This is a genomic window from Streptomyces tailanensis, from assembly GCF_008386495.1.
In the GTDB taxonomy this organism is placed as follows: domain Bacteria; phylum Actinomycetota; class Actinomycetes; order Streptomycetales; family Streptomycetaceae; genus Streptomyces; species Streptomyces tailanensis.
Map to the genome: position 1 here is coordinate 115,343 of NZ_VTHJ01000008.1, position 57,671 is coordinate 173,013.

At 69.7% G+C, this 57,671-nt stretch carries 50 protein-coding genes (1 of these 50 cut by a window edge); 27 read left to right on the plus strand and 23 right to left on the minus strand.

Annotated features, from left to right (window positions below):
• Positions 1-252: 252 nt before the first annotated feature.
• A complete protein-coding gene (locus tag F3T56_RS09120; RefSeq protein WP_006123601.1) occupies positions 253-474 on the plus strand; it encodes a helix-turn-helix domain-containing protein in 222 nt (73 codons plus the stop codon).
• Between the two features lie 117 nt (positions 475-591).
• Entirely contained in the window at positions 592-1,383 is a 792-nt protein-coding gene (locus tag F3T56_RS09125) for an enoyl-CoA hydratase/isomerase family protein (protein WP_149824200.1), read from the plus strand.
• A 9-nt stretch (positions 1,384-1,392) separates the two neighbouring features.
• Here the strand turns inward: F3T56_RS09125 and F3T56_RS09130 are convergent, their stop codons facing one another.
• A complete protein-coding gene (locus tag F3T56_RS09130; protein ID WP_149824201.1) occupies positions 1,393-2,133 on the minus strand; it encodes a nucleopolyhedrovirus P10 family protein in 741 nt (246 codons plus the stop codon).
• A 107-nt stretch (positions 2,134-2,240) separates the two neighbouring features.
• On the opposite strand from F3T56_RS09130, the gene F3T56_RS09135 reads away from it, so the two are divergent.
• From F3T56_RS09135 to amaP, 5 genes are all read left to right on the plus strand, one after another.
• Positions 2,241-2,729: an Asp23/Gls24 family envelope stress response protein gene (locus F3T56_RS09135; protein ID WP_172638863.1), complete on the plus strand. Its 489-nt coding sequence runs from the start codon at positions 2,241-2,243 to the stop codon at positions 2,727-2,729.
• 67 nt (positions 2,730-2,796) lie between these two features.
• A complete protein-coding gene (locus tag F3T56_RS09140; RefSeq protein ID WP_149824202.1) occupies positions 2,797-2,982 on the plus strand; it encodes a hypothetical protein in 186 nt (61 codons plus the stop codon).
• A complete protein-coding gene (locus F3T56_RS09145) occupies positions 2,979-3,326 on the plus strand; it encodes an Asp23/Gls24 family envelope stress response protein (protein ID WP_149824203.1) in 348 nt (115 codons plus the stop codon). Before F3T56_RS09140 ends, F3T56_RS09145 begins: the two co-directional genes overlap by 4 nt.
• A complete protein-coding gene (locus F3T56_RS09150) occupies positions 3,323-4,036 on the plus strand; it encodes a DUF6286 domain-containing protein (protein WP_149824204.1) in 714 nt (237 codons plus the stop codon). The genes F3T56_RS09145 and F3T56_RS09150 overlap by 4 nt, the downstream gene beginning before the upstream one ends.
• Positions 4,036-4,614 (plus strand): alkaline shock response membrane anchor protein AmaP, encoded by a 579-nt coding sequence (gene amaP, locus F3T56_RS09155; RefSeq protein ID WP_149824315.1) that lies wholly within the window; start codon positions 4,036-4,038, stop codon positions 4,612-4,614. The genes F3T56_RS09150 and amaP overlap by 1 nt, the downstream gene beginning before the upstream one ends.
• An 82-nt stretch (positions 4,615-4,696) precedes the next feature.
• On the opposite strand, the gene F3T56_RS09160 is transcribed toward amaP, so the two are convergent.
• The 5 genes from F3T56_RS09160 to F3T56_RS09185 form a co-directional block, all read right to left on the minus strand.
• Positions 4,697-5,452: an SDR family oxidoreductase gene (locus F3T56_RS09160; protein WP_149824205.1), complete on the minus strand. Its 756-nt coding sequence runs from the start codon at positions 5,450-5,452 to the stop codon at positions 4,697-4,699.
• Positions 5,453-5,456: 4 nt separating this feature from the next.
• Positions 5,457-6,812, minus strand: a complete 1,356-nt coding sequence (locus F3T56_RS09165) for a glycoside hydrolase family 15 protein (protein ID WP_425473554.1) — start codon at positions 6,810-6,812, stop codon at positions 5,457-5,459.
• A gap of 215 nt (positions 6,813-7,027) precedes the next feature.
• Positions 7,028-7,333 carry a hypothetical protein gene (locus F3T56_RS09175; RefSeq protein ID WP_149824208.1) on the minus strand — a complete coding sequence of 102 codons (306 nt, stop codon included), beginning with the start codon at positions 7,331-7,333 and terminating at the stop codon, positions 7,028-7,030.
• Entirely contained in the window at positions 7,330-7,941 is a 612-nt protein-coding gene (locus F3T56_RS09180) for a SigE family RNA polymerase sigma factor (protein WP_172638864.1), read from the minus strand. Before F3T56_RS09180 ends, F3T56_RS09175 begins: the two co-directional genes overlap by 4 nt.
• A complete protein-coding gene (locus F3T56_RS09185) occupies positions 7,938-9,494 on the minus strand; it encodes a sodium:solute symporter family protein (protein WP_149824209.1) in 1,557 nt (518 codons plus the stop codon). The genes F3T56_RS09180 and F3T56_RS09185 overlap by 4 nt, the downstream gene beginning before the upstream one ends.
• Before the next feature lie 168 nt (positions 9,495-9,662).
• Between F3T56_RS09185 and F3T56_RS09190 the strand changes: the two genes are divergently transcribed.
• From F3T56_RS09190 to F3T56_RS09200, 3 genes are read left to right on the plus strand one after another with little or no spacing between them, the layout of a single operon-like run.
• Positions 9,663-9,887, plus strand: a complete 225-nt coding sequence (locus F3T56_RS09190) for a DUF3311 domain-containing protein (protein ID WP_149824210.1) — start codon at positions 9,663-9,665, stop codon at positions 9,885-9,887.
• 45 nt (positions 9,888-9,932) lie between these two features.
• Positions 9,933-12,086, plus strand: coding sequence for a carbon starvation CstA family protein (locus tag F3T56_RS09195; RefSeq protein WP_149824211.1), 2,154 nt, complete (start codon positions 9,933-9,935; stop codon positions 12,084-12,086).
• Positions 12,083-12,271: a YbdD/YjiX family protein gene (locus F3T56_RS09200; RefSeq protein ID WP_149824212.1), complete on the plus strand. Its 189-nt coding sequence runs from the start codon at positions 12,083-12,085 to the stop codon at positions 12,269-12,271. The genes F3T56_RS09195 and F3T56_RS09200 overlap by 4 nt, the downstream gene beginning before the upstream one ends.
• A gap of 42 nt (positions 12,272-12,313) precedes the next feature.
• Here the strand turns inward: F3T56_RS09200 and F3T56_RS09205 are convergent, their stop codons facing one another.
• The 4 genes from F3T56_RS09205 to F3T56_RS09220 form a co-directional block, all read right to left on the minus strand.
• On the minus strand, positions 12,314-13,105 hold the full coding sequence (locus tag F3T56_RS09205) for an SURF1 family cytochrome oxidase biogenesis protein (protein ID WP_149824213.1): 792 nt from the start codon (positions 13,103-13,105) through the stop codon (positions 12,314-12,316).
• Positions 13,106-13,154: 49 nt separating this feature from the next.
• Positions 13,155-13,388, minus strand: a complete 234-nt coding sequence (locus F3T56_RS09210) for a hypothetical protein (protein ID WP_149824214.1) — start codon at positions 13,386-13,388, stop codon at positions 13,155-13,157.
• Between the two features lie 80 nt (positions 13,389-13,468).
• On the minus strand, positions 13,469-14,479 hold the full coding sequence (locus F3T56_RS09215) for a DEDDh family exonuclease (protein WP_149824215.1): 1,011 nt from the start codon (positions 14,477-14,479) through the stop codon (positions 13,469-13,471).
• Between the two features lie 35 nt (positions 14,480-14,514).
• Positions 14,515-17,604: an NACHT domain-containing protein gene (locus F3T56_RS09220; RefSeq protein WP_149824216.1), complete on the minus strand. Its 3,090-nt coding sequence runs from the start codon at positions 17,602-17,604 to the stop codon at positions 14,515-14,517.
• A gap of 251 nt (positions 17,605-17,855) precedes the next feature.
• Between F3T56_RS09220 and F3T56_RS09225 the strand changes: the two genes are divergently transcribed.
• Positions 17,856-18,512 carry a lysoplasmalogenase gene (locus F3T56_RS09225; RefSeq protein ID WP_149824217.1) on the plus strand — a complete coding sequence of 219 codons (657 nt, stop codon included), beginning with the start codon at positions 17,856-17,858 and terminating at the stop codon, positions 18,510-18,512.
• Here the strand turns inward: F3T56_RS09225 and F3T56_RS09230 are convergent.
• The 4 genes from F3T56_RS09230 to F3T56_RS09245 form a co-directional block, all read right to left on the minus strand.
• Positions 18,481-19,509: a CopD family protein gene (locus F3T56_RS09230; protein ID WP_149824218.1), complete on the minus strand. Its 1,029-nt coding sequence runs from the start codon at positions 19,507-19,509 to the stop codon at positions 18,481-18,483. The two genes, F3T56_RS09225 and F3T56_RS09230, sit on opposite strands and share 32 nt — an antisense overlap.
• A gap of 110 nt (positions 19,510-19,619) precedes the next feature.
• Complete coding sequence (locus tag F3T56_RS09235) at positions 19,620-21,083, minus strand: CoA transferase (RefSeq protein WP_246203503.1); 1,464 nt, start codon at positions 21,081-21,083, stop codon at positions 19,620-19,622.
• Between the two features lie 119 nt (positions 21,084-21,202).
• Positions 21,203-22,738 carry a S8 family peptidase gene (locus F3T56_RS09240; protein ID WP_149824219.1) on the minus strand — a complete coding sequence of 512 codons (1,536 nt, stop codon included), beginning with the start codon at positions 22,736-22,738 and terminating at the stop codon, positions 21,203-21,205.
• Positions 22,739-22,879: 141 nt separating this feature from the next.
• The gene (locus F3T56_RS09245; protein WP_149824220.1) at positions 22,880-24,409 is read right to left on the minus strand and encodes a S8 family serine peptidase; all 1,530 of its coding nucleotides are present in this window, start codon (positions 24,407-24,409) and stop codon (positions 22,880-22,882) included.
• A gap of 464 nt (positions 24,410-24,873) precedes the next feature.
• Here F3T56_RS09245 and F3T56_RS09250 point away from each other — a divergent pair, with 464 nt between their 5' ends.
• The 3 genes from F3T56_RS09250 to moaA all read left to right on the plus strand — a co-directional run bounded on the left by F3T56_RS09250 (position 24,874) and on the right by moaA (position 27,987).
• The gene (locus tag F3T56_RS09250) at positions 24,874-25,230 is read left to right on the plus strand and encodes a DUF485 domain-containing protein (protein ID WP_149824221.1); all 357 of its coding nucleotides are present in this window, start codon (positions 24,874-24,876) and stop codon (positions 25,228-25,230) included.
• Positions 25,227-26,852: a solute symporter family protein gene (locus F3T56_RS09255; protein WP_149824222.1), complete on the plus strand. Its 1,626-nt coding sequence runs from the start codon at positions 25,227-25,229 to the stop codon at positions 26,850-26,852. Before F3T56_RS09250 ends, F3T56_RS09255 begins: the two co-directional genes overlap by 4 nt.
• Positions 26,853-26,997: 145 nt before the next feature.
• Positions 26,998-27,987, plus strand: a complete 990-nt coding sequence (moaA, locus tag F3T56_RS09260; RefSeq protein ID WP_216372939.1) for a GTP 3',8-cyclase MoaA — start codon at positions 26,998-27,000, stop codon at positions 27,985-27,987.
• 5 nt (positions 27,988-27,992) lie between these two features.
• Here the strand turns inward: moaA and F3T56_RS09265 are convergent, their stop codons facing one another.
• On the minus strand, positions 27,993-28,232 hold the full coding sequence (locus tag F3T56_RS09265; protein WP_149824224.1) for a hypothetical protein: 240 nt from the start codon (positions 28,230-28,232) through the stop codon (positions 27,993-27,995).
• Positions 28,233-28,439: 207 nt separating this feature from the next.
• A complete protein-coding gene (locus tag F3T56_RS09270) occupies positions 28,440-28,826 on the minus strand; it encodes a DUF3099 domain-containing protein (RefSeq protein WP_172638865.1) in 387 nt (128 codons plus the stop codon).
• A gap of 203 nt (positions 28,827-29,029) precedes the next feature.
• Between F3T56_RS09270 and F3T56_RS09275 the strand changes: the two genes are divergently transcribed.
• Positions 29,030-29,308 carry a GlsB/YeaQ/YmgE family stress response membrane protein gene (locus F3T56_RS09275; protein WP_149824228.1) on the plus strand — a complete coding sequence of 93 codons (279 nt, stop codon included), beginning with the start codon at positions 29,030-29,032 and terminating at the stop codon, positions 29,306-29,308.
• Positions 29,309-29,390: 82 nt separating this feature from the next.
• Here the strand turns inward: F3T56_RS09275 and tyrS are convergent, their stop codons facing one another.
• From tyrS to F3T56_RS09290, 3 genes are all read right to left on the minus strand, one after another.
• Positions 29,391-30,659, minus strand: a complete 1,269-nt coding sequence (gene tyrS / locus F3T56_RS09280; protein ID WP_149824230.1) for a tyrosine--tRNA ligase — start codon at positions 30,657-30,659, stop codon at positions 29,391-29,393.
• 89 nt (positions 30,660-30,748) lie between these two features.
• On the minus strand, positions 30,749-32,143 hold the full coding sequence (locus tag F3T56_RS09285) for a metallopeptidase TldD-related protein (protein WP_149824231.1): 1,395 nt from the start codon (positions 32,141-32,143) through the stop codon (positions 30,749-30,751).
• Positions 32,140-33,663 (minus strand): TldD/PmbA family protein, encoded by a 1,524-nt coding sequence (locus F3T56_RS09290; protein ID WP_149824233.1) that lies wholly within the window; start codon positions 33,661-33,663, stop codon positions 32,140-32,142. Before F3T56_RS09290 ends, F3T56_RS09285 begins: the two co-directional genes overlap by 4 nt.
• Before the next feature lie 175 nt (positions 33,664-33,838).
• Here F3T56_RS09290 and F3T56_RS09295 point away from each other — a divergent pair, with 175 nt between their 5' ends.
• The 3 genes from F3T56_RS09295 to F3T56_RS09305 are packed head-to-tail and all read left to right on the plus strand — an operon-like array spanning position 33,839 to position 46,784.
• Positions 33,839-39,190 (plus strand): DEAD/DEAH box helicase, encoded by a 5,352-nt coding sequence (locus tag F3T56_RS09295; protein ID WP_246203504.1) that lies wholly within the window; start codon positions 33,839-33,841, stop codon positions 39,188-39,190.
• The gene (locus F3T56_RS09300; RefSeq protein WP_149824235.1) at positions 39,187-42,330 is read left to right on the plus strand and encodes a helicase-related protein; all 3,144 of its coding nucleotides are present in this window, start codon (positions 39,187-39,189) and stop codon (positions 42,328-42,330) included. Before F3T56_RS09295 ends, F3T56_RS09300 begins: the two co-directional genes overlap by 4 nt.
• Complete coding sequence (locus tag F3T56_RS09305) at positions 42,327-46,784, plus strand: Eco57I restriction-modification methylase domain-containing protein (RefSeq protein ID WP_149824237.1); 4,458 nt, start codon at positions 42,327-42,329, stop codon at positions 46,782-46,784. Before F3T56_RS09300 ends, F3T56_RS09305 begins: the two co-directional genes overlap by 4 nt.
• Before the next feature lie 60 nt (positions 46,785-46,844).
• Here the strand turns inward: F3T56_RS09305 and F3T56_RS09310 are convergent, their stop codons facing one another.
• Together F3T56_RS09310 and F3T56_RS09315 are read right to left on the minus strand one after the other, a co-directional pair.
• Positions 46,845-47,066, minus strand: coding sequence for a DUF397 domain-containing protein (locus tag F3T56_RS09310; RefSeq protein WP_149824239.1), 222 nt, complete (start codon positions 47,064-47,066; stop codon positions 46,845-46,847).
• A complete protein-coding gene (locus tag F3T56_RS09315; RefSeq protein WP_149824241.1) occupies positions 47,063-47,929 on the minus strand; it encodes a helix-turn-helix domain-containing protein in 867 nt (288 codons plus the stop codon). Before F3T56_RS09315 ends, F3T56_RS09310 begins: the two co-directional genes overlap by 4 nt.
• 191 nt (positions 47,930-48,120) lie before the next feature.
• On the opposite strand from F3T56_RS09315, the gene F3T56_RS09320 reads away from it, so the two are divergent.
• The 5 genes from F3T56_RS09320 to F3T56_RS09340 all read left to right on the plus strand — a co-directional run bounded on the left by F3T56_RS09320 (position 48,121) and on the right by F3T56_RS09340 (position 53,731).
• A complete protein-coding gene (locus F3T56_RS09320; RefSeq protein WP_246203505.1) occupies positions 48,121-48,648 on the plus strand; it encodes an ATP-binding protein in 528 nt (175 codons plus the stop codon).
• 141 nt (positions 48,649-48,789) lie between these two features.
• Positions 48,790-49,044: a hypothetical protein gene (locus tag F3T56_RS09325; RefSeq protein WP_149824243.1), complete on the plus strand. Its 255-nt coding sequence runs from the start codon at positions 48,790-48,792 to the stop codon at positions 49,042-49,044.
• A gap of 109 nt (positions 49,045-49,153) precedes the next feature.
• On the plus strand, positions 49,154-50,041 hold the full coding sequence (locus F3T56_RS09330) for a helix-turn-helix transcriptional regulator (protein ID WP_246203506.1): 888 nt from the start codon (positions 49,154-49,156) through the stop codon (positions 50,039-50,041).
• A 142-nt stretch (positions 50,042-50,183) separates the two neighbouring features.
• Positions 50,184-52,457 (plus strand): AAA family ATPase, encoded by a 2,274-nt coding sequence (locus F3T56_RS09335; protein ID WP_149824246.1) that lies wholly within the window; start codon positions 50,184-50,186, stop codon positions 52,455-52,457.
• Complete coding sequence (locus F3T56_RS09340; protein ID WP_149824247.1) at positions 52,454-53,731, plus strand: McrC family protein; 1,278 nt, start codon at positions 52,454-52,456, stop codon at positions 53,729-53,731. Before F3T56_RS09335 ends, F3T56_RS09340 begins: the two co-directional genes overlap by 4 nt.
• Here the strand turns inward: F3T56_RS09340 and F3T56_RS49655 are convergent.
• Positions 53,722-53,892: a DUF397 domain-containing protein gene (locus F3T56_RS49655; protein ID WP_342786905.1), complete on the minus strand. Its 171-nt coding sequence runs from the start codon at positions 53,890-53,892 to the stop codon at positions 53,722-53,724. The genes F3T56_RS09340 and F3T56_RS49655 overlap by 10 nt on opposite strands.
• Positions 53,893-53,956: 64 nt before the next feature.
• On the opposite strand from F3T56_RS49655, the gene F3T56_RS09350 reads away from it, so the two are divergent.
• From F3T56_RS09350 to F3T56_RS09365, 4 genes are all read left to right on the plus strand, one after another.
• Positions 53,957-55,138 (plus strand): SEC-C domain-containing protein, encoded by a 1,182-nt coding sequence (locus tag F3T56_RS09350; RefSeq protein WP_149824249.1) that lies wholly within the window; start codon positions 53,957-53,959, stop codon positions 55,136-55,138.
• 187 nt (positions 55,139-55,325) lie between these two features.
• A complete protein-coding gene (gene fabG, locus F3T56_RS09355) occupies positions 55,326-56,045 on the plus strand; it encodes a 3-oxoacyl-[acyl-carrier-protein] reductase (protein WP_149824251.1) in 720 nt (239 codons plus the stop codon).
• Between the two features lie 5 nt (positions 56,046-56,050).
• Complete coding sequence (gene fabI, locus F3T56_RS09360) at positions 56,051-56,818, plus strand: enoyl-ACP reductase FabI (protein WP_149824253.1); 768 nt, start codon at positions 56,051-56,053, stop codon at positions 56,816-56,818.
• A 162-nt stretch (positions 56,819-56,980) separates the two neighbouring features.
• Positions 56,981-57,352: a hypothetical protein gene (locus F3T56_RS09365; protein ID WP_149824255.1), complete on the plus strand. Its 372-nt coding sequence runs from the start codon at positions 56,981-56,983 to the stop codon at positions 57,350-57,352.
• On the opposite strand, the gene F3T56_RS09370 is transcribed toward F3T56_RS09365, so the two are convergent.
• Positions 57,327-57,671: the 3' portion of a FadR/GntR family transcriptional regulator gene (locus F3T56_RS09370; protein WP_149824256.1), read on the minus strand. It continues 351 nt past the right edge of the window; the window shows 345 of its 696 coding nt (coding positions 352-696); its start codon lies beyond the right edge, outside the window; the stop codon is at positions 57,327-57,329. The genes F3T56_RS09365 and F3T56_RS09370 overlap by 26 nt on opposite strands.

The window sequence follows — 57,671 nt, forward strand, 5'->3', positions numbered from 1 at the left end:
GTCGTACATCGCTTTCCCGGCCGGTCCCTTCTGTGCGAAGGGACCGGCCGTCGTACGTCTCTGACCAGCCACTTCGTGGATGCACCCGTTCGGCCGTACGGACGACTCTCGGCGGAATCACAGATTCCACTCGTGGGGACGTGCTCCCGTCGTCAAAACCTTGTCTCACGGACCTTGCCGAATGGGTGGCCATCACGCCCCAGAGGGGTGATCATGAGGAGACCAGAGCGCACTTCCCATGAGGAGGACCGGGTGGCCGAGACTCTGAAGAAGGGCAGCCGGGTTACCGGCGCCGCGCGCGACAAGCTCGCGGCAGACCTGAAGAAGAAGTACGACTCCGGTGCGAGCATTCGGGCGCTGGCCGAGGAAACCGGCCGCTCGTATGGCTTCGTACACCGGATGCTCAGTGAGTCGGGCGTCACGCTTCGAGGGCGTGGCGGGGCGACGCGGGGCAAGAAGGCCGCTTCGGCCTGACCCCGGGCGGCCCATCGGCTTCGGTGGTGGCCACCCGGTCGGTCGACTGATCGGCCGGGTGGTTACTGTGCAGTCACTTGGCATCACTCTGCTGACCGCACCCACCGGAGGCGCCCCATGGCTTCGCTCGAACCGCTGCTCGACAAGGACGGCGTACGGCTCACCGTCGACGAGGCGATCGCCACGGTGACGCTGACCAACCCGGCCAAGCGCAACGCGCAGAGCCCCGCTCTGTGGCGTGCGCTCATCGAGGCCGGGCGACTGGTGCCTGGCACGGTCCGTGTCGTGGTGCTGCGTGCCGAGGGCAAGTCGTTCTCCGCCGGGCTCAACCGGCAGATGTTCACGCCCGAAGGCATCGAGGGTGAACCGTCGTTCATCGATCTCGCACGCCTCGACGACGCCGGGCTCGACGCGACCATCGCCGATTTCCAGGAGGCGTTCACCTGGTGGCGGCGCAGCGACATCGTGACCGTCGCCGCCGTGCAGGGCCACGCCGTCGGTGCGGGCTTCCAGCTCGCGCTCGCCTGTGATCTGCGCGTCGTCGCGGACGACGTGCAGTTCGCCATGCTCGAAACCAGCCTCGGGCTCGTGCCCGACCTCACGGGGACGCATCCGCTGGTGAGCCTGGTGGGGTACGGCCGTGCGCTGGAGATCTGTCTCACCGGGCGCTTCGTCCAGGCGGAGGAAGCGGAGCGGATCGGCCTTGCCAACCTTGCCGTGCCGGTGGAGCAACTCGACGACGCGGTACGGGACTTGACGGCCGCGCTCGTGTCCGCGCCGCGGGATGCCGTGATCGAGACCAAGGCGTTGCTGCGCGGGGCGCGGGGGCGGTCGTACGACGCGCAGCGGGCCGCGGAGCGGGCGGCTCAGGCTCGGCGACTGCGGGATCTGGCGGGCGTCGGGGAGTAGCCGAGCGGGTCAGTCGACGGCCGCGATGCCGACGGCCGTGATGAGGACGGTCACCGTCGGGTGGTCCGGCAGGGCGTCGCGTACCGCCGCGCGTACCTTGCGGGCCACCTCCAGGGTTCGGTGCTCGTCTGTTACCGCCAGTTCGACTCGTACACGACGGCGGGGGAGGGCGGGCCCTGCGTCGTCGATGTGGACCGCGTGACCCAGGCCGCCCAGTGCGCCGGTCAGGTGGGTGACACCCGGGACGGAGAGCGCGGCGGCCGCCACACGGGACTCCTCGTCGTCGCCTGGTGGGGTCGGTTGAGGAGCTGCGGGTTCCTCGGGCGGCTGTACGGCGACCTCGTCGGAGTCCAGCAAGCCCGACACCCGAAGGTCCACCTCCGTCACCGGCAGACCCAGTCGCTCCGTGGCGGTGGTGGCGAGCGCGGTGCGGAGCCGGGCCGCCGTCGCCGGGAAGGGCTCGGCGGCCGGGTCGGCCGCGGCCAGGAAGTCGGCGGTGATGCGGAGAGGGCCGGGTGGGAGGGCGCTCGGGGGAGGCGATACGGCGGGGGCGTACGACTGCTCCGGGTCGGCCAGGGAGATGCGGAGCGGGCCGAGAGCGACCCCGCGCATCGAGGCGGTCGCACGGCGCAGTACCGCGGCGGCCGCCTCCTCCGTGATCCAGGCGCCGTAGCGCGGGCCGCCCAGGGCGAGCACCCGGCCGAGGCCGAGCTGCCGCCGTACTGCCTTCGTCCACCCGTCCGCCGTCATATCCCCAGCCTGCCGCATCCCCGGCGCGCGATGGCGCAACCCCGCTTACTGTGGGCGAAGAGGGATGAAAAGGGGAATGAAAGGGTCGACCGGAAAGGACGTGCGGCATGAGCGACATCACGGAGCGGAGCCGGACGGAGGGCCCTGACACGACCAAGGAGTCGTCGCCGGGAGCCCGTAAGGCGACCCGGCGTGGCGGCGGCGATCCGGCCACCCGGGGACGCACGACCATCGCCGACGGCGTCGTCGAGAAGATCGCCGGACTCGCCGCGCGGGACGTCCTGGGCGTGCACGCCATGGGCAGCGGCCTGTCCCGCACCTTCGGCGCCGTACGCGACCGGGTGCCCGGCGGGGGCACCAGATCCGTCACCCGGGGTGTGAAGGCCGAGGTCGGCGAGGTGCAGACCGCGCTGGACCTGGAGATCGTCGTCGACTACGGGGTGTCCATCGCCGATGTCGCCAAGGCCGTGCGGGAGAACGTCATCGCGGCCGTCGAGCGGATGACGGGCCTGGAGGTCGTCGAGGTCAACATCGCGGTCAGCGACGTGAAACTGCCGGAGGAGGAAGAAGAGGAGGCGGAAACCCGTATCCAGTGAGCCGCCCGCGAGGCACCCGGCTCCGACGAGCCCGCGAGACACGCAGGAGATGCAGGAGGAGCACAGTATGAGCTTGGCCGTGGTCGGCATGATCGCCGGAATGGCGCTGGGCTTCGCCGGGTACTTCGGCGGATTCGGTGCCTTTCTGCTGGTGGCGGCGCTGGGTGCCGTCGGCTTCGTCGTCGGCCGGTTCCTGGAGGGGGACCTGGACCTGGGCGACTTCTTCCGCCCCCGTGACGACCGGCGCCGATGACCCCCGTCGCTGTCGCGCCCGGCGAGCGCGGGGCGACCCGGATCGCCGACCGCGTGGTCGCGAAGATCGCCGCGCAGGCGGCGCGCGAGGCGTTGGAAGCACGGCCGCCGGACTCCGCGCCTCCATACGCCACCGTCGTGGTCGCTCATGAGACCGCGCGCATCCGGGTCAGTCTCGAGCTCCCCTACCCCTCCGACATCGGTGGCCAATGCGCTGCGGTGCGTCGCCATGTCACCGAGCGGGTAGGGACGTTGACGGGAATGCAGGTGTCGGAGGTGGCCGTCCAGGTGGAACGGCTGCACCTGACGCCCGCACACGACGTGGCACAGGCGAGGACGCGATGAGCGAACCCCAGCGCTCCGAAGGCACCACTCAACGACTGCCCGTGATGGAGAAAACCGAGGAGCAGACGACCGACCCCGGCACGGACCAGCCGGATCAACCGGACCAGTCGGCGTCCGCCGCCGCCTACGACCCCCTCCCCGTCCTCGACGGGGAGAACGGCGGGGAGAAGCGTTTCTGGTCCGCGCGCCGCGTCCCCGCGGGCATCCTCGCGCTGCTGCTCCTCGCCGGCGCGGGCCTCTTCCTGTACGACGTCGCCGCCGTCCGCGCGGACCGCCCCGCCATGGCGTGGCGCCGTTCGCTGGCCCGTGAACTCGCCGAGCGCCCCCTCGACGACGCCTGGGTGCTGGCCGGCGCCGGGCTCACGGTCGCCCTTGGCCTCTGGCTGCTCGTGCTCGCCGCGACCCCCGGCCTGCGCGACATCCTGCCGATGCGCCGCGTCCACCCCGGGGTACGGGCCGGACTGCACCGGGTCGCCGCCGCGCTGGCCCTGCGCGACCGGGCCATGGAGGTCTCCGGGGTGCAGTCCGTACGGGTCCGCGTGGGACGGAAGAGGGTCGACGTCCGCGCGGTGGCCCACTTCCGCGAACTCGACGAGGTACGGGCCGACTTGGACGTCGCCCTCGCCGGCGGCATCCGAGCGCTGGGTCTCGCCCGGCCCCCCGCCCTGTCGGTGCACGTACGGCGCCCTGGCCGGAAGGGGCGAGCGTGATGCTGAGGATCGTCAACAGGGTGCTGCTCGGCATCGCCGGGCTGGTACTGCTCGTGACCGGAGCCGCCGTACTCACCGTCGGCCTCGGCGTCGACCCGCCCTCCTGGTGGATCCACGACGGCCGGAACGACGTCCTGCTCAGCGACGCCGAACGAACACACTGGCGAGACGCCGGCTGGTGGTGGCCCACCGTCATCGCCGTACTGGCCCTCCTGGTCCTGCTGGCCCTCTGGTGGCTGACCGCGGTCCTCCGCCGCCACCGCCTCGCCGAGGTCCTGGTCGACACCGGCGACGGCGAGGGCGCGCTGCTACGAGGCCGGGCCCTGGAAGGCGTCCTGACCACCGAGGCAACCCAGCTGGAAGGTGTGGACCGAGCCCACGCCCACCTGACAGGCCGCCGCAACGCCCCCGAGGCCCGGGTTCGTCTGCTGCTCCAGCCGTACGTGGACCCCGGGGAGGCACTGCAACGCGTGACGACGGAGGCGATCGCTCATGCGAGGGATTCGGCGGGATTGGAGGCACTACCGGCGGATGTCCGACTGCAGGGGGTCAAACACCGCGCGAAAAGGGTGACTTGAGACCTGGCGCCAACACGCACCTACCTAGTGGCGCGGGGAACTGCGCGAGCAACCCCCACAACCCGCAGCCGGCAAACAACCGTCAGAACCCGTGCCGCATCCCACCATCCACAGGCACCATGATCCCCGTCAGATAAGACGCGGCCGGAGACAACAAAAACGCCGCCGTACGCCCGAACTCCTCCGGCCGCCCATACCGCCGCAACGGAATCCGCGACTCATGCGCGGCACGAGTAGCCTCCGGATCGGCCGACATCCCATCCAACTCCCGCACCCGATCCGTGTCGATCCGGGCCGGCAGCAACCCCACGACCCGAATCCCCCGCGGACCCACTTCATCGGACAGGGACTTCGCGAACCCCGCCAGCCCCGGCCGCAACCCGTTCGAGATGGTCAGCCCGGGAATCGGCTCGTGCACGGACCCGGAGAGCACGAACCCGATGACGCCCCCCTCACCCAGCTCCGCCGCCGAGGCCCGCGCCAGGCGAACCGCCCCCAGGAACACCGACTCGAACGCCGCCGTCCACTGCTCGTCCGTGTTGTCGGCGACGAACCCCGGCGCGGGCCCGCCCACGCTCACGAGAATGCCGTCGAACCCCCCGAAGCGCTCGCGCGCCGCGGCGATGAGCCGGGCCGGGGCCTCCGGGTCGGAGTTGTCGGCGGCCACCCCCACTGCGTTCGGCCCCAGTTCGGCGGCGGCCGCGGCCGCGCTCTTCTCCTCGCGCCCCGTGACGATCACCTTCGCGCCGTCGGCGACGAGTTCCCGCGCGGCGGCGTTGCCCAGTCCGCGGGTCGCGCCGGTGACGATGTAGACACGGTTCTTCAGCCCAAGATCCATGGCCCTATCCTGCCTGGTCCCCGTCGAACAGGGCGAGGGCGGTGCCGACGAGACCGACGTGACGGAACGCCTGCGGGAAGTTCCCGAGCTGCCGGCCCGTGGCGGGGCCGTACTCCTCCGCGAGCAGCCCCACGTCGTTGACCAGCCCCACCAGCCGTTCGAACAGCTCGCACGCCTCCTCCGTACGGCCGGTCAGATGCAGGGCGTCCGCGAGCCAGAACGAGCACACGAGGAACGCGCCCTCGCTGTCCGGCAGCCCGTCGACGGACGAGGCGGCGGGCCGGTGGTCGGAGCCGCAGCGGCGGACGAACCCGTCGTGGCTCAGCTCCGCGCGGATCGCGTCGACCGTGCCGACGACCCGTGGATCGTCCGGGGGTAGGAAGCGCACAACGGGGATGAGCAGCAGGGAGGCGTCGAGTTCGCGGGAGCCGTAGGACTGGGTGAAGGTGTTGCGGTCGGCGTCGAAGCCGCGTTCGCACACCTCGTGGTGGATCTCCTCGCGCAGCGGGCGCCGGCCGTCGAGGTCGCCGCTCAGCTTCGGCTCCTTCTCCAGGGTGCGGACGGCCCGGTCGGCGGCCACCCAGGCCATCACCTTGAAGTGTGTGAAGTGCCGGCGTGGCCCGCGCACCTCCCACAGACCCTCGTCGGGCTTGGGCCACACCGACCGCAGGTACTCCATCAGCGCGGACTGCATCCGCCACATGTGCGGCTTGGCGGGCAGGCCCGACCGCCGGGACAGGGCCAGGGAGTCGATGACCTCGCCGTACACGTCCAACTGCGTCTGCCGTACGGCGTCGTTGCCGACCCGGACGGGGCGCGAGCCCGCGTAGCCGGACAGTGAGCACGAAGGCTCTCGCCTTCGGCCAGGGTGAACTCCGAGTGCGTGCTGTAGTCCTTGCCCCCAGGCGCGTACCGGAGGTTCGCTGCGCAGCCACACCACGTCCGGTCCCGCGAGCGCCACGCGATGCCCGTCCGACCGGCGCATCCACGGCACGACCGAGCCGTAGTCGAAGCGGAGCCGGAGCGTGCTGCGCACGGTCACCCGGCCGTCCAGGCCCTCGACGACGCGTACGACGTCGGGGGAGCTGTCGCGCTGCGGCATCAGGTCCGTGACACGCACCGTGCCCTCGTCCGTCTCCCACTCGGTGTCCAGGACGAGCGTGTCATGGCGGTACGCGCGCCGCGTGCAGGCATCGGCTCCTCTGGGTGCGATGCGCCAGTGCCCGTTCTCCTCGTCGCCGAGCAACGCGGCGAAGCACGCGGCCGAGTCGAACCGGGGCAGACACAGCCAGTCGATCGAGCCGAGGTTGCTCACCAGGGCAGCCGTCTGGTGGTCGCCGATCAGCGCGTAGTCCTCGATGCGGGGATGCACGGGAGGACGGGTTCCCGGAAGGGGCGGTGATCAGTCGTGCGTAGCTGCGGGCAGTCGTGCCGCTGGGGCGATGGGGGTCCCCCGCTCGAGCGAAACCGAGAATGGGGGAGGGTGGGCGCAGCGGCACCCCGTAAGCGACGCCGGGCCGCGCGACCCCACCCCCGCCCAGCCCTGATGCCGGGCCACCACGCAGCCCGATCCGGTCAGCCCGGTCCCGTCCCCGCCGACGTGCCGCCCGCACCCGAGAAGATGACACCCGGGTCTGACGGGGCTTGATTGAGGACCCAGAGCCCGATCAACGTGGCGAGGGCGAAGACGACCAGGACCAGGACGGCGAGGACGAGTCGGCGGCGGCGCTCGCGGCGCAGCCAGTCGCCGCGGGCCGCGCGGTACGCGTCCGGCGCCGCGTGCACCCCGCCCGCCAGCGCGGCCAGCGCCTCGCGCAACTCGCGCTCGGTGCGGTCCCGGCCGGTGTCGTTGTCGGCGTTCCTGCCGGTGGTGTCGTTCATCGCCGGGCCTCCATCGCCTGGGTCAGGGCGGCGAGGCCGCGTGCGGTGTGGGTCTTGACCGAGCCGCAGGAGATGCCCATCGCGGCGGCGATCTCGCTCTCCTTCAGCCCGAGCCAGTGGCGCAGCACGAGCGCCTCCCGCTGCCGGGCGGGCAGTTGCTGGAGCGCGACGATGAGCACCCGCTGGTCGTCGTGGAGCAGGGCGGTGCTCTCGGCGGAGGCGACCAGCTCGTCCGGCGGGGTCTCCACATGCTTGCGGACGACCTGGAGGTGCCGTATCCGCATCCGGGTCAGATTGCAGACCGTGGAGCGCAGATACGCCTCGGCGGCCTCGGAGTCCCTCAGGCGGCGCCACTTGCGGTAGATCTGGTAGTACGCCTCGGCCACCACGTTCTCGGGGTCGTCGGCGCCCAGCAGCACGGCGAGCCGCAGCATCGAGGAGTAGTGCAGCTCGAACAGCCGGGCGACACCGGCCTCGCGCTCCAGATCGGCCGGATCGCTGAGCGCGCCCGGTGGCAGCGCGGGGTTGGGAATCAGCGGCTCGGTGGCGGCGACGGGTGCCGAGGCCGCCGGGGGCACCGGCACGCGTATGTGCTGTCTGCGTCTCACGGGTTGCTCGCTCCCGTCTCGGGGCGCCGCCTGACGGTCAGGCGGGACGGTAGGTCGGTCGCGTCGGCGCCGCGCGGGACGCCGAGCCGTTCGAGGACCGTGGTGCCGACCACGGCGACGGTCAGGTTCAGCAGGAGGGCGACGAGCCCGGCGTAGACCTCCAGGGATCCGCCGCCCAGCAGCACGATGGACGAGAACCCCTCGCGCACCACCAGGAACGTCCCGGCCACCATGCCCACACCCCACCCGGCGAGCAGCGCCCGCGGATGCAGCCGCCCGGTGAACAGGCCGACCGCCACCGCAGGGAAGATCTGCAGAATCCATACGCCGCCGAGGAGTTGAAGGTTGATGGCGTCCTGGTCGCGCAGCCCGAACACGAACGCCACCGCCCCCACCTTCGCGGTCAGCGACACCACCTTGGCGATGCGCACCTGCCGCTTGGGCGTGGCGGTGGGCTGGAAGTACTCGACGTACACATTGCGTACGAAGCCGGTGGCGGCCGCGATCGACATCACCGCCGCCGGGACCAGCGCGCCGACGGTGATGGCGCCGAAGACCAGCCCGGCCAGCGGCCCCGGCATCAGCCGGTCCACCAGCATGGGGACGGCCGCTTCGGCACCGCCGTCGGGTGCCCGCACCCCGGTCGCCAGCGCCGCGACGCCGAGGAAGCCGAAGAGGGCCAGGAGTCCCGTCCAGGCGGGCAGCGCCACCGCGACCTTGCGTACCGTTCGTGGTCCGTCGGCGGCGAACCCGGCGGTGAGCACATGCGGATACATCAGCAGCGCCAGCGCGGAGCCCAGGGCGAGGGTGGCGTACGCGGGCTGCTGCTCGGGGGCCAGTAGCAGCGCGGACCCTTCGACGCCGGTACCGCTCAGCCGCGCCGCGGCCCCGTCGAAGACCGCGCCGGGGCCGCCGAACCGCCGCAGCACCAGCCAGCACACGGCGGTCAGCGACACGAAGACGGCCACCGCCTTCAGCGCCGAGATCACGGCGGGCGCCCGCAGCCCGTGCCGGTACGTCGCCACCGCGAGCCCCGCGAACAGCGCCACCATCACCAGATCACCGGCCGCCCCGCGCGGATAGAGGCCCCCGGCCGTGAGCACCGCCCGGATGCCGAGCAGTTGCAGCGCCAGATACGGCATCGTCGCGAGGATCCCGGTCAGCGCGACCACCAGCGCCAGCGGCGCCGAACCGTACCGCCCGCGCACGAAGTCCCCCGCCGTGACGTACCCGTGGCGCCGGGCCACCTCCCACAGCCGGGTCAGCAGCACGAAGGCGAGCGGGCAGACGATCACCGTGTACGGCACCGCGAAGAACGCGGGCGCCCCGTTGCCGTACGCCAGCCCGGGGATCGCGGTGAACGTGTACGCCGTGAAGATCGTGCCGCCGAGCAGCAGCCAGGTCCACACCGGCCCGAGCGCGCGGTCGGCCAGCGCCCAGCCCTCCAGGGACGGCAGCCGGCCGCTGGGCCGCAGCCGGCGTGCGGTGACGGCGAGCAGCGACGCCCCGCCGATCACGGCGAGAAACGTCGCGGTCATGGCAGCGTCCGCCATGGGTCACCGTCCTTGGTGTGCCTGGGCCCTCGCCTGTTGGTTGCGCGGATGGCCGATTCGGAGGACAGGGAACCGGCGGGAAATCTTCTGGAAATTCGCTGTCAACCACATCCGGCGGGTGGGCAACTCTTGCACAGACCCACAGGAAGCGGGAGAGGAGCAGAGCTCATGGCACGGACCGCTCACCGCCGGCTACGGCGCGCCGCGATCGCCGTACTGCTCCTCGCGCCCGCCGCGGGCCTGCTGTGGGTCCCCTGGTACGCCGGTGCCGAACCACGGCTCGCGGGTACGCCGTTCTTCTACTGGTACCAGCTCGCCTGGGTCCCGGGATGCGGCCTCTGCCTGCTCGCCGCGTACGCGCTGACGGACCGCCATCGAGATCGACATCGCTGAGCCGCACCCCCTTCTGCTGCACACCCGTTGAGGTCAGGAGCCGCCATGCCCACATCAGCCATGCCCGAATCCGGTCGTGAGGTGCCGGAAAAATCCCGTATGTCACCAAAGTCCCTCGCGATCTGGATCGCCGTCGCCCTCGTCGGCGCGATCGGCTGGGCCGTGCTCGCCCTGTCCCGGGGCGAGGAGATCTCGGCCGTATGGCTGGTCGTGGCGGCCCTCGGCTCGTACGCGATCGCCTACCGCTTCTACTCCCGCTTCATCGCCCGCCGGGTCCTCCAGGTCGACGACACCCGGGCCACGCCGGCCGAACGCCTTGAGGACGGCGTCGACTTCCACCCCACCGACCGCCGGGTGCTGTTCGGCCACCACTTCGCGGCCATCGCCGGCGCCGGCCCGCTGGTCGGCCCGGTGCTGGCCGCCCAGATGGGCTATCTGCCCGGCACTGTCTGGATCATCGTGGGCGTGATCTTCGCCGGCGCGGTGCAGGACATGATCGTCCTGTTCCTCTCCATGCGCCGGGACGGCAAGAGCCTCGGCCAGATGGCCCGGGACGAGATCGGCAGGGTGGGCGGTGCCGCCGCGCTGATCGGCGTCTTCGCCATCATGATCATCCTGCTCGCGGTCCTCGCGATGGTCGTCGTCAACGCCCTCGCCGAATCCGCGTGGGGCACCTTCTCGGTCACCATGACCATCCCCATCGCCCTCTTCATGGGCTTCTACCTGCGCTACCTGCGGCCCGGCCGCGTCGTCGAGACCAGCTTCATCGGGGTGGCGCTGTTGCTGCTCGCCATCCTCGGCGGCGGCTGGATCCAGGACTCCTCCCTGGCCGAGTACTTCGTCTGGAGCCCCGAGACCCTGGTGTTCTGCCTGGTCGGCTACGGCTTCGTCGCCTCTGTACTCCCCGTGTGGATGCTGCTGGCCCCCCGTGACTACCTCTCCACCTTCATGAAGGTCGGCACCATCGCCCTGATGGCCGTGGGCGTCGTGGTCGCGGCCCCGACCCTCAAGGCCGAGTCGGTCACCGAGTTCGCCTCCACGGGCACCGGACCGGTCTTCGCCGGCTCCCTCTTCCCCTTCCTCTTCATCACCATCGCCTGCGGCGCCCTGTCCGGCTTCCACGCCCTGGTCTCCTCCGGCACCACGCCGAAGCTGATCCAGAAGGAGTCCCAGGTCCGGCTGATCGGCTACGGCTCCATGCTCACGGAGTCCTTCGTCGCCGTGATGGCCCTGATCGCCGCCTGCGTCCTCGAACCCGGCCTGTACTACGCGATGAACTCCCCGGCCGCCCTGCTCGGCCCGACCGTCGAGAGCGCCTCGGAGGCGGTCCGGAACCTCGGCTTCACCATCACGCCCGACCAGCTCACCGCGGCGGCCAAGGCCGTCGAGGAGCAGACGCTGGTGGGCCGCTCCGGCGGCGCTCCCACCCTGGCCGTGGGCATGGCGGAGATCTTCGCCGGGGTGTTCGGCGGCGCCGGGATGAAGGCCTTCTGGTACCACTTCGCGATCATGTTCGAGGCCCTGTTCATCCTGACTACCGTGGACGCGGGCACCCGCGTGGGCCGCTTCATGCTCCAGGACATGCTCGGCAACGTATGGAAGCCGATCGGCCGCGTCACCTGGAAGCCCGGCATCTGGATCACCAGCGCCCTGGTCGTCGGCGCCTGGGGCTACTTCCTCTACGCCGGTGTCACCGACCCCTTGGGCGGCATCAAGCAGTTGTTCCCGCTGTTCGGCATCGCCAACCAACTGCTCGCCGCGGTGGCCCTGGCCGTCACCACCACCCTGCTGATCAAGCACGGCAAGCTTCGCTGGGCCTGGGTCACCGGCATCCCGCTCGCCTGGGACGTGGCCGTCACCTTCACCGCCGGCTGGCAGAAGGTCTTCTCGGACAACCCGGCGATCGGCTTCTTCGCCCTGCGGGACAAGTACGCGGCGGCCATCGACAAGGGCGAACTCCTGCCCGGCGCCACCAACATGGACGACATGCACACCATCGTCCTCAACAACACGGTCGACGGCGTGATCATGGCGATCTTCCTTCTCCTCGTCCTCACGGTCCTGATCAACTGCGCCGTGGTGTGCGTGCGGGCCGTACGGTCCCCGGTCCCGCTGCCGACGACCGAGGCGCCGTACGTCGAGTCCCGCATCGACGCGCCGGAGCAGTCCGACGAGCCGCTGGTGGGAGCGAAGTCGTGAGCCTGCGGCGCTGGGCGAGGGCCGTGCGCTGGTACCTGCGGGAGCTGACCGGGGAGGCGGAGTACGACCGCTACTGCGAACGGCACCGACGCCACCACCCGCAGGCCCCGGTCCCGACCCGGCGGGAGTACGACACCCTGCGGACCCTGCACCGGGAGGAGCACCCGCAGGGCCGCTGCTGCTGAACCCGGTGGAGCCGGAGCCCTTTTTGGTGAACCGCTGAACCGCTATACCGAAGCGGGCTCCGGCTGCTCCTCCTGCTCGGCCCCGGCGCTGTCCCCGCTGTCGCGGGCCTCGCGGCGGACCAGGATCACCCAGCCGAGGGGGACGCCCGCGGCGAAGAGCCACCACTGGAGGGCGTACGCGTAGTTCAGCGCGGCGTTCTCGTCGCCGGGGCGGCCGAGGAGCTCCGGAGTGTCACCCTTCGGCTCGGGCGCCGTCAGGGCGAGGTAGCCGCCCAGCACCTCGACGCCCAGGCGCTCCGCCTCCTGCCCGCTGTTGATCAGCATGATCTGGCGGTCCGGCAGATCCTTGAGGTCCTTGATACCGCTCGCCTCGGTCGTCTCGTCGGGCATCAGCCGCCCGGTGACGGTGACCTCACCGGCGGGCGGTGCGGGGATCTCGGGGAACTCGGTCTGTGTCGGGCCTGCCGGGATCCAGCCGCGGTTGACGAGCAGGACCTTGCCGTCGTCGAGGACGAACGGGGTCAGGACATGGACGCCGATTTCGTCGTTGGAGTTCGTACGGCGGCGGACGACGACCTCGTCGTCGGTGTCGAATCGGCCCTTCGCGGTCACGCTCCGATAGCGCTCGGCGCTGGTGACGGTGTGCCCGGGGGAGGTCAGCCGCTCCACGGGCACCGGCTCCGCGCCGAGCGCGTCGGCGACGAGCTGGTTCCGCGCGGTGCGCTCCTCGTAGCGGTCCATCTGCCAGAAGCCCAGCCTGATCATCGTGGGGATCAGGAGGAGGGCGACCAGCGTGAGGATCACCCACTGCCGGGACAACAGGAAGCGGTACACCCCACGACCGTACAACTCGGTCGTGGGGCGCGTTCGGGCGGGTCTGTGCTCAGACCTTGTCGACGATCCCCACCTTCCCCTCCGCCCGAGCGCAGTGGGCGCCGCAGTACCAGTGGCCCTCTACCTCGACGCCCTGACCGATGATCTGGACTCGGCAGTGCTCGCAGATGGGTGCCATGCGGTGGATCGCACAGGAGAAGCAGTCGAAGACATGGATCGCGCCCTGGGCGTGCACCTCGAAGGTCATTCCGTAGTCATTGCCGCAAACTTCGCATCTCGCCATGCGCCACAGGGTGAGCCGTCACCGCCGCGCGGGCGAGCGGGCGGCGGGCGAGTCGCACGGCAATCACCCGTCCGTACGGGTCACTCGTCGGCGGGCTCGACATCGCGGAGCAGTTGCCCGAACGCCGCCTCGTCCACGACCGGTGTCCCGTACTGCCGGGCCTTGACCACCTTCGACGTGTGGGAGTCCGGGTCGTTGGTGACGAGCAGGCTGGTCAGCCGGGACAGGCTGGTCGCGACATGCAGTCCCGCCTCGACCGCCCGGTCCTCCAGCAGGTCGCGCTCGATCGATGTGTCCCCGGAGAAGGCGACACGCATGCCCTGCTTGAGCGGTTTGCCGTCTTCGTACCGCCCGGGGTTGGGGTACGGGCAGGCGGGCCGCTTCCGGGAGGGCCGCCAACTGGTGGAGCGGTAACCGCCGCCGTAGCCACCCCCATAACCCACCTGCTGCCCGATACGAGGCGTGGCGCCGCCGGCTGCCATGTCCGTCCACTCGGTCAGCGGCCGGCACTCGTGCAACGGCAGCCGTACGCCGCCCGCGGCCGCGGCCCGCAGGCTCGGCCGGAACGCCTCCGCCAGCACCCGCGCATCGTCCAGCGCATGGTGCGCCCGCTGCTGTACGACCCCGAAGTGCGCCGCCAGCGACTCCAGCTTGTGGTTCGGCAGCGGTAGCCCCAGCTCCTTCGACAGCGCGATCGTGCACAGCCGCTGCCGCACCGGGGCCTCGCTCTCCGCGCGCGCGTACTCCCGGGCGATCATCGACCAGTCGAACACCGCGTTGTGCGCGACGAGGACGCGGTCCGCGAGCCGCGCGGAGAACTCCTCGGCGATGTCCCTGAACAGCGGCGCCCCTTCGAGCACATCACTCGTCAGCCCATGGATCCATACCGGCCCGGGATCCCGCTCCGGATTGACCACCGTGTACCAGTGGTCCTCGACCTCGCCCCGCGCGTCCAGTCGGTACACACCCGCCGAAATTATCCGATCGTCCCGCCCCAGCCCGGTCGTCTCCACGTCAACAACCGCGTACCCCTTCGGATACGCGGCCGGCCAAGGAACTGGGGACGCTGCGGTCGCACGGTCATCGAGCATGGTCCATGAGGATACGGGGCGGGACTGACAGCGTGTTACTCGATGGTGAGGCGGTGTGGAGGGAAGAGGTCGGTGCCGAGGGCCTGGGGGCAGTCGTAGAGGTGGACGCTGACGTTGTCGAATGGTGCCAGTGGGGTCAGGTCGATTGGGCCACAGCGCGCGAGTTGGAGGTACTTCAGGTCGCGGAGCTCTGCGAACGTTGACAGGTTATGCACCTGATCGATCTTGCTGAGGTACACACTGGTCAGGTCTTGATGGGGCAGCACATGGGCGAGGTCGATGTGAGGCACATCGATAATCAGGAGTGTGTGGAGCCGGGAGAACACCCCGGCCGCGAGGAAATCGAGCCACTGATGGGTTTCGTTGACGGCGAGCCACTTGAGTGACGTGAAAGCGTCAATGCCGGACAGCTTCATCGCTGCGGCTTGGTGGTAGAACCCGATGCCGGTGAGTTCCGGGCCGAAGGGAAGGTCACCCAGGGCCGTCTCGACAGGCGCGAAGTCGAAGATCAGGTGTCGCAGGGTGGCTGAGTCGCCTAGGGGAGCCAGCGAAAGCCGCTCGGCGGGCTGGCTTAGGTTGACCTGTTTCAAGGGAAGTTCGGAGAGCATGCCGAGGTCGGTGATGGAGCGGCAACGGTTGAGCGCCAGAGTCTCGAGGTTGGGTAACTGCCGTAGGGGCGAGAGGTCGCTGAGTGAGTCGTTGTCGATGAAGTTCAGGAACTCGAGAGCGGTCTGCTCCAGGACGGCATCGGGTAGTCCATGGTCACCCTGCACCGCCAGCGCCGAGAGCTGCGGCAGACGTGGCAGCAGTGCCAACTGCTCGGGGCTGCTCATGGTGAGTGACTGCTTGGCGGCGACTGTGCCGTCAAGCACGGTTTCGAAGTACTCGTTGATGTCGAATGACGGCCATGCGAGGTCGAGCTGAGTGCGTACCCGAAGACGCTGGTCCGCACGGAACCGTGAGATCACCTCCAGCGCGGCGTCCCCACCGATCAGCCCAGCTGTACGCACCACAGCCGCTGCCTCCCGGTCCGTGAGCCCTTCGGGTCCTGGCAGTAGCTCCAGCACCAGCTCACCGGCCTTGGACAAAGCATCGGCCTGCTTCATGCTGCGGGGCGGCACCAGCTCCGCCGTACGCTCTTCCACCTCCCTACGCACATCCGGCCCCAACTCCGGCGCATGCTCCAAACTGGCCGCCGCCAGCAACACCAACCGCTCCCGATACCTCCGTACCTTGTCGGCCCGCCGCAGCAACTGCCGAAGCAACCGCCCCCGCTCCTCCACCCGCGCATGCCCCACAGCCATACGCACCACGTCGTCCCACTGGTCGTCGTGGGCATTGCGCACCAGCACCCCGAAGTCGCGGGACTCGACCGCCGCCTTGGCGCCCAGATAGTCCTGGAAGGTGCGGTGGACGAAGTCCACGTACCCGGGGACGGGTTCGCGGAGCAGACCGCTGCGGATCAGCAGGTGGGAGAAGACCTGCTCGGCGTCGCCCTGTTCGCGGACCTGGGGCATGGAGTCGAGCCACTCGTCCAGCATGGAGACGGCGTCCTCGCGGGACGCCTCCACCTGGCCGTTGCGGATGAGCCAGTACGCGAGGCGTTGCAGGAGTGCCGTCTGCTCGTCGCGGGACAGGACCACACCCTCGACCGACGTGATCTCTCGCTCGATGTCGCGGTGGACGAGGAGCATGTCCAGCGCGGCGTCGTACAACTCCTTGCGGGCCCGCGGCAGCCGCATCCGGCGGTCGCGGTTCAAGGCGCAGAGCAAGGCGCACATCAACGGGTTGGTGGCGAGGCGCGCCAGGTCGCGGCGGCTGGTGACCGCCTGGTTGAGACCCGCCTCGTACATGTCGAGTGACGACCGCTCCGCCTCGGACAGGCACTCCAGGCGAGCCGAATCGTGCCAGTGGCCGATGAACGCCCGGATGTCCTCCCGCTCCATGGGGAGCAACGAGTGTGCGGTGAAACCCTGCCCCGCCAGCCAGTCCTCCGGCACCGCGGCCGACCGGGTCGTCACCACGTAACGCGCCTTCGGGTACGCGGCGATCAGCGACTTCAGCCAGCTCTCGGTGCGGCCGCGCAGCCGCGTCGGCACCTCGTCGACACCGTCGACCAGCACCAACGCCCGCCCGGTGGTGAGGAGTTCCGACGTCCAGCCAGAGGGCGCCTGAAGCGGGACACCGGAGGAAGACAGGAAGTCCTCCGGCATCGGCAGCCCGTCGGGGGTGTTGAACGAGCGCAGGCGCAGGACGAACGGCACGCACAGGTTCCACGCCGCCAGCTCCGGACCGAAGCTGCGCCGCGCCGCGTTCAGCGCGAGCCACTGGACGAGTGTCGACTTGCCCGATCCGGCCGGGCCCCGCAGCACCAGCCGGTCGCAGTCGGCGAGGGCCTGTTCCACCTTGAGGGCGGTCGGTGCCATGTCGGGAAGGCCGAGGACCTCGCGGCGTGGGTCGTCGCGCCGGTCCCCGCTCACCGCGAGGCTGATGTACGCCGTGTCGAGCGGCCATTCGGCCCGGCGGCGGTCGCCGAGGGTGATGCCGAAGAGCTCCAGACGGGACTGGGTCTCGGCGACGAAGTCCGCGTACCGCTGCTCGAAGTCGAGGGCCAGCGCCTCCGGGCGAGGGCCGGCGCTCAGCTCGCGCAGCAGTTCCTCCGTACGTCCCGACCGCCGAGTCTGCTCCACCGCTGCCCTGGCCGCGAACGACGGGTGGGCGGTGAGTTGCTCGACCAGGTGGGCGCAGCACAGGCCGAGGAGTTCGGCGTACAGGTCGAGGGCGCGGGTGGAGAGCCCCGCGTCGGGCGCGGGCAACTCGGCGCACAATCGCCGCGGGTCCAGATCGGCCCCGAACAGATGGTCCGCGGTGAGGTCGGCGGTCGCGAAGGTGTCCTGCACGGCGGCCACCGCGGCCAGCCGCTCGTGCTCGGGCAGCGCGGCGTACCCGGCCGCGATCCGGCCCGACAACACCAGGGCCAGCTTGTCCGGAGTCGGCGGCTTCGGCAGCGGTCGTACCGGATCGGTCACCAGCCCCGCGCCCGGCTTCGGCGCGAGAACCGACTTCGCGAGGGTCGACACGACCGTCGACGCCAGCCGCGCCAGCACCACCTCGATCCCCTGCATCGCGCCCTCCCCGTAACAGCCGCGCATGGATGATCAATGGATTCGCATCGTAGGCCGACCCACTGACAATGCCCGCCGGATTGGCGAAGGACGCCAAGAAGCAAGCGCGTACCACCGGTAATACTTGTCAGTAACAACGTCTAGCCGCCATCTACCAGCGGTTCTACCGTTCCTTCCATGCCGAACCTGCCCGATGTCGTGCTCTGGTCGATACCCGCGGACCAGCCGGTCACGATCACGGAGACCGTCGCGTGAGACAGGGCAGAAGGTTTCTCTTCCTACTCGGCTTCGGTGTCGCTGTCGCCGTCGACCTCGGTTCTCTCGCCCTCGGGTTCACCCCCGGGCATGTCGTCGCCAAGCCCGTACTCATGCCGGTGCTCGCGGCGTACGCGTACGTGTGTGACGGCCCTCGGCTGCTGGTCGTGGGGCTGTTGTGCGGTTGGGGCGGTGACGTGCTGCTCCGAATCGACGCGGAGTCCGCGTTCCTCGCCGGGATGGGATGCTTCGCCGCCGGACACGGGTGCTATCTGCTGCTCTTCCGGCGGTACGGCACGGAACGCGCGCGTGAGGGGCTGTGGGCCGGGGCGTACGGTCTCGCGCTCGTCGCGGTTGTGTGCCTGCTGTGGCCGGACCTGCCCGCCGGGCTGCGGGTCCCGGTGGCCGGGTACAGCCTGCTGCTCACCGCCATGGCGGACCGGGCGGGACGGCTCGGGAGTCCCGCCGCCGTCGGCGGCGCCCTGTTCCTGCTGTCCGACACGCTCATAGCGACCGGCGTCGCCAAGTGGCCGCAGCTCCCGCGGCCCGACCTGTGGATCATGCTCACGTACCTGGCGGCGCAGTATCTGCTGAGCCACGCGACCCTGCGAGCCCACCACCTCACCAGCGGATCGGCACCGGCAGTGCCGTGAGCAGAGCCGATACCGCGACGACGACGCCCAGCACCACCACCTCCGCGCGTGCGGGAGTACAGGCGCCGAGTGGGTCGTCCGTGTGGCGCAGCCGTAGCCGGGCCCACAGGGCGAGGGCGGCGACGGCGGCCACGAGGAGGACCTTGGCGAGCAGGGTGCGGCCGTACGCCGTGTCCGTCAGCTGGTCGGGGACCGTCCCCGGCGGCATGCGGCGCAGCGTGCTCCACACCCCGGTGGCGGTGACGCCGGCCAGCAGAACGACGGCCACGCGCGCGTAGAGCCCCAACAGAGCGGCTCCCGCCCCCGTCGCCGTACGCCACGCGCGCGTGCGCAACGTCCGCAGGACGTACAGCAGTCCGCCCGCCCACAGGACCGCGCACGCCAGATGCATCAAGGTCAGGGCGCTGCCGACCAACGGGCTGTAGTGCTCCGTGGGCGGATGCGCGCGCAGCGCCTCAGCGACGGCGATCGCGGCCAGTGGTGCCAGTTGGGTGGCCGGGCGGCGGGAAAGGGCGCAAAGGCCCGCCGCGGCGAACGCGTTGACCTCCAGGAGGGCGAGCTTGCCGTCCCGGGTCTCGTAGAGGCCGCCGACGTCCATGTCGGCGGGGGAGCCCGGCACCAGATTGCCGGTCGCCACGACCGAGGCCAGCCCGAGCGCGGCGACGAAACCGGCGCCCGCCGCCCACACCGCCCCACTGCGCGGCCTCTCCGGGGACGCCCCCGGCACCCGGCGCACCAGCCACGCCACGAACAGCTCACCCACCGGCACACACAGCGCGGCCAGCAACACCGCCCGCAGCAGCGCGACCCCACCCGCGCCGGGTGCCGCCGCCTCACCCGTGCCGTCCAGCGCGACACGCGGACCGAACAGCGGTATCAACGCCCCCACGGCGACCAGGACGAGCAGCACCACAGCCCGGCCGGTACCTCCATCGGGCCGCCGCCGCTCGGGCTCGTCCGCCCCTGTCGCCTCCGCTGTCCGTCTCGTCAGGCTCACCCCGAAAAGTCCACCAGTCGCACCAGATCTGGGCAAGTACCGGAAAACAACTGGCAGTTCGCCATTCCGCCCGTACGTACGGCTCCGGCGGCCCGACTACTCAGACCCAGTCAGCCCCAGCGGGCCTCGTCCGCTCCCCAGGGCCCCGGCGGTCGCGACCAGTCGCACGGTCCGCCCTCGAAGGAGACCGGCGGCAGGGCGTACCGCAGCCGCCCCAAGCGGCTGTCCCGCTCGGCGAGCCACGCCTCCGGCCCTTCGTAGAGCCCTTCGTAGAGCCCTTCGTAGAGCCCTTCGTAGAGCCCTTCGTAGAGCCCTTCATAGTGCCCTTCGTGGACGTCGAGCCCGTCCGGACCGCGCTCGATGCCGTCCGTCAACCAGGCAGCCGTACGCGCGAGCGACAGCCGGACGACTCGACCGCCGCCGTCGTCCAACCGCTCGGTGAGCGCCCGCAGGACGGCCGTCGCCAGCAGGTACCCCGTCCCGTGGTCCAGCGCCTGCGCGGGCAGCGCGCCCGGCTGTTCCTCCGTCCCCTCGATCGCCGCGATTCCCGTCGCCACCTGCACCAGACTGTCGAAGCCCCGCCGCCCGGCCCACGGACCGTACGCGCCCCATGCCGAGACCTGCGCCACGACCAGCCCCGGCCGTCGCGCCACCATCGCCTCGGGCGACAGCCCGAACCGGTCCAGCGCGCCGGGCCGATACCCGGTGACGACGACGTCCGCCTCGGCGAGCAGCGCTTCGAAGGATCCTGGGTCCATGGCCAGATCGAGAGTCGCCGACCGTTTCCCGAAGCCCGTGTCGACGTGCTGGTCGAGGATCTCGGGCATCCCCGGCGGATCGACCCGCAGGACGTCCGCGCCCAGCAGCGCGAGCGTGCGGGTGGCCACCGGGCCCGCGATGACCCGGGTCAGATCCAGGACGCGCACACCGGCCGCGGGCAACTGGAGCGTCCAGCCGGTCCGGGCCAAGGCCGTGAGCACGCGCGCGTGTGCGGTGTCGGCCCGGTGGTGCTCGACCAGCGGACGGGCCGCCACCGCGGTGCCCTGCCCGTGCGCGGCCCACTCCTTCGCCGTACGCGACGCGACCGCGAGACCCCCGGCCGCGTACACGGCCTCCTCGACGTCCCGGGACGACCGCTCGGCGAGCGCGGACCCGACGGCGGCGACCGGATCGGGCACGCTGTCGGGCACGCCCAGCGCGGCCAGCAACCGCTCCCGGTGATGCGGATAGTTCGCATGGGTCCGCACCCACCCGTCCGCCGTCCGCCAGAACCGCGACAGCGGCGCGAAGGTGACCGGCGCCCGCCCGTCGATCAGCAGATGACGCTCGCTCACGAAGGCCGTGGCCACGGCCCCGTCGTCCACCCGCACCCGGGGCACCTCCGAGAGCCCCGCCCGCCGTGCCCCCAGTTCGGCCGCCGCCAACGCGCACACGCCCGCACAGGCCCGCGCCAACTCCCGTACCGGCAGCCGGGCGGGCAGCGCCCCGTCCCGTACGACGGTCGAGACCCGCGGCAGCAAGGCGGGATCGCCGCCCAGCGCCGTCCAGGCGAACTCCATCTCCTCAGCAGTCATGACGGCACTATGCCGGGTTGATCGAATGACGGCACTAGTCAAGGTTGATCAGATCAACAGGAGGAAGGGCCGGGCAGCACCACCGCCGCTGCCCGGCCCCAACTCTGCCGCAGAGGCCCCTACTTCGTCACCGCGTCCAGCGCGTCCGCCGTGCCGAAGCCGTAGAAGCCGTTGTAGTTCCTCGGCCCCTCGCAGACCGCGTCGACCTTGCCGTCCCCGTCGATGTCGTACGGGTCGGTGCAGGGCGTGGCGTCGGCCTGGGCGTACAGCAGGGCCTTCACCAGGGCCGCCGGGGCGTGGGGGTGCGTCGACTTGATGAGGGCGGCCACGCCCGCGACGTGCGGGGACGCCATCGACGTACCGGCCATGTAGCCCCACTTGCCGCCGGGCAGCGGGCCCAGGATCAGGCCGCTGGTGGCGGGCGGGGCCGGGGTCTGGTAGCGGGTCGAGTCGCCGCCGGGCGCGGCGATGTCGATTACGCCCAGACCGTGGTTGGAGAATGACGACTTGAGGCCCTTCGCGCCGGTCGAGGCGACCGTGACGACACCCGGCAGCTGGGTCGGGATGTCGAGGCACTCGGACGGGTCGATGACCCGGTCCGACGGTGTCGAGTCGTTCGGGGAGACCGGGTCGGTGATCTCGTCGGCGGCGAGGTCGTAGTTCTCGTTGCCGGCCGCGGCCACGTTGACCGCGCCCTTCTTCTCCGCGTACTTCGACGCCCGGGTGAGGGCCTCGACGAGCGCCTTCTGGTCCGGGTCGTTCTTGCAGTTGAAGTACCAGGGGTCGGTGTAATAGCTGTTGTTCGTGACGTCCACGCCGTGCTCGGCGGCCCACATGAAGCCGCAGACGACGGCCTCGGTGTAGAAGAAACCGGCCGTGGTGGACACCTTGATGCCGGAGACCTTCACGCCCGGCGCGACACCGGTGACGCCGACGCCGTTCTTCGCGGCCGCGATCTCACCGGCCACATGGGTGCCGTGCGCGCTCTCCTCGGCGCTGGGCCGCCAGGCGCCGTCGGTCGTGTCGGGCTTGCCCGTCACACAGTTGACCGACGCCGCGCGGTCGAAGTTCGGCGCGATGTCCGGGTGGGTGTCGTCGACGCCGGTGTCGATGACGGCGACCGTGACGTCACGGCTGCCCGTCGACACCTCGTGGGCCTTGTCCGCCTTGATGGCCGGCAGGTCCCACTGCAACGGCTCCAGGGGGTCCTGCCCCTCCGCGGCCTCGGCCTTCGCCACCTCCTCGGCGGTCAGCGCCTTCGGGGTGCCCACATCGGTGGTCGACTGCGCGGGCAGCGGTGCGGTGCGCGTGGCACCGGCCGACTGCACACCGTGCACGCCACGGATCGCCTTGGCGAAGTCGGCGTTCGCCGAGTGGACGACGATGACGCCGATCCGGTCGTACGACGTCACTATCGTGCCGCCGGCCTTCGCGATGGCCTTCTTCAGGTGGGCGGACGGACGGTGTCCGGGGCGGACGTTGACCACATAGCTGAGCGACGTCCCGTCGGCCGCGGCCTGGGCGATCGCCTCGGCCTGCGCGGTCGCCTCGGCCGCCGAGGCCGTGACGTTCGGTACGACGACGAGTGCCGTCGCCATGGCCATCCCCAGCGGGATCGCGGCCAGCCGGCGGGAGCGCGTGCGAGGCGCTGTCATGCTGTCTCCAGTTCGTGTTCGTTCGTGAAACGAGCGGTACGAGCTGTGCGGGAATCCAGGGGAATACGGCCCCGGGAATACGGCCCCGCAGGCACCCGGCACACGCCGGGCGCCCTGGGAGCCTCACGGCTGGGACCGTGCCTACTTGACGGCCTTCAGCGCGTTGACGATGCCGAACCCGTAGAAGCCGTTGACACGCGGGCCGCCCTCGCAAACCGCGTCCTGCGTGCCGTCGCCGTCCTGGTCGTACGACTCGGGGCAGGCCGTCTTGTCCGCCTGCGCCTTCAGCAGCCACTGCAGCTGCTGCGGGCTCGCCCACGGGTGCGTCGACTTCAGCAGCGCGGCGACGGCGGAGGCGTGCGGTGCCGCCATCGAGGTGCCCTGCAGGTAGCCGTACTTGCCCTCCGGCATGGTGGACAGGATGCGGCCGTTCTTCGACGGCGTGTCCGGGATCTGGTAGCGGCTGTCGCCACCCGGGGCCGCGATGTCGACGACGCCGTTGCCGTACGTGGAGTAGAACGACTTCTCGTTCTTCACGCCCGTCGCGCTGACCGTGACGATGCCCGGGAGCTGGGTCGGCACGTCGAAGCACTCGTGCGGGTCGATGGTGCGTTCGACCGGGGTCGTGTCGTTGGGGCTGGAGTCGTCCACGATCGCGTCGGAGTCGAGGTCGTGGTTGGAGTTGCCCGCCGACGCCAGGTGCAGGGTGCCCTTCTTCGTGGCGTACTTCTGGGCCCGGTTCACCGCGTCGACGATGGCCTTCTGGTCCGGGTCGTCCACGCAGTTGTAGAGCCACGGGTCGACGTAGTAGCTGTTGTTCGTGATCTCCACGCCGCGGTCGGCGGCGAACACGAACGCGCAGACGACGCTCTCCGCGTAGAACAGGCCGCTCTTGCGGTCCGTCACATTGATGCTGGAGACCTTCACGCCGGGAGCCACACCGGCGACGCCGACGTCGTTGCGGGCCGCGGCTATCTCACCGGCGACGTGCGTGCCGTGGTAGTCGTCCACGGTGTAGGGCCGCCAGGCGCCCTCGCTGGTGTCCGCGACGCCGCCGTTGCAGTTCGCCGACTGGGACTTGGAGAAGTTCGGGGCGAGGTCCGGGTGGGTGTCGTCGACGCCGGTGTCGATGACGGCGACGGTGACCTTCTTGCTGCCCGGGTTGATCTTCGCGGCCTTGTCGGCGCCGATCGAACGCAGGTCCCACTGGTCGGCCTCGAGCGGCTCGGCGTCGGGGACGTCCGCCGAGGCGGCCTTGACCTTCGCCGCCTCCGCGTCGGTCAGGTAGTCGACGGCGCCCACATCCGTCGTAGCGGCCGGGGTCAGCGGCGAGGTCCGGGTGGCACCGGCGGACTGCACACCGCGAGCGCCACGGATGGTGGCGCCGAACTCCGGGTTGGTCGAGTGGACGACGATCACGCCGATCTTGTCGTACGTGATCACGACGGTGCCGCCGGCCTTGGCGATCGCCTTCTTCACCGAGGCGATCGTGCGCTTGTCGGTCTTGGTGTTCACGACGTACGAGAGGTTCGGGCCCTCCGCGGTCGCGGCGGTCGGCGCGGTGAGCGGCGCCGCCGAGGCGACACCCGGCAGGAAGCCGAGCGAGGCGGTCAGCGACAGAACGACCGGAACCGCGAGAGCGAGCCGTCGTCTGGAGCGCAGATGAGCCATGGGATCTCCACATCATCCTCAAAGAAACCGGCCCGAGACACACGGGTGCCCGGGCAGGTACATGACTTGGTGGTGCGCCCCGAAGCTATCCCTCGCCGTCGTCGGCCAGCAATGATTTGAGGGGAGGAGAGGCCGAAGTAGAGGGGTAACCCTCGCTGCCGGCCCGCCCGTTCGCCCCTCGGCCGACTGCCGATCGGCCCGCTGACGACTGCCGATGGCCTCTCCGCCGACTTCCGGCCGACTGCCGAGCGACTTCCGAATCGGTTTTCGAAAGAGGCGTGCACGGTTGAACCGGTCCTCGTGCGCCGCCGTGACGTTGAGCAGGGAGCCCGAGCACGATCGTGCGCCCCGTCACCGTGAGGAACAGAGCCGACCATATGTCCGTAAACGACCCGTCATCCGACCCGACTGCGAAGACGTCCCCAACCACCGTCGCCACCGCGGCGGAAACGCGAGGAGACCCCGTGGCAACCGACGCACCGCCCCCCTCGAAGGCAGAGCACCACCTCCCCTCCACCGAGGAGTTCGCCGCGGTCCAGGAGAGCGCTGAGTTCGGTGAACTGCGCCGCTCCTACCGCTCGTTCGCCTTCCCGCTGACCGTGGCCTTCATCGCCTGGTACCTGCTGTACGTCCTGCTCTCCAACTACGCGGGCGACTTCATGGGCACCAAGCTCTTCGGCAACATCAATGTCGCCTTCGTCCTCGGCATCGCCCAGTTCGTCACCACGTTCCTCATCGCCTGGTGGTACTCGCGGCACGCCGCCGCGAAGCTCGACCCCAAGGCCGAGGCCATCAAGTCCCGGATGGAGGGCGGCGCATGAGCCCCGTACAGCAGACTTTCCTTGCCGCGAACGAGGCCAGCGAGCACCGCCCGCTGATCATCACCCTGTTCGGGCTGTTCGTCCTGGCGACCCTCGCCATCACCATCTGGGCCGGCCGCCAGACCAAGGACGCCGCCGACTTCTACGCGGGCGGACGCCAGTTCAGCGCCTTCCAGAACGGCCTCGCGGTCTCCGGCGACTACATGTCGGCCGCGTCCTTCCTCGGCATCGCGGGCGCGATCGCCCTCTTCGGATACGACGGTTTCCTCTACTCCATCGGCTTCCTGGTCGCCTGGCTGGTCGCCCTGCTCCTGGTCGCCGAGCCGCTGCGCAACTCCGGCCGCTACACCATGGGCGACGTGCTCGCCTACCGCATGCGCCAGCGCCCGGTCCGCACCGCGGCCGGTACGTCCACGATCGTCGTGTCGATCTTCTATCTGCTGGCCCAGATGGCGGGCGCGGGCGTCCTCGTCTCCCTGCTGCTCGGTATCACCTCGGACTTCGGCAAGATCCTGATCGTCGCCCTCGTCGGCGTCCTGATGATCGTCTACGTCTCCATCGGCGGTATGAAGGGCACCACCTGGGTCCAGATGGTGAAGGCCGTGCTGCTGATCGGCGGCACGATCCTCATTACGTTCCTGGTGCTGCTGAAGTTCAACTTCAACATCTCCGATCTGCTCGGCACCGCCGCCGAGAACAGCGGCAAGGGCGCCGCCTTCCTGGAGCCCGGCCTCCAGTACGGCGCGACCGGCACCTCCAAGCTGGACTTCATCTCCCTCGGCATCGCCCTGGTCCTCGGCACCGCGGGCCTGCCGCACATCCTGATCCGCTTCTACACGGTGCCCAACGCCAAGGCCGCCCGTAAGTCCGTGAACTGGGCGATCGGCATCATCGGCGGCTTCTACCTGATGACCATCGCGCTCGGCTTCGGCGCGGCCGCGCTGATCTCGCAGGAAGAGATCATCGCCTCGAACCCGTCCGGCAACACGGCGGCCCCGCTGCTCGCCCTGCACCTGGGCGGCGTGGACTCGGCCTGGGGCGCGATCCTGCTCGCCACGATCTCGGCGGTGGCCTTCGCGACCATCCTCGCCGTGGTCGCCGGCCTCACCCTCGCCTCGTCGTCCTCCTTCGCGCACGACATCTACGCCAACGTCATCCGCAAGGGGCAGGCCTCCGGCGCCGAAGAGGTCCGCGCGGCCCGCTGGGCTACCGTCTTCATCGGCGTCATCTCCATCGGCCTGGGCGCCCTCGCCCGCGATCTGAACGTGGCCGGCCTGGTCGCGCTCGCCTTCGCGGTCGCTGCCTCCGCCAACCTGCCGACGATCCTCTACAGCCTCTTCTGGAAGCGGTTCACCACCCAGGGCGCGCTGTGGTCGATCTACGGCGGTCTGATCGTCGCCGTCGGCCTGGTGCTGTTCTCGCCCGTCGTCTCCGGCGACCCGAAGGCGATGTTCCCGGACGTCGACTTCGCCTGGTTCCCGCTGAAGAACCCGGGCATCATCTCCATCCCGTTCGGCTTCCTGATGGGCTGGCTCGGCACGATCCTCTCCAAGGAGGAGCCCGACACCGGCAAGTACGCCGAACTGGAGGTCCGCTCCCTCACGGGCACCGGAGCCCACTGATCCGGTTCCCTCCGCCCGGGGCCGCCGTAGATCTCTACGGCGGCCCCGCGCCTGTTTCGTGGCATCCGGCCCCGGCGTTGTCGGTGGTGTCACGTAGGCTCGCAAGTGTTCGGGAATTATTGATCCGGAGCGGGAGGGGGCCCACGTGCTCATCGACACCTACGGCCGAGTGGCCACAGACCTGAGGGTCTCGCTGACCGACCGGTGCAATCTGCGCTGTACGTACTGCATGCCCGAGGAGGGCTTGCAGTGGCTGGCCAAGCCCGACCTGCTCACGGACGACGAGATCGTCCGCCTCATCGACATAGCCGTCCGCACGCTGGGCATCACCGAGGTCCGCTTCACCGGCGGCGAGCCCCTGCTCCGCCCCGGCCTGCTCGGCATAGTGGAGCGCGTGGCGGCTCTCGCCCCCCGCCCTCAGATGTCCCTCACCACCAACGGCATCGGCCTCAAGCGCACGGCGACGGCCCTGAAGGCGGCGGGCCTGGACCGGGTCAATGTCTCGCTGGACACCCTGCGCCCCGACGTCTTCAAGACCCTCACCCGCCGCGACCGCCACAAGGACGTCCTGGAGGGCCTCGAAGCGGCCCGCGAGGCAGACCTGAACCCCGTCAAGGTCAACTCGGTCCTGATGCCGGGCCTGAACGAGAACGAGGCTCCGGACCTCCTCGCCTGGGCCGTCGAGCACGATTACGAGCTGCGCTTCATCGAGCAGATGCCCCTGGACGCCCAGCACGGCTGGAAGCGCGACGGCATGGTCACCGCGGGCGACATCCTGACCTCCCTGCGTACCCGCTTCGACCTCACCCCCGAGGGCTCCGACGAACGCGGCTCGGCCCCGGCGGAACGCTGGCTGGTCGACGGCGGCCCCCACCGAGTGGGCGTCATCGCCTCCGTCACCCGCCCCTTCTGCTCCGCCTGCGACCGCACCCGCCTCACGGCCGACGGCCAGGTCCGCACCTGCCTGTTCGCCCGCGAGGAGACCGACCTCAGGGCGGCGTTGCGCTCGGGTGCCCCGGACGAGGAGATAGCCCGCATCTGGCGTTTGGCGATGTGGGGCAAGAAGGCGGGAGCGGGCTTGGACGACCCGTCGTTCGTCCAGCCGGACCGCCCGATGTCCGCAATCGGGGGCTGAGCGCTCTACGGCGCGGGCTCCTCCCAGTCCTCCAGCTTCACGACGTCCTTCAGGAACCCCCGCACACCCAAGAACTGAGACAGGTGCTCCCGGTGCTCCTCGCACGCGAGCCACGTCTTGCGCCGCTCCGGCGTGTGAAGCTTGGGGTTGTTCCAGGCGAGCACCCACACCGCATCCGCACGACAGCCCTTGGCGGAACAGATGGGGGAGGACGGCTCGGATCCGGGGACGTTGAGGATGTTCACCCGTCGACCCTAACCGCAGAAAAGGCGACGCCGAGCAGCCACGGGGGGAGCTGCCCGGCGTCGGTCTGTCGCTCCGACGGGGGATGCGGAGCGCGTACGAAGTATGTCACGGGTAACCCTCTGCCCGGCACAGGAACTCCATGATTGATCTGAGCTTTATTTGAGCCTGGTGGCCGGAAGGATTCCGTTTCGCCCGGATTCCGGTGCTCAGGCCCGCTCGCGCGGCTCGCTCCGCCGGCTCTCCGCGGAGCCCTCCGCACCGCCTTCCGGGAAGGGTTCCGTGAACCGGTCGTCCCGGGGCGGCGCGATCATCGGACGCGTGGGGGTGGTGACGAACGTGGACGGCAGTGAGGGCGCGTTCTCCCGGCCCGCGTTGGCGATCACCACGGCGATGTACGGCAGCACCAGCCCGAGCACCAGTGCGACGACCGCGACGTGCCGTTCGACGTTCCAGAGAGTCGCGGCGGCGATCACCGAGAGGGTGCGGACGGACATCGAGATGACGTAGCGCCGTTGCCTGCCGCGGACGTCGTCGGCGAGTCCCTGCCGGGCTCCCGTGATCCGGAAGACCTCGACGTTGCCATGCTTCCGCATCGCGTTCCACCACCCGCCTGTATCGGACGCTCCCCGGCAATCCACGTTACGCCGCGTCTGCGCCGCCTAGTAGAGCGGGTCACCTTCCACGGGGACCGGGCGAAATGCGTCGTCCCGCGTACGGCACCACCCGACGTGCGGCGTAGCGGAGGCGGGCCGACACTGGGCGTAATGCTCACGTCGAGCCGTACGAGGAGGCAGCCATGGGCTGGTTGTGGGCGATCATCGTGGGATTCGTACTCGGTCTGCTGGCCAAGGCGATCATTCCGGGCAAGCAGCACAGCCCGCTCTGGCTGACGACCGTCTTCGGCATCATCGGCGCCATCGTCGGCAACGCCCTGGCCCGGGTATGGGGCATCGACGAAACCGCAGGCATCGACTGGGGCCGCCACGCCCTACAACTGGCCGCCGCGGTGGTGATCGTATTCCTGGGCGACATGGCGTACACGGCGACACTGGGCCGCAGAAAACAACGAATCTAAGCGCCCCGGAAGGGGCGCGGGGAACTGCGCGACCAGCCACAACGAACCGGCACGCGCGAGATCACCCACGCCCCAACGGCGCTTACGCTCCAGTCACCTCAACCGCAGCCAGATTCTTCTTCCCCCGCCGCAACACAAGCCACCGCCCGTGAATCAGATCCTCCACAGCCGGCACGGCATCCTCGGCCGTGACCTTCACGTTGTTCACGTAGGCCCCGCCCTCCTTAACGGTCCGCCGCCCCGCAGACTTGCTGGGCACCAGCCCGACCTCGGCGAACAGATCGACGACGGGCCCCAGCCCGGCAACCACCGCATGCGGCACCTCGGAGAGAGCCGCGCTGAGCGTCTTCTCGTCCAGCTCCGCCAGCTCACCCTGCCCAAAGAGCGCCCGGGACGCGGCGATCACCGCAGCCGTCTGGTCGGCGCCATGGACGAGCGTCGTCAGCTCCTCCGCCAGCGCCCGCTGCGCGGCCCGCGCCTGCGGCCGCTCCTCCGTCTGCTTCTCCAACTCCTCAAGCTCCGCACGGGACTTGAAGGACAGGATCCGCATGTACCGCGAGATGTCCCGGTCGTCCACGTTCAGCCAGAACTGGTAGAACGCGTACGGCGTCGTCATCTCCGGGTCGAGCCAGACGGCGCCGCCCTCGGTCTTGCCGAACTTCGTGCCGTCCGCCTTGGTCATCAGCGGCGTCGCCAGCGCGTGCACGTCGGCGGTCGGCTCCAGCTTGTGGATCAGGTCCAGGCCGGCCGTGAGGTTGCCCCACTGGTCGCTGCCGCCCTGCTGGAGCGTGCAGCCGTACCTCCGGTAGAGCTGGAGGAAGTCCATGCCCTGGAGGATCTGGTAGCTGAACTCGGTGTAGCTGATGCCCTGGTCGGACTCCAGACGGCGGGCCACGGAGTCCTTCGTCAGCATCTTGTTGACGCGGAAGTGCTTGCCGATGTCCCGGAGGAACTCGATCGCGGAGAGGCCCTCGGTCCAGTCGAGGTTGTTGACCATGATGGCCGCGTTCTGGCCCTCGAAGGACAGGAACGGCTCGATCTGGGCGCGCAGCTTGCCGACCCAGCCGACGACCGTCGCCGGGTCGTTCAGCGTGCGCTCCGCCGTCGGGCGCGGGTCACCGATCAGACCCGTAGCGCCGCCCACCAGCGCCAGCGGCCGGTGCCCGGCCTGCTGGAGCCGGCGCACGGTGAGCACCTGCACCAGGTGCCCGACGTGCAGGGACGGAGCGGTCGGGTCGAAACCGCAATAGAACGTGACGGGACCGTCCGCGAGCGCCTTGCGCAAAGCGTCCTCGTCAGTGGACAGGGCGAACAGCCCCCGCCACTTCAGCTCGTCGACGATGTCCGTCACGGTTCTCGTGTCTCCTTGGATGATCTTCGGTATGTTTTTTGGGTGGTGGTCGGCAGTCGGGTGACAGCCGACCACGAACGCCTACGAGGTTATACGCCTTGACTGACAGAGCTCATATTGAAATCCGGCACCCGCAGCGCGGGGGTCGCGGCCCTGGTGAAGTAGTCGCTCCACTCCCTCGGCAGCGTCTTCTCCGTACGCCCCGCCTCGGTGGCCCGGCCCAGCAGATCGAGCGGCGACTCGTTGAACCGGAAGTTGTTGACCTCGCCCGTGACCTCGCCGTTCTCCACGAGGTAGACGCCGTCCCGGGTCAGCCCGGTCAGCAGCAGCGTCGCCGGGTCGACCTCGCGGATGTACCACAGGCAGGTCAGCAGCAGCCCGCGCTCGGTGTTCGCGACCATCTCCGCGAGGGAGCGGTCCGTGCCCCCGTCGAGGATCAGATTGCCGATCGACGGCGCCACCGACAGCCCGGTCAGACCCGCGCTGTGCCGGGTGGTAGTCAGGTTCGCGATCTCGCCCCCGCGGATCCACTCGGTCGCCTTCAGCGGCAGCCCGTTGTCGAACACGGAGGTGTCGCCGCCGGAGGAGTGGGCCAGGACGAAGGGCGCGGACTCCAGGCCGGGCTCGTTCGGGTCGCTGCGCAGGGTCAGCGGCAGGTCGGTGAGCTTCTCCCCGATCCGCGTACCGCCGCCGGGCTTGCTGAACACCGTCCGGCCCTCGGCCGCGTCCCGCGCCGACGCCGACCACATCTGGTAGATCAGCAGGTCCGCCACGGCCGTCGGCGGCAGCAGCGTCTCGTACCGCCCGGCGGGCAGCTCGATCCGCCGCTCCGCCCAGCCCAGCCGTACGGCCAGCTCCGCGTCCAGGGCCGCCGGGTCGACGTCCTTGAAGTCCCGCGTCGACCGGCCCGACCAGGCCGAGCGCGTACGGTCCGGGGACTTGGCGTTCAGCTCCAGCGTCCCGTTCGGCTGGTCGTGCCGCAGGCGCAGCCCCGTCGACGTACCCACATAGCTGGAGACCAGCTCGTGGTTGGCGAAGCCGTACAGCTCGCGGCCGCCCGCACGCGCGCGTGCGAACGATTCGCCGAGCGCCGGAGCGAAGTCGGCGAACACGGCGGAGGAGGTCTCGGCGGGCGCGTCCGTGAAGTCGGGGGACTGCTGTACACCCGTGACCAGCGGCTGGGCGTCCTCGGCGGGCCCGGCCACGCGCGCGGCGGCCTCGGCGGCCCGCACCAGCGGCTCCAGCTCGTCGGCGGTGACGGCGGACCGCGACACGACCCCGGAAGCGGTGCCCTCCTTGCCGTCGACCGTGGCGACGACGGTCACCGAGCGCCCGCGCGTGACCCCGTTCGTCGTCAGCGCGTTGCCCGCCCAGCGCAGGTTGGCCGTCGAGTACTCGTCGGCGATGACGACACACCCGTCGGCCCGGGACAGCTCGATGGCCCGCTCGACGATCTCGTGCGGCTTGTGGGTACGGGCGCTCATCGACCGGCCTCCTGCGTGGTGTTCAGAATGTTGACGCCCTTGAAGAGGGCCGACGGGCAGCCGTGCGAGACCGACGCGACCTGGCCCGGCTGGGCCTTGCCGCAGTTGAAGGCACCGCCCAGGACATACGTCTGCGGCCCGCCCACGGCCGCCATGGACCCCCAGAAGTCGGTCGTCGTCGCCTGGTACGCGACGTCCCGCAGCTGCCCGGTGATCCGCCCGTTCTCGATCTTGAAGAACCGTTGCCCCGTGAACTGGAAGTTGTACCTCTGCATGTCGATGGACCACGACCGGTCCCCGACGACATAGATCCCCCGGTCGACGCCACCGATCAGATCCTCGGTGGACAGCCCCGCCGGATCCGGCTGCAGCGACACATTGGCCATGCGCTGCACCGGCACATGGTCGGGGGAGTCGGCGTAGGCACACCCGTTGGAGCGCCCGAGCCCGGTGAGCCGGGCGATCCTGCGATCCAGCTGGTAGCCGACGAGCGTCCCGTCCTTCACGAGATCCCAGCTCTGCCCCTCCACCCCCTCGTCGTCGTACCCGATGGTCGCCAGGCCGTGCTCGGCGGTGCGGTCACCCGTGACGTTCATCAGCTCGGAGCCGTACCTCAGCTTGTTGAGCTTGTCGAAGGTGGCGAAGGAGGTACCGGCGTACGCGGCCTCGTACCCGAGGGCGCGGTCCAGCTCTGTCGCATGCCCGATGGACTCGTGGATGGTCAGCCACAGGTTGGACGGGTCGACGACCAGGTCGTACACACCCGCCTCGACGCTCGGCGCCCGCATCTTCTCGGCGAGCAGCTCCGGGATCCGCGCCAGCTCGTCGTCCCAGTCCCAGCCGGTGCCCGTCAGATACTCCCAGCCGCGCCCCACCGGCGGCGCCAGCGTCCGCATCGAGTCGAACTCCCCGCTCGACTCGTCCACGGACACGGCCGTCAGCGACGGATGCAGCCGCACGCGCTGCTGCGTGGTCACGGTCCCGGCGGTGTCGGCATAGAACTTGTTCTCGTGCACGGTCAGCAGCGAGGAGTCCACGTGGTTGACCCCGTCGGCCGCGAGCAGCCGCGCACTCCAGTCGGCCAGGAGCGCCGACTTCTCCTCATCGGGCACGGCGAACGGATCGATCTCGTACGACGAGATCCACGTCTTCTCCGCGTGCACCGGCTCGTCCGCCAGCTCGACCCGCTCGTCCGATCCGGCGGCCTTGATCACCTGTGCGGACAGCTTGGCCATCGCCACGGCCTGCGAGGCGACCTTCGCGGCGGCGTCCATGGTCAGGTCCACCCCGGACGCGAACCCCCAGGTCCCCCCGTGCACCACCCGCACCGCGTACCCCAGGTCGGTCGTGTCCGACGACCCCGCGGGCTTGGCGTCCCTGAGCCGCCAGGACGCACTGCGCACCCGCTCCAACCGGAAGTCCGCGTGCTCGGCCCCGAGCGCACGCGCGCGTGCGAGCGCGGCGTCGGCCAGGGCCCGTAGGGGGAGAGCCAGGAATGACTGATCGACTTCGTGGGCCACGAGCGGCCTCCCCTTGTCACCGTTAGCAAGACGCATTTGTCTCGCAGTGAATCATGCAGCGCCGGCACTCCGGCTTCCAACGGATTCACGCCAGGCGGTACACCGCATGAGGCGGCGGTGTCGGCAGTGGCCAGTAAGGTGACAACCGGAGCCCACGGGGGGAATGGGCCCTCCCGTGTCGCTTCCGCTGCCCGCCGGACTGGGCAGTCGCAGCCGCGAGTCGAGCGCATGGGAGATCGGCAAGAGCATGGACGTGTTCGGAACGCACCGGCAGCTCATCCAGGACTACGACGACTTCACGACCTCCTTGGTGTGGGTGCGGGATCCGGCGATCAGGAACCATCTCGACGAGGAGCGCAGCGACAAGACCCGCTGGCCCGACCCCTGGATCTCCCTCAATCCCAACTTCCGAAGTGGCGGAACGGTCGACGCGCTCGTCGACGACAATGTGCTGCACCGGGACTGCAGGGACTACTACTTCCGTGAGAAGCGGGACCCGGAGGACGCGGGCAGCCGTACGCTCACCCTCCACCACCATCAGCTCAAGGCGATCGAGGCGGCCAACTCCCGTGAGTCGTACGTCCTGACGACCGGTACGGGATCGGGCAAGAGCCTCTCCTACCTCATCCCCATCGTCGACTCGGTACTGCGCGAGCCCAATCCCGACGGTATCTCCGCGATCGTCGTCTATCCGATGAACGCGCTCGCCAACAGCCAGAGGAACGAGCTGAACCGCTATCTGCGCTGGGGTGTTCCCCCGGAGCAGCACGGCGCGGTCACCTTCGACCGGTACACCGGGCAGGAGCGCAAAGATCAGAAGAAGTCTGTGCTCAGCCGCAAGCCGGACATCCTGCTCACCAATTACATGATGCTGGAGTACCTGCTCACCCGCCCCGAGGAGCGGCAGCAGCTGATCGCCGCGGCGAAGGGACTGCGCTTCCTCGTCCTGGACGAACTCCACACCTACCGCGGACGCCAGGGCGCCGATGTCGCATTGCTGGTTCGAAGACTGCGCGACGCCTGCGAGGCGCCCCGCCTTCAGTGCGTCGGCACCTCGGCGACCATGGCCACCGCGGAGACCTTCGCACAGACGCGGAAGATGGTGGCCGATGTCGCCAGCCGCCTCTTCGGTACGACGGTGCGGCCGGAGCGGGTGATCGGGGAGAGTCTGCAGCGCGCGACCGTTCCTCCACGGCGGCCGCTGTCTGACAGCGAACGGCGGACGGCGCTCGCCGAAGCCGTACGACGTGCTGCTGCCGATCCCGCCGACCTGCCCGAAACGTACGGCGCCCTGAGCGAGGATCCTCTCGCCGTCTGGATCGAGGACACCTTCGGCCTGGACAGGGAGCCGGGCACCGGACGTGTCAAGCGCCGCCGTCCCACCACGATCCCCGCAGCGGCGGCCGACCTTCACAAGGAGTGCGGCGAGGACGAGACTGTCTGTGCCCGCGCGATCGAGGCCATGCTGGAGGCGGGGGCACAGACCAAGGACCGGGTGACCGACCGTCCGCTGTTCGCCTTCCGGCTGCACCAGTTCCTCTCCAAGGGCGACACGGTCTACGCCAGTCTCGAACCGTCGGGCGCCCGCCACCTGACCAGCCAGTACCAGGTCAGGGTGCCCGGTAACCCGGAGTGGCCGCTGGTGCCGCTCGCGTTCTGCCGCGAGTGCGGCCACGACTTCCCGGTCGTCACGGTCGAGGGAGGCCACCGGACCGGGCAGTACGTCGCTCGCCAGGATCCCGACGCCCCCGCCGAGCCGGGCGACGGCTACCTGTATGTGGACCAGGAGCGGCCCTGGCCCGACACTCTGGAAGAGGTTTTGGAGCGGCTCCCGGCCAGCTGGGTCGAGACCGACGACAACGGACAGCGCGTCGTCGTCCAGCGCCGCTCGGGCGATCTGCCCCAGGAGGTGTGGATCGGGCCCGACGGCGTGACCACCGAGCCAGGGACGGGCCTGCGTGCCTGGTGGATCGCCGCCCCGTTCCGGTTCTGCCCGCGCTGTCGCGTCAGTTACGAACAGTTGCGCGTACGGGACTTCGCTAAGCTGGCCACATTCTCGGCCGAAGGCCGCAGCTCCGCCGTGTCCCTGGTGAGCGCCAGTGTCGTACGTTCCCTGCGCGGCCAGCCCGAACTCAAGCCGCGCGCCCGCAAGTTGCTGACCTTCGTGGACAACCGCCAGGACGCCAGTCTCCAGGCCGGACACTTCAACGACTTCGCGCAGGTCACTCAGGTCAGGGGTGCGCTGTACCGGGCGCTGCACAAGGCGGGCCCGACGGGCCTGCGGCATGACACGCTCCCCGAGGCCGTCACGGAGGCACTGGCCCTGCCGCTGACGGCATTCGCGCGGAAGCCCGAAGTGAAGTACCGGCAGCTTGAGGACACCCTGTCCGCGATGCGGTCGGCGCTGGCGTACCGGCTCTACGCCGATCTGGAGCGGGGCTGGCGGCTGACCATGCCCAACCTCTCCCAGACCGGCCTGCTCCGCTTCGACTACACCTCCCTCGCACAGATCGCCGCCGATGAAGAGGAATGGCGGAGAACGCACTGGGCCCTGGAGGGCGATACCCCGGCCCATCGTGAGGAGATCGCCCGCACGCTCCTCGACGAACTGCGCCGCGCCCTGGCCGTCGACGAGAAACGTCTCACCAAGCTGGGCCACGACCAGCTCGTGGCCGTCAGCGAGAAGCACCTGGCAGGCATCTGGGCGATCCCGGAAAACGATCCACGCACCCCCTCCCGTGTAGCGTTCCCGGGCCCGGGGCCCAAGGGCGCCCCATCCGCGGACGCCGTCTACTTCGGCGCCCGCGGCGGCTACGGGCGCTATCTCCGCAGGGCCGGAGCCTTCGGGGCGCTGCCCCAGCTTGCAGGCAAGGAGATGCCCGTCGCCGACGCGGACGCTGTCATCCACCACCTCCTCGACGTGTTGACGAGAACCGGCCTGCTCACCGTCGTGGACGAGGGCCCGGACGGACGTCTCGCCCGCCAGCTGTGCGCCTCCTCCCTGATCTGGCTGCCGGGCGACGGAGAGAGCGCGGAGCCCGACCCCGTCCGCAAGACCCTGGACCCGGAGGCCACCGCACGCGTCAATCCGTTCTTCCGCGACCTCTACCGTGAGACAGCCGCGGACCTCGGGGGTCTGGAAGCCCGGGAGCACACCGCTCAGGTCGAGTCCACGACGCGGCAGATACGCGAGGACGCCTTCAGGGACGGCGATCTGCCGCTGCTCTACTGCTCCCCCACTATGGAACTGGGCGTCGACATCGCCGAACTCAACGCCGTCGCGATGCGCAACGTCCCGCCCACGCCCGCCAATTACGCCCAGCGTTCCGGCCGCGCGGGCCGTTCCGGCCAGCCCGCCCTGGTCACCACGTACTGCTCTACCGGCAGCGCCCACGACCAGTACTACTTCCGCCGCTCCGGACTCATGGTCTCCGGCAGTGTCGCCCCACCGCGGATCGACCTCACCAACGAGGACCTGCTCCGTTCGCACGTCCAGGCCGTCTGGCTGGCCGAGACACAGGTGCCCCTGGGCTCCTCGATGACCGACATCATCGACATCAGGGCCACCGGGAAGTCAGGGGAGCCGCTGCCTCTGCCCCTGCACACGAAGCTGTCCACCGCCCTGGACAGTGAGACCGCCCGGCAGCGCGCCATCGCCCGCTGCACCGAGCTCCTCGCTCCCCTCGCGGACGATCTGGCCACCACCTCCTGGTGGTACGACGGCTGGATCACCGACCGGGTCAGGGACACCCGGCGCCGCCTCGACAACGCCTGTGACCGGTGGCGCCGGCTGTACCGCCGAGCCTTCGAGGAGCGCGCCGAACAGCACCGCCTCGCCGACGACACGTCCGGCACCTCGCGCGACCGTCGCCGTGCCCAGGCTCGTCGTGCTCAGGCGGAGAACCAGCTCAAGCTGCTGCGCAACGAGAGCTCCGACAACGACGACTCGTTCTCGGACTTCTACACCTACCGCTACTTCGCCTCTGAGGGCTTCCTGCCTGGCTATTCGTTCCCGCGGCTGCCTCTGGCCGCGTACGTCCCCGGAGAGCGCGGTGAGAGCCGGTACGGACAGAAGCGGGGGGCCTACATCCAGCGCCCCCGGTTCATCGCCATCGGCGAGTTCGGACCCGGCGCCCTGATCTATCACGAGGGCCGCCGCTACACGGTGTCGAACGTCCAGGTGCCGATCAGCGACACCCCCGGGCAGATCGCGACGATCGACGCCAAGGTCTGCCGGGCCTGCGGCTACTGGCACGAGCGCAGCGAGGGGCGCGACACCTGTGTGCACTGCGGTGCCCGGCTCGTCGAGATCCTCAACCGTCTGATGCAACTCACCACGGTGTACGCCGAACCCCGTCGCCGTATCTCCTCCGACGAGGAGGAGCGCCTCAAGGAAGGGTTCGAGCTGCGCACCGCCTACCGTTTTCACCACGGCAGCCTGACGGCCGACATCAAAAAGCCTGTCCCCGACGGGACGGAGCGGGCGATCGCGGAGCTGACGTACGGAGACGCCGGCGTTCACGTCATCAACCTGGGCCGCCGCAAACGCAAGATCCGCAGCGATGTCGGATTCTGGCTGGACCCCGTCTCCGGCCGCTGGCTGAGCGAGGGAAAGGCCGCGGCCGAGCGTCCGGAGACCACGGCGGAGCAGGAGGCACTCGCCGCCTTCGATAGCGCCCGCAGCACGTTCAAGGTCGTGCCCTACGTCCAGGACAGCAAGAACATCGCCGTACTGAGACTGGCTGCCCCGGTCGACCGGCAGACCGCCGTCACCCTGCGCTACGCCCTGGAGCGCGGCATCGAGGCGTACTACCAGCTGGAGGACGCCGAACTCAACAGCGAGGACCTCCCTGACCCGGACGGACGGGCCCGCATGCTGTTCGTCGAGGGCGCGGAGGGCGGCGCGGGTGTCCTGCGGCTGCTGCACGACGACGAGGACGCGCTGGCTGCCGTGGCCGAGCAGGCCCTGGAGATCATCCACGTCAAGCCCGACGGCACGGACCTCGGCCAGGCCAAGGGCGCTCGGGAGCGCTGTGAGTTCGGCTGCTACGACTGCCTGCTCACCTACCACAACCAGCGCTTCCACCCCGACATCCGGCGGTTGTCCGCGGTCGACCTGCTTCTCGACCTCGCCGTCGGCCGGGCCGTCCAGCAGCAGCCGCAGGCCGCCAACCCGGTGCTGCACGCCGCCGACCTGGCCGCCCGGAGCCCGCAGTCGGGCGGTGGAGACTTCGTGCGGTGGCTGCGCGACAACGGCTACCGGCTGCCCGACGCCACCAGCGAGGAGGTGGCCTCGGCGCGTGCGGTACCGGACTTCGTCTACCGTCTGTCGGATGCGGACGTCGCGGTCTTCCTGGACCTTCCCGGTCACACCGCACCGGACGACACCCGCGACACACGAGCCAGGACCCGGCTGGAGAACCGCAGCTGGCTGGTGATCGAAATCGGCAGTGACAGCGACAAGGAGTGGCACAACACGGTGCGCGCACATCCGAATGTCTTCGGCTCGGGAAGGAACACCCGATGAGCCCCCGGCACGCCCCCGGTTCCCTGGTGTCGGCCAGGGGCCGCGACTGGGTGGTGCTCCCGGGAACCACGGACGACTTCGTGATCGCCCGGCCGCTCGACGGGGACAGCGAGTTCGACACCCTGCTTTTCCCCGGAGAGACAGCGGATCCCGGATTTGCCGCGCCCGCCCTGCCGCCACTTCCGGACCCCGACGAGGCCGCTTCCGGGGACCTGTTCCCCGGCGGGGAGGACATCGGGGACTTCGCCTCCGCGTCTCTGCTGCGCACCGCGCTGCGGATCACCGCCACCTCCAGCGCGGGCCCCTTCCGCTGCCTGTCCGGGATCGCCGTACAGCCCCGCCAGTACCAGCTGGTGCCGCTCATGGTGGCCCTGCGCATGGACACCGTACGACTGCTGATCGGCGACGACGTCGGCATCGGCAAGACCGTCGAAGCCGCCCTGATCGCCAGGGAACTCCTGGAGCAGGGCTCGGCCGTCAAACTGTCCGTTCTGTGTTCCCCTGCGCTGGCCGAGCAGTGGCAGCGCGAACTCCACGACAAGTTCGGCCTGGACGCGGAACTCGTCCTGCCCTCGACCGCTGCCAGGCTGGAACGGGGCATCATCGACCCCGACCAGACGATCTTCGACCGTTACCCGTACACGATCGTCTCCACCGACTTCATCAAGCAGCGCGAACGCCGGGACGCCTTCCTGCGCACCTGCCCCGACCTGCTCATCGTCGACGAGGCCCACACCTGCATCGGCGCGGGCGCCGGCCGCCAGCAGCGCTACGAACTCCTCAAGGGACTCGCGGAAGATCCCAGCCGCCACCTGCTGCTGGTCACCGCCACCCCGCACAGCGGCGACAGCGACGCCTTCGCCAAACTCACCGGACTGCTCGATCCGAAGCTCGCCGCCCTCGACCCGACGATCCCCGCCCATCGTGACCGCCTCGCCCGCCATCTGGTGCAGCGCAGACGCCGCGACATCAGGTCCTTCCTCGGCGAGGACACCCCCTTCCCCGGCGACCGGCTGCTCCGCGAGGTCCCCTACCGTCTGGACGAGTCGTACGCGGAATTCGTGGCCGACGTCATCGGCTACGCCCGGGAGCAGGTCCGCCACACCGACGGCGAGCTGCGCAACCGTATGAGCTGGTGGTCGGTGCTCGCCCTGCTGCGCTGTGTGCTGTCCTCCCCGGACGCCGCCGAGGCCACCCTCACCACCCGGGCGGCGGTCAGCGCGGCCCGCACCCCGCAGGAGGCCGACCGGCTCGGCCGCGAGTCCGTGCTGGAAACCACCGACGAGGAGGCCGTGGAGGGCCTGGACGCGGTGCCCGGCGCGGTTCTCGCACCGGAGGACGGCCTCGCCACGGCGAAACGGGACGCGGCGGGCATCTCGGAAACACCGGCCGGGGACAGCGAGACCGAGACGCCCGCCCCCGACGGCCCGGCGGACGAGCCGACCACGTCGGGCAAGGCCGGCCACCGTCCTCAGGACCCTCGCCTCAAGGTATTCGCGAAGCGGGCCACTGCCCTCGCGGGCCCTGAGCACGACGCCAAGCTGCGCCTCCTGGTCGACGAGGTCACCGCTCTCATCGACGAGGGGCACGATCCCATCGTGTTCTGCCGGTACATCCCGACCGCCCGCTACGTCCGCAGGTATCTCGCTGAGGCTTTCGAACGCCGTGTCCACGTCGAGGCGGTCACCGGTGATCTCCCTCCGGAGGCCCGCGAGAAGCGCATCGCCGAGCTCGCCGCCCGCACCGGCCGCCAGGTACTGGTCGCCACCGACTGCCTCTCCGAGGGCGTCAACCTCCAGGAGCGGTTCAGCGCCGTCCTCCACTACGACCTGTCCTGGAACCCCACACGCCACGAACAGCGCGAGGGCCGGGTCGACCGGTTCGGTCAGCGCAGCGAGAACGTGAAGGCCGTCACCCTGTACGAGACGGACACCGGCATCGACGGAATCGTCCTGGAAGTACTGATCCGCAAACACCAGGACATCGCCCGCCAGACCGGCGTCGCCCTCCCTGTCCCCGACGCAGGCGAAGGCGTCCTGCACGCGCTCACCCGCAGCCTCCTGCTGCGCGGCCGCCCCGAAGCGGTGGCCCCCGACCAGCTCACCCTGGACTTCGGCACCGACGAGGAACTGGGCCGCGCCCGCGACGAACTGCACCGCGAGTGGGAGAGCGCCGCCGACCGCGAATCCAAGGTGCCCACCAAGTTCGCCCACTCCGCCCTGCGCCCCCAGGACGTCGAGAACGAACTCCGCGCTTTGCGCCAGGTCCTCGGCGAGCCCCGCGACATCGCCGTCTTCACCCGGGAGTCCCTGGCCGCCCTGCGCGCCCCCGTCCGCACGGACGCCCGCGGCACCGGATTCACCGTCCAGGCGAACCCGTTGCCCCCTGGGCTCCGTCACTCTCTCGGGATCTACGACACCGACGACCAGGCCGCCGCTGCCGCGGGCACCGGACGCGCCGCCGCCCGCACGGCCGGCCGGGGCCGGGCCCGCACCACGGGCAGCCCCCGTGAGCTCGTCTTCCGTGAGGACCTGCCCGTACCCAAGGGGGAACAGGCTCTGGTCCGCACCGACCCGGCGGTCCGCGCCGTCGCCCGGTACGTGCTGGACTCCGCGCTCGACCCGGCCATCCGGGACGAGGACCGCCCTGCCCGCCGCCTCGGGGTCGTACGCACCAAGGCCGTCGACATCTACACCGTGCTGCTGCTCGCCCGCTACCGGTTCAAGCTCAGCCTGCCTCTGAAGAACTCCCCGCGCCCCAAGGAACTCGTCGCCGAGGACGCCCGTGTCCTTGCCTGGCGCCCGGACGACGAGGGGGGCCTCGAATGGCTGGACGAAGCGGAGACGGCTGCCCTGCTGGCGGCCACCCCTGACGGCAACGTCATGCCCGAGCTGCGGCACCGCACCATAAGGCGCGCCCTCGGTGAGCTCGAACTCCCCGAAGTACGAGACCACTTGCTGCACCACGGCCAGGAGCTGGCGGATCAACTGGCCACCGCCCATCTGCGCGTCCGCGAGGCAGCGGGCGAGCGCGGCCGTGCCCTGGGCGCCGCCGCGGCCCGCCGTATCACCGTGACACCCGCAGGCCCCGCCGACCGCCTCGGTGTGTATGTCTTCGTACCTGCCGGAGGAGCCCGGTGACCGCCTTCACCCCCGAACCGCCGACGGCGGTCTCCACCTCCTCCGCCGTACGTGTCGAGGGCCGGCTCCTCACCGCCGACCTGCTGGGCAGACTCGCCGCCGGAGACCGCGAACTGCCCGGCTGCGCCCCCGCCGACTACGGCCTCTACCGCGGCGAACGCATCGGCGACGCCGCCGGCCGGGCCTGGGCCGCCCTCACCGGCGCCTACCGCGTCTTCCGCGACGACCTCGCCAAGCTCCCCGAGAGCAGCACCGCTACGACCCTGACCCGCAAGGCCTGGCTGCTCCGCCTGTTCACCGAGCTCGGTTACGGTCGGCTCAGCGGCGCGGGCGTGACGGTGAAGATCCCTGGCCGGGACGAGAACTGCCGGGCCAGCCACCGCTGGCAGGACCACCTGCCGGTCCACCTGCTGGCCTGGGGCACCCCCCTGGACGGCAGGGTCGGCAACCGGCGCGCCCCCCAGTCCGTGCTCCAGGAGCTGCTCAACATCTCCGGCAAGCACGTGTGGGGCCTGCTCTCCAACGGCCAGGTGCTGCGTGTCCTGCGCGACTCCACCGCCCTGGTCGGCTCGGCTTACGTCGAGTTCGACCTCGAAGCGATCTTCGACGGCCAGCAGTACGCCGATTTCGTACTGCTCTACTCCCTCCTGCATGCCTCCCGCTTCGAACTGGTAGCCAAGCCGGAGAAGAAGCGTCGCCGTCGCGCGCGGAGTCCGCAGGAGTCGGAGTCCGAGTACGGCGGCGAAGGGGAGCAGCCGGAAGGAGACGACCAGTCCGCCCCGGCGGAACTCGGGGAACTCGGAGGACCCGGGGACGAGGACACAGCCGCCGACGCCCCCGCCCTCACGGCCGCCGACTGCCGCATCGAATGGCTGCGCACCTACGCCATCGAGACCGGCCTGCGCGCCCGGGACAACCTCCGCGACCAGGTCGCCGAAGCCATCGGCGTCCTCGGCACGGGCTTCCTCGCGGCCAACCCGGATCTGCACAGTGCGGTTTCGGGCCGCGGTCGAAGGGGCCTTGAGGCCCTGGAAGAGTTTCATCACGAACTGCTCCGTCTCGCCTACCAGTTGGTGTTCCTCTTCGTCGCCGAGGACCGGGGCATTCTGCTCGACCGCACGGACTCGCCCGAGGCCCAGGACGCCCGCGACCGGTACGCCCGCTTCTTCTCCACCCGCAGACTGCGCCGTATCGCCTTCCGGCGTCCCGGCGACCGCAACATCGACCTTTGGCGCGCCCTCGCCATGGTCCTCGACGCCCTCGGCACCGACGGCGGGCAGCCCCAACTCGCCCTCCCCGAACTCGGCGGACTGTACTTCCGCGCGAAGGAGGACTCGGCCGCCGCCACTCTGCTGGGCCGGGCCGAACCCCTGCGCGCTGCCGAACTCCCCAACGAGCACCTGCTGGAGGCCGTACGGCTGCTTGCCCGGGTACGCGACGAGGGCGGGCGCTGGCAACGTGTCGACTACCGCCACCTGGGAGCCGACGAACTCGGCAGCGTCTACGAGTCTCTCCTCGAACTCCGCCCGCGCCGCGACCCCGCCACCGGCCGCTTCCGCCTCCAGACCCTCGCGGGCAACAAGCGCAAGACGACCGGCGCCTACTACACCCCGACCGTCCTCATCGAGAAACTCCTCGACCAGGCCCTCGACCCGGTCATAGAGCGGCACGCGGCGAACGGCAACCCCCGCGAGCTGCTGGAGATCAACCTGGTGGACCCAGCCTGTGGCTCGGGTCATGTGCTGGTGGCTGCCGCCCGCCGTATCGCTCTGCGGTATGCGGAGTTGGATACGGGCGAGCCGGAGCCGGCCCCGGAGAGGGTACGGGCCGCGATGGCCGACGTCGTACGCAACTGCGTCCACGGCGTCGACATCAACCCCATGGCCGTGGAACTCGCCAAGGTGTCCCTCTGGCTGGAGTCCCTGGAACCCGGCCAGCCCCTCGCCTACCTGGACGACCGCATCAAGGTCGGCAACGGGCTCCTCGGTACGACCCCGAAGCTGATCGCGGAGGGGGTGCCGGACGGCGCCTTCAAGAAACTCGCGGGTGACAACTCCAGGATCCTCACCGCGCTGAAGGCGGCCAACAAGAAGGAACGCTCGGGCGGGAAGGGCACCCAGACGGCCATGGGTGCCGCTCTGGCGCGAACGGGAACGGCGGAACTCCGGCTGGAAGCCGAGAAGCTTGCGAAACTCCCGGACCGCACGCTTGCGGATGTACGGGATCATGCGCGCGCCTACGAGGAGTACCTCGCCAAGTCACCGCACCTGCGTCGCCTCAAGCGCGTCGCGGACGCCTGGTGTGCGGCGTTCCTGTGGCCCAAGAGCGACGCAGCCCCGCCGGCTGTCACCAGCTCGGTTCTTGAGCAGCTGGTGGATGGCGGGGAGCTGGCGGAGGCAGTGGCGGTGACAACGAAGGAGGAGGACGAGGAGCGCAGGCTCTCCGGCGAGCAGCAACTCGACGAGATCGTCAGCCGCAACCGTTTCTTCCACTGGCACCTGGAGTTCCCCCGCGTCTTCCGTGTCGAGGACGACGAGGACGACGACCACAACCCCGACACGGGCTGGCAGGGCGGCTTCGACTGCGTGCTCGGGAACCCGCCGTGGGAACGGGTCAAGATCCAGGAGAAGGAGTGGTTCGCGGCGCGGGGCGAGGACGAGGTCGCGGACGCGGCGACCAATGAGCGGAAGAAGCGCATCGCTGGGCTGAAGGAAAGTAAGGAGCGTGCGGAGCGGGAGCTGTTCGACGGCTTCCAGGTGGCGTTGCGGGAGGCGGCCGGTACGACGCTGATGCTGCGGAACTCGGGCATCTTTCCGTTCACCGGGCAGGGTGACGTCAACACGTACGCCGTGTTCGCGGAGAAGGCTCGGATGTTGCTGGCTCCGGAGGGGATGTCGGGGCTGGTGGTGCCTACCGGAATCGCTACGGACAAGACGACCTCGGGGTTCTTTGCGGATCTGGTGGATCGGCAGCAGTTGGTGACGGTGCTGGATATGGAGAATGAGGAGAAGCTGTTTCCGGACGTGCACCATTCCTACCGCTTCTGCCTGTTCACTGTCTCCGGCCCTGCCTTGAGTTCCGGGCGGACACGCCTCGCCTTCAAGGCGCGGCGACCAGATCAGCTAGATAAGCGCGAATTCACGCTCGACACTTCCGGGTTTCGCGCCATCAACCCAAACAGTCGAACGTCACCGGTGTGCGAGAGCCCAGAGCATCTCAGGGTGCTGCTGGGTATTCATAAGCGGGTGCCGGTGTTGTGGCGTCGGGTAGGGGGCGAGGAAAATCCTTGGGAGCTGCGGTTCAAGACCATGTTCCACATGTCTGGGGACTCGGATCTCTTCCTCACGGCGGAAGACCTCGACGCGGACGGTTGGACCCTGCAAGGGACAGTGTTCGTTCGCGACGATGAACGTGCTCTGCCGCTGTACGAGGCCAAGATGGTGCACCAGTACAACGCGCGCTTCTCGACATACGAGAGTGCGACCGAAGCACAACTCAAGCAGGGGACCCTGCCCCGCTTGGAACTTGAATGTCGCGCTGACCCGGAAAAGTTGCCGCTTCCACGCTACTGGGTGCGAGAGCAACACGTCGATAAAAGCTTGGCGGCGGAACCGGCCAGGCCGGAGACGGAGTGGCCGCACGACTGGCTGATGGGCTGGCGTGATGTATGCCGATCCGTGGACGAACGGACGGTGATCGCTTCTGTACTGCCGCGCACGGCTGTAGGCCACACCGCGCCGCTACTGCTGCCGCTCCGCCAGGATCTCCCTCTGGACGGACTCCTGGCCAACCTCTCCACATTCGTACTGGACTTCGCGGCACGACAGAAGATCTCCGGCGCGCACCTCACCTACACCTACCTTGAACAGCTCCCGATCCTGCCCCCCGACACTTACGCCCGCCCCGTCCCCTGGCTCGGCGACAGCACCCTCGCCCCCTGGATCCGCGACCGAGTCCTCGAACTCACCTACACCTCCTACGAGATGGCCCCCTTCGCCCGCCACCTCGGCGACGAGAACCCGCCGTTCGTCTGGAACGAGGACCGCCGCTTCGAGATCCGGGCCGAGCTGGACGCCGCGTACTTCCACCTCTACGGGATCCCGGAAGCCGACATTGAACTCGTCCTGGACAGTTTCCGCGCGTTCCGGAACAAGTCGCCGGAACTCTTCGAGCGGACCAAGGACAGGATCCTCACCATCTACAGGGAGATGGAGAAGGCGGCCGAGTACGCCGGCTCGTACACCAACCTCGCCATGACGCCGCCCCCGGGCAGGGGCCCCCGCCATGCGCCGGGCCGCAGCCCGCTCACCCGGCCGGAACGGACCACCCCCGAGCCCCCGCAGCCTCCCGAGCCGATGGGAGCGAGACCGCCGAGCGACGAACCGGACGCCGGGGGTGGCCTGTTCAGCGTCACCGAGCTGGGGGTCGACGAACAACTCGGCTTCTGGTCCTGAGACAAGCCGATGGCCGCCTCCCGTACTTCCCGGAGGCGGCCATCGGCGTGCGCGTCGGGTTCAGAGCTCCCCGGAGATCACACCCTCGCGGAACGCGGCCCACTCGGACGCGGTGTACCGCAAGGGCTCGGCCTTGGGCCGCTTCGAGTCACGTACAGCTTTGCCGCCGCCGGGGAGGTTCGTCACCTCGACGCAGTCGTGCTCCGCTCCGCTGGCGGAGGACTTTCGCCATATCGCGGTAGAGAGGTCGTAGGCATACAGCTCAGCCTTCGCGTCGTTCACTTCCTGTGGCCTTCTTCCATGTGGGCGATCCGTGCGAGCGAGTCCTCCACCGAGAGGGCCGTGGCGCGGATGCGTTCGAAGGCTTTGGCGAAGGGTGCCGCGTCGTCGCCCTCAACGTAAGCTGCGCCGCTGAGGTTTTCCAAGAGCACGACAACAGGTATGGGCTGGGGGAAGTCGGCGAGGCTGAAACCACCCAACATGCCGGGGTGCGTTGTGCAGTCCAGTGGCATCAGCTGAACAGTGACATTCGGCATGTCGGCTGTGTCCAACAGGCGTCGCAACTGGTCCCGCATGGTGGCCGGGCGGACGGCGAAGCGCTGAAGAAGCGCGGCTTCGTGAATGATCGCCCAGAGTTCGAGGGGCGAGCCGGGGCGGGTGAGTACTGACTGGCGGGCGAGCCGGACTTCCGCCAACGCAGCAACTTCCTCTGGCGTTCGGAACGTCGTCACGCCAGCGATGGTCTCGCGTGCATACGCGGCGGTCTGGAGGAGCCCCGGGATGACCAGCGGGGACCATGTGCAGATCGTCTCCGCGTCGGACTCCAGGGAGATGTAGTCCGCATAGGACGGCGAGACGATCCCGCTGTACGTCTGCCACCAGCCCTTTTTGCCCGCATCCCTTGCCAGGTTCTCCAGCGCGGTGCATACATCCGGATCGCTGATGCCGTACGCCTCCAGCAGCGCTGTCACGTCGCCGGGGCGGATGGCCTGGTTGGCGCTCTCGATCTTCGACAGCTTCGGGCCCTTCCACCCCATGGTGGCCGCGGCATCGTCGAGCGTCATCCCGACGCCGTTGCGGAGGCGCCGCAGCGTTGCCCCGAGACGCCTGCGGCGGACGGTCGGAACCAGCGGAGAGTTGGGCATGTCGGCAGTCTCGCACGGCCAATTCGGGTGCTGAGCCAGCTCACAGAGGGTGATTCACCTGATTGGGTAGAAAACTTGCTACCTCGGGGAGAAGTGGTCACTATCGGGAGGGTGCTGCGAAGCCGAACACGTAAGTGCGCAGCGCGACTTGGCCCAACGCGTACCCGCGCACATCCCAGGCCGGAGGTCCCATGCCCGACCCCACCCAAACCCACCTTCCCGCCCCCGCCCACTACCGCGACCCGGACCAAGACGCCGACCCCCGACTCCTCCACCCCCTCCCCCCACCCGCCTTGGGCCTCTATCTCCGCCACCGCAACCAGGGCTTCGCCGCACACCTCAGTGCGTCCGCCGGCGCCTTCCGTCTCCTGCGTGGGCTGACCGTCAAGGTGCTGGCGGACTACGGCGCCGACCCGGAGGCGGCCGAGGCGGCGCAGCTGGTCGTGTCGGAGCTGGTCGGCAACTCGGTGCGGGCATGCGGGGATCACGTACCGCTGGTGGTGGAGGTTTACGTGGCCGCGTTCGGGGTCGCGGTCAACGTCCACGACCCAGACCCGTGCGTGCTTCCTAGATCGCGCGGGATCGCGCTGCACGACCCCGAGGCCGAGTCGGGGCGCGGGCTGGGGCTGCTGGATCTGCTCGCACCGGGTTGGCGGGTGTGTCGGTCGCCGATCGGGAAGCAGATCCGGTGCCGGGTTCTGATGGGTTGCCCTGGGTGAGGTGTCGGCGTGTCGGTCCAGGTCGGTTTGCCCTGTCGACGTGCGGTTTCGTCGATTGTCATACCTCGGGGGTAATGTCGTGCGTCACGAGCTGTTGATGGCCAACTGCTCGGGCCGATGCGGCTGTTGGGGAGGGCGTGCATGGTCGGGCGTGAGCTGTCTGCGGCGGATCATCCGAAGAAGGAGGTCCGCGCGGTCCTCGACCGACTGGTGGCCCAGGGGTGGAAGCTGTGCAAGGAGGGGCACTGGGGGCGGCTGTACTGCCCGTGCGAGGGGCGGTGTCTGACGATCCCCGTGCCCGGCACTCCGCAGAACGCCGATCGTGCGGCCCGGAAGATCGCGGCGAGGGCGGTGCTCTGTCCGCTGCCCGAGGGGGACCCGCGCCGTGCCCCGTAAGGGTCTGTTGTCGTTTGACAACGGGCCGTCGCTGGGTAACGCTGCCAAGAGGAGGTGGCGAACTCTGGGCCAGAGGTTCGTACGGCACGATCAAGGGGGAGTGAGGGCCATGGAGTACGAGTTCCTGTTCGTGGTGGAGGGAATCGATGTCGACGACCACAAAGCCGTGGGAGTCGTCTTCGACCAGTTCGACGGGCTGTTGACCCGGCACCGCGACCGCCACCTGCTGGATGTCGCCGAGACCGGTGCGAACGCCATCGAGGCAGCTCATCGTCTCGTCGCGCGTCTTCGCCGGGCCCTGCCGGACCTGCGGATCCTCAGGCTGGACCCCGAGCTGGTGGGTGTGAGCGACATTGCCGAGCGGACAGGGCGCAGCCGGCAGAACGTACTGCAATGGTCGGGTGGCGAGCGGCGTACGGACCGGCCGTTCCCCGAGCCGGAGGGAGCGGTCGGCCGTTCCCTGGTCTGGCGCTGGGCCGAGGTCAACCAATGGCTTCGCCTGATCGGAGCGGGCGACGAATCGGTCGCGCCGCTCCGAGAGGAGGCGCTGTTGATCGACCTGATGCTGCCGCAGTGGCAGCAGGACCTGGCGGACGGGCTGCCGCTCGTGAGGCTGCTGTGTACCCAGGACGAGTGGCAGGACGAGCGTACGGCTGTGATGCAGATGCTTCAGGACGCGTTGCGCCAACCCTTGGTCATGAGGACGGTCGCGGCTCTGCCACGCAGTGAGCCGGACCGGTTGTCCGTGGTGTGCGCGGTGGTCCAGGACCGGCTGAGCGCGGTGCTCGAACAGATCGCGCCCGACGACGCGTCCGCACTCCTTGCCGTCCGGGGCGACGAGACAGGCCTGCACCTGCTGGGCGTGGCCTCGCGGGCCATGCCGGGCACCGTGCCCGTCTCGGAGCTGGGCCTGAGCGGCAACGCCACCGTAGGTGATCTGCTGCTGGAGCTGTCGAGCCGGTCCGTCGAGCCGACCACCCCCCTGGCCCTGGCTTGAGCCCGCTCTCGTACGTGATCCGAACCGTTCCCGGCCTGCGGCAACAGCGCCAAATGGGGGGAGTGTCAGTGGCGGTCGATATCTTGTACGGCACTGGAAGCTGATCCCCACGGGTCGGTGCGAGGGCGACGAGGGGGAGTCCATGACCACCGCATTTGAGCTGACCGCACGCGTGGTGCAGGTGGCCGCGAGGATTCTGGCGCGGCAGCCGGAGGGGCACGGCCTCGCGTTCCGGCGGGTCTGGGAGCTTGTCCAGGCGGAGGACCCGGAGCTGGAGGCCGACTGGCACGCTGCCTTTCCCGAGGTGGAGACCGCCGTCGAGAAGCGCCTCCGGTACGAGAGCATCAATCTCGGCAAGGCCGGCTGGCTGCGCAAGACGGGACGACAGTGGCGGCTCACAGGTCCAGGCCGTAAGGCGCTCGATGAGCTCAACGCTATGGATTTCCTAGCGCACGCCCGGAACTCCTACGGGTACTGGGACAGTGAGCGCGCGACCTTCGAAGCCGTCACCGAGACACTCGCGGCGCTTCCCGACACCGGCAAATGGATTCGGGTCGCCGATCTGGCGGAACACCACGGGGCCGACGAGCATTTCCTGCTCCCCTGGCTGCAAGGGCCCCGTCCCGAGGGCTGGCACCTCGCCCTCGGGACGGACGGGGAGGTCCCCGAGGAGCTGGGGCTCTCGTCCGTGGAACTCGACGAGTGGCGCAACCTGCTCGTCCGCGACGGTGTGTACGACGAACCCGCCTCCAGCGCGAGCGCAGTGCGTGCACTGCTCGACCGGGTCCTCGAACCTTCGGAGCTCAAGGACCTGGTTCCCCTGCGGGGCGATGCCGCCGTCGAGGCGGAGCCACCGCGCCGTGCCTGGCTGGTCCGCGGCGACGACAAGCGGGGCCACAGTCTGATCAACGGGCTCTGGCGGGAGAAGGGCATCTGCTCCGTGCCCGCCGACCGGCTGCCGACTCTCGACGGGGCCGCCACACCCGAGCAGGTACGGGAAGTCGTCGAGGAGGCGTACTCAAGTCTGGGCCAGAGCCTGCGCGCACAGACCGCCGCGGAGTTCCACACCTTCCTGTCCCGCATGCGGGAGGGCGACATCGTGGTCACCACCGACGGCACCGACACCTACCTCGGCACGGTCACCGGACCCGCCCGACAGGTCTCCGGAGGCGGCGGCGCCACCCTCCAGCGCCCGGTGAGCTGGAGCAACCTGGACGCCCCCTTCGACCTGTACCGGCATCTGCCGAGGGAGATGGAGGGCCCGCTCGGCAACCCCGACCTGCGATTGGTCGAACTGACCGAGTTCACGGGGGACTTGGAGGTCCTGCTCGACGAGGAACCGGACCAGGCGCCCACGGAGGGCTCGGAGGCGGCGGTGCTGCCCGACGCGCCCCAGTCCCTCGCCGACGAGCTGACCATGGAGGACCCGTCCTGGCTCCAGGAGTGCGTGGAACTGCTCCGGGACCGGCCCCAGCTGATCTTCCACGGACCGCCCGGCACCGGAAAGACCTACACGGCTCTCGCTCTGGCCCGCCATCTCACCGGAGGGCGCGAGGCCAACTTCCGCCTGGTCCAGTTCCACCCGGCCTACTCCTACGAAGACTTCTTCGAGGGCTTCAGGCCGAGGGCCGTCCGCGCCGCGCCCGCCGACGGCAAGGGCGCCCATGATGGCCGAGGACAGACCGACACAGGCTCCGGTATCGCCTTCGACCTTGTCGAAGGTCCCCTGAAGCGGCTGGCGAACGCCGCCCGCCGACGCCCCGCCGAGGTCTTCGTCCTGGTCATCGACGAGATCAACCGCGGCAATCTCGCGAAGGTCTTCGGCGAGCTCTACTTCCTCCTCGAATACCGCAAGGAGTTCGTCCACCTCCTCTACGGCTCCGACGAGGGGCGTCGCTTCAGGCTCCCGCCCAACCTGGTGATTCTCGGCACCATGAACACCTCCGATCGCTCCATCGCCCTGATGGACGCGGCCATGCGACGCCGCTTCTCCTTCATGGAACTCCACCCGGGCACCGACCCGACCGCCTCCATGCTGTCCCGCTGGCTGGAGAAGAAGGACCTGTCCCAGGAGACCGCGCTGCTGCTCGACGCCCTGAACGAACGCATCGGCGAAACCCACTCCGCCGACCGGGACTTCCGCATCGGCCCCTCGTACTTCATGCGGCCCGCCGTGCACACCGGCCCGGCCGCGCTCGAACGGCTCTGGCGGACCCAGATCCTGCCCCTGCTCACCGACTATCACTGGGGCGACGACATCGACATCAACGCCCAGTACGGCCTGGCCTCGCTGCGCGAAGAGCTTCCCCCGATCCCGGAACGAGAACCGGCCCGGATCCCGCGCCCGGCACCGGCCGACGCCGCGACAGCCTCCCCGGCCGCGGGCAATGACGAACCGACCGCGGCCGACGCATGACCACCCCACCCACTCTCGCCCGAATCGACCTTGACGAGGGTGCGGGCTGGAGCACCTGGACACTCACCCCAGGGCAGGCGCACGTCCTGACGGGCGAGCGCGCCTCGAAACTCGTCGACATCAAACCCGCAGGACGTCAGAAGAACGGCACCAGGGACCGCTACGAACTGCGCGCCAAAGCCATGGTCGGGGGAGTCAGGCTCGGCGGGGACGACTCCGCCGTGCAGTTGCGCATCGCCCCCAAGATTCCCGTGGACCGGCTCCTCTACCTCCTGGCCTACGCCTCGGGACACGCCAAATGGTCGGACGAGCCCGTGGAAGCCGGGGCCCGCCACGAGTTGCTGCCCGCCGTCGGCTATGCCTTCACGGAGGCTGCCGACCGCGCGCTCCGACCCGGCGTGCTCCTCGGTTACCGCGAGGTCGAAGATACTCTCCCGATGCTACGCGGCCGACTGCGCGCCCCGGCCCAGCTGCGGCGCCGCCCCGGCCTCGCCCTGCCCCTGGAAGTCACCTACGACAACCACACACCTGACATCAACGAGAACCGGATTCTGCTCGGCGCCGCGCGCCGTCTGATCAGACTCCCCGGCCTCGACCCCACCCTCAGGGCCAGGCTGCGCAGAATCGTTGCCCAGCTGGACGGAGTCACCGCACCACGGCCAGGAGCGTCGTTGCCCGTATGGGCGGCGACCCGGCTCAACACCCGTTACCAACCGGCCCTCGGCCTCGCCGAGCTGATCCTGCGCGGCGCGTCGTACGAACTCGACGACGGTCGCCGTGTCCTGGTCGACGGCCTGCTGCTGGAGATGTGGCGGGTTTTCGAGACCTTCCTCGCCACCGCGCTGGGCGAGGAACTCCAGCGCCGTGCAAGAGGTCGTGCCGAGCCCCGGGACCGGGACCACCACCTCGACCTGGGCAAGAAGGAGCTGCTGAAGCCCGACCTGATCCACTATCTGCCACCCGCTGGCGGGGGCCGCCGACTCGTCCCGGCGATCATCGTCGACGCCAAGTACAAGGACGGCACGAAGCGGCCCGACCTGTACCAGATGTTCGCCTACTGCGTGCGCCTCGGGATCACCGAAGGACACCTCGTGTCCGCCGCCGGGAGCGAGAGCCTTATGGAGGTACCCGTGGCCGGCAATGCGATCCGGCTCTACCGCCACGTGGTCGACCTCTCTCTGCCGTACCAGGAGTTGCACGCCCGAATAGGGGAGCTGGCCGACGCACTGCTTCGCATCCGGGCGGAGTCGGTGACTCCGCACCATCACTCCTGACCCACTCCCAAGTATGTGATGAGCTTGTCCTTGGAGTCGCGCATGTGGATCGCTTCGGGGCGCACGGCGACCTCGACGCAGTTGTCGTTCGACGGACGGACAGGGGCCCGGCAAGACCGTATGGGCGGAGTGCGCGCTGCCGGGAGGCGAGTGACCGCCACCCGCGCCAGTGATCTCGTCCGGCTTTCCGGGCGCTGCGGACTTCACCCGCCCTACCGTGGATTCATGGCCAGCAAGCGCCGTACCGGCGGCAAGAACAACAAGCACAGCAAGAACAAGAGGACGCGGGGCGGCGGGCGTGCACCCGTCCAGAGGGTGATCGAGCCGCTCCCCTCTCCCGCCGACCACGCCAATGCCGCGCAGAAGTGCGAGGAACTGGCGGAGCGGCACCCCGAGGAGCGTGAGGAGCTGCTCCTGGAGGCCGCCGACGCGTGGAGCGACGCGGGCGAGTACGACCGGGCTGTCGCTGTGTACGAACGGATGCTGGACGCGGACACAGCGGGGAGCTGCTCGGAACCGGACCTCGTGGACGCCTACCGCATCGGCGTGCTGTGGGACGCCGGACGGCACGAGGACGCCGGCGCGGCCGCCGCCGCGTTCCGCAGGCGGCATCCCCGGCACGCCGGTGCCTGGAACTTCGTCGCGGAGACGTTCGAGGCGGGGGACGAGACGAGCACTGCGGCCGAGTGGTTCACGGCGGGCATCACCCACGCCCTCGGCGCGAGTGCGGCGGTGACCGTGGAGACGGTGGAGGCCGACCCGCACCACTACGACGTCGAGATGCTGGTCATCGGCCGCCACCGGGTGCGGCGGCTGCTCGGCGAGCCGCACGACGACTGGGACGACGTGGCCGACGTGCTGCACGAGCATCGTGCCGCGCCCTTCTTCGGCCGCGTGACGCCGCTCGACGAGATGCATGATCCGCTCCGGCTCATGCAGATGGTGAACGGCGTTCCCGAGGCGCTGGAGACCGCGATCGAGGCGCTGCCGGACGAACTCGGGGACGGGAGCCGGCCCCCACGTACGGCGACCTTGAGGAGTACATGTGTCCTGTACTGGCCGCCGGAGGAGTTCACCGAGCTCCTGGCACGCTGGCCGAAAGCGGCGGACTCCTACGGCACCGATCACGCCGGCCACCGGCGGCAGGTCGAACGCACGCTGAGGGAGCTGTCCGAGGAGGGCGCCACGCGCCTCGCCGTCGGCCGTGCGACGGTGAGCGGCCTGGAGTCTCATGCGGCGGCGGAGGGCGGCGGATCCCCCGACGCCCCGGACACCCGGTCCGCTTACGCCGCCGAGCTCGCCCGCAGGGGGCTGGTGACCGACTGGCCGCCGCCCCGGAACGGCCCCTGCTGGTGCGGCTCCGAGCGCAAGTACAAGAAGTGCTGCGGAAACCCCGCGACCGCATGAGCGCTGATGAGAACTGTAGGGATCCGACAGAGGGCAGCGCGAGCCACTGTCACTGCCCGAATGCCCACACGACGGACCTGACCGATAGGTTTTCGAGGGAAGCCGCCTGCCGTCCAGGCATCAGGGCACATCAGGGCAGGTATGCAGACCGCTTCAGACCGCTGACCGCTAAGGAAAGGGTGATCCGTTGAGCCGCTCGGTTCTCGTCACCGGAGGCAACCGGGGCATCGGCCTCGCCATCGCCCGCGCGTTCGCCGACAACGGCGACAAGGTCGCGTACACGTACCGCTCGGGTGAGCCGCCGGCCGCCCTCCAGGAGCTGGGCTGCCTCGCGGTCAGGTGCGACATCACCGATCCCGAGCAGGTGGAGCAGGCCTACAAGGAGATCGAGGCCGAGCACGGCCCGGTCGAGATCCTGATCGCCAACGCCGGCGTCACCAAGGACCAGCTCCTGATGCGCATGACCGAGGAGGACTTCACGTCCGTCCTCGACACCAACCTCACGGGCACCTTCCGGGTCGTGAAGCGCGCCAACCGCGGCATGCTGCGCGCCAGGAAGGGACGCGTGGTCCTGATCTCGTCGGTCGTCGGGCTGTACGGCGGCCCGGGCCAGGCCAACTACGCCGCCTCCAAGGCGGGCCTCGTCGGCTTCGCCCGCTCCCTCGCCCGCGAGCTGGGCTCCCGCAACATCACCTTCAACGTCGTCGCCCCCGGCTTCGTCGACACCGACATGACCAAGGTGCTCACCGACGAGCAGCGCGAGGGCATCGTCAAGCAGGTGCCGCTCGGTCGGTACGCGCAACCCGAGGAGATCGCCGCGACGGTGCGGTTCCTCGCCTCGGACGACGCCTCGTACATCACTGGAGCCGTCATCCCCGTAGACGGCGGACTGGGAATGGGTCACTGATCACCATGAGCGGAATCCTCGACGGCAAGCGCGTCCTGATCACCGGTGTGCTGATGGAGTCCTCCATCGCCTTCCACACCGCCAAGCTGGCCCAGGAGCAGGGCGCCGAGATCATCCTGACCGCGTTCCCGCGGCCCACGCTGACCGAGCGCATCGCCAAGAAGCTCCCCAAGCCGACCAAGGTCATCGAGCTCGACGTCACCAACGACGAGCACCTGGGCCGTCTGGCCGACATCGTCGGTGAGGAGCTCGGCGGCCTCGACGGTGTCGTCCACTCCATCGGCTTCGCCCCGCAGGACGCCCTCGGCGGCAACTTCCTCAACACGCCGTTCGAGTCCGTCGCCACCGCCATGCACGTCTCGGCGTACTCCCTGAAGTCGCTGACCATGGCCTGCCTGCCGCTGATGCAGAACGGCGGCTCGGTCGTCGGCCTCACCTTCGACGCGCAGTACGCGTGGCCGCAGTACGACTGGATGGGCCCGGCCAAGGCCGCCCTGGAGGCCACCAGCCGCTACATGGCCCGTGACCTGGGCAAGCAGAACATCCGCTGCAACCTCGTCTCCGCCGGCCCCCTCGCCTCCATGGCCGCCAAGTCCATCCCGGGCTTCAGCGACCTGGCCGCCGTGTGGGACACCCGCTCCCCGCTGGAGTGGGACCTCAAGGACCCCGAGCCGGCCGGCCGCGGTGTCGTCGCGCTGCTCAGCGACTGGTTCCCGAAGACCACCGGCGAGATCATCCACGTCGACGGCGGGCTGCACGCGATCGGCGCGTGAGCGCTGCCACTTAGGCCCGTTGGGGGCGCGCACCCGAGAGGGATGCGCGCCCCCAACTGCCGTTGCTGTCACTCGTTCGGCTCATACGACGGGCCGCCCGGGCCGGGTGCCGCGCACGCTGGACGTACACCGCCCAGCCGCTCGGCCGAGGAGGTCTCCCTTGTGCGCCTGTCCCGCAGCTTGGCACCAGTGGTCGTGGCCCTGGCTCTCGTACTGTCCCTTCCGTCTCAGGCGATACCGCACGCACGCGTGGAGACAGGAAAAGGCCACGCACGCGTGAAGGCCGACCGGCCGGATCCCTTCGGGGCGTCCTGCCGCAGCAGGGTCCTCGGCTCTCAGGTGGTCGGATACTGCTTCAACCCCTACGCGGACCCCGACCACGTACGCCTGCACATCGAGTGCGAGCGGTGGTGGGACATCGACAGCGACGGCGCCCCGGTCGCGACGGGACCCGCGCAGACGGTACGGCTGACCGGGCGCTGCTGGAAGGAAGTCCGCTCGGTGTGGTTCAGCCACCAGAAGGCGGCGGACTGACCCGTTCCGGGTGGCAGTGGAATGGATACTCGGCCGCCTCCGCCGCGGCGGTCTCCGCGTCTCCCGCGCGGATCGCGTCCACGAGCCGGGCATGGTCCACGTACGTCTCCGGGGTCAGCTCATCGCCGACGTCGCCGCGCAGCCAGTCCCGCATCACCTCGCCGAGGTCCGCGTAGACGGCCGTCACGACGTCGTTGTGGGACGCGGCCACCACTGCCATGTGGAAGGTCGCGTCGGCGGCCACGAAGTCCTCCGTGTCACCCGACGCCCACGCCTCCTCACGTCGTACGAGAAGCGCGTTCAGCTGCTTCAGGTCCTT

Excerpts from the sequence above, each read along its gene's own strand:
- F3T56_RS09195 (WP_149824211.1), top strand. The coding sequence starts at position 9,933 with ATGCCCACATCAGCCATGCCCGAATCCGGTCGTGAGGTGCCGGAAAAA.
- F3T56_RS09330 (WP_246203506.1), top strand. The coding sequence starts at position 49,154 with ATGGAGTACGAGTTCCTGTTCGTGGTGGAGGGAATCGATGTCGACGAC.
- F3T56_RS09220 (WP_149824216.1), bottom strand. The coding sequence starts at position 17,604 with ATGCAGGGGATCGAGGTGGTGCTGGCGCGGCTGGCGTCGACGGTCGTG.
- F3T56_RS09140 (WP_149824202.1), top strand. The coding sequence starts at position 2,797 with ATGAGCTTGGCCGTGGTCGGCATGATCGCCGGAATGGCGCTGGGCTTC.
- F3T56_RS09350 (WP_149824249.1), top strand. The coding sequence starts at position 53,957 with ATGGCCAGCAAGCGCCGTACCGGCGGCAAGAACAACAAGCACAGCAAG.
- F3T56_RS09210 (WP_149824214.1), bottom strand. The coding sequence starts at position 13,388 with ATGGCGAGATGCGAAGTTTGCGGCAATGACTACGGAATGACCTTCGAG.
- F3T56_RS09315 (WP_149824241.1), bottom strand. The coding sequence starts at position 47,929 with ATGCCCAACTCTCCGCTGGTTCCGACCGTCCGCCGCAGGCGTCTCGGG.
- F3T56_RS09160 (WP_149824205.1), bottom strand. The coding sequence starts at position 5,452 with ATGGATCTTGGGCTGAAGAACCGTGTCTACATCGTCACCGGCGCGACC.
- F3T56_RS09255 (WP_149824222.1), top strand. The coding sequence starts at position 25,227 with ATGAGCCCCGTACAGCAGACTTTCCTTGCCGCGAACGAGGCCAGCGAG.
- F3T56_RS09300 (WP_149824235.1), top strand. The coding sequence starts at position 39,187 with ATGAGCCCCCGGCACGCCCCCGGTTCCCTGGTGTCGGCCAGGGGCCGC.
- F3T56_RS09340 (WP_149824247.1), top strand. The coding sequence starts at position 52,454 with ATGACCACCCCACCCACTCTCGCCCGAATCGACCTTGACGAGGGTGCG.
- F3T56_RS09125 (WP_149824200.1), top strand. The coding sequence starts at position 592 with ATGGCTTCGCTCGAACCGCTGCTCGACAAGGACGGCGTACGGCTCACC.
- F3T56_RS09185 (WP_149824209.1), bottom strand. The coding sequence starts at position 9,494 with ATGGCGGACGCTGCCATGACCGCGACGTTTCTCGCCGTGATCGGCGGG.
- F3T56_RS09135 (WP_172638863.1), top strand. The coding sequence starts at position 2,241 with ATGAGCGACATCACGGAGCGGAGCCGGACGGAGGGCCCTGACACGACC.
- F3T56_RS09215 (WP_149824215.1), bottom strand. The coding sequence starts at position 14,479 with ATGCTCGATGACCGTGCGACCGCAGCGTCCCCAGTTCCTTGGCCGGCC.
- F3T56_RS09175 (WP_149824208.1), bottom strand. The coding sequence starts at position 7,333 with ATGAACGACACCACCGGCAGGAACGCCGACAACGACACCGGCCGGGAC.
- F3T56_RS09240 (WP_149824219.1), bottom strand. The coding sequence starts at position 22,738 with ATGACAGCGCCTCGCACGCGCTCCCGCCGGCTGGCCGCGATCCCGCTG.
- fabI (WP_149824253.1), top strand. The coding sequence starts at position 56,051 with ATGAGCGGAATCCTCGACGGCAAGCGCGTCCTGATCACCGGTGTGCTG.
- F3T56_RS09270 (WP_172638865.1), bottom strand. The coding sequence starts at position 28,826 with ATGCGGAAGCATGGCAACGTCGAGGTCTTCCGGATCACGGGAGCCCGG.
- F3T56_RS09150 (WP_149824204.1), top strand. The coding sequence starts at position 3,323 with ATGAGCGAACCCCAGCGCTCCGAAGGCACCACTCAACGACTGCCCGTG.
- F3T56_RS09190 (WP_149824210.1), top strand. The coding sequence starts at position 9,663 with ATGGCACGGACCGCTCACCGCCGGCTACGGCGCGCCGCGATCGCCGTA.
- amaP (WP_149824315.1), top strand. The coding sequence starts at position 4,036 with ATGCTGAGGATCGTCAACAGGGTGCTGCTCGGCATCGCCGGGCTGGTA.
- F3T56_RS09285 (WP_149824231.1), bottom strand. The coding sequence starts at position 32,143 with ATGAGCGCCCGTACCCACAAGCCGCACGAGATCGTCGAGCGGGCCATC.
- F3T56_RS09335 (WP_149824246.1), top strand. The coding sequence starts at position 50,184 with ATGACCACCGCATTTGAGCTGACCGCACGCGTGGTGCAGGTGGCCGCG.
- F3T56_RS09235 (WP_246203503.1), bottom strand. The coding sequence starts at position 21,083 with ATGACTGCTGAGGAGATGGAGTTCGCCTGGACGGCGCTGGGCGGCGAT.
- F3T56_RS09245 (WP_149824220.1), bottom strand. The coding sequence starts at position 24,409 with ATGGCTCATCTGCGCTCCAGACGACGGCTCGCTCTCGCGGTTCCGGTC.
- F3T56_RS09325 (WP_149824243.1), top strand. The coding sequence starts at position 48,790 with ATGGTCGGGCGTGAGCTGTCTGCGGCGGATCATCCGAAGAAGGAGGTC.
- F3T56_RS09130 (WP_149824201.1), bottom strand. The coding sequence starts at position 2,133 with ATGACGGCGGACGGGTGGACGAAGGCAGTACGGCGGCAGCTCGGCCTC.
- F3T56_RS09320 (WP_246203505.1), top strand. The coding sequence starts at position 48,121 with ATGCCCGACCCCACCCAAACCCACCTTCCCGCCCCCGCCCACTACCGC.
- F3T56_RS09145 (WP_149824203.1), top strand. The coding sequence starts at position 2,979 with ATGACCCCCGTCGCTGTCGCGCCCGGCGAGCGCGGGGCGACCCGGATC.
- F3T56_RS09275 (WP_149824228.1), top strand. The coding sequence starts at position 29,030 with ATGGGCTGGTTGTGGGCGATCATCGTGGGATTCGTACTCGGTCTGCTG.